Here is a 57671-nt window from a genome sequence, read left to right on the forward strand (position 1 = left end):
ACCGCGGCGACGCCCATCTGATGACCCTGGTCGGCGCCGGGCTGGACGCGGTCGAGGCGCTGGCCTCCCACACCGCGACCGGTCAGGGCATGTCCACCAAGTGGATCCTGCGGACGCGCGGCTACAGCGCCGAGGAGTGGGAGGCGGGTCGCCAGCGGCTGCGCGACCGCGGCCTGCTCACCGCCGACAACGAGCTGACGGAGGCCGGTGAGCGGCTGCGCCGGGACCTGGAGGCCGAGACCGACCGTCTGGACGCGGCGCCGTACGAGCACCTGGGCGCCGAGGGCGTGTCCCGGCTCACCGAGCTCGCCACCGCCTTCTCCACGACCGCCCGCGAAAACGGCGCCTTCCCGGCCGACCTGCGCGGCAAGAACTGACGGACGGCCCCTCGGGCCGCCCGTCCGGGGCCGGGCCTCCCGGCGAGGCACGGCCCCGGACACGTCCGGACACACGCCCGACGCGGAGCCCGCCGCCGGCCCGGCACAGGGCCCCGGTCGGCGGCGCCGCCGTGGGGCGCGTTTGGCAGGGGCACATCGGGATACCCGCTTGCTGTGCGCGATCGGCTGTCCGACAACCGGGCGCCCACACCGCGCGCCGCGTACGCCGGCAACAGCCCGTGCGCCGCGTAGCGAACGGTGCCCGGCGACGGCCGCCGAGCCGCCACCGACCGACAGGAGGTATCCCGTGTTCCGTGCCATCGCCGACGTGCTCCGTGCCATCGGTGCCGCCATCGCGACCGTGGTGACGCTTCCCTTCCGCGCTGTGGCCCGCCTCCTCGGCGGTGTCTCCGACGCGGCGAGCGGACCGCGTCGCAGGCGGGTGTGATGACCGTTTCCGGCTGATACCGGTGTCCGCCCGGCCCGTACCCGGGCCTCCCCGGCCCGCCGAAAGCGTCGGCCGCGACCGCTTCGTCAGTGCCACCTGCCACAATGCAGGAGCAGTTCAGACCGAAAGCGGAGCGTGATCGTGACGACGTCCATCGAAGGCAGGATCGCCGAGGAACTCGGCGTACGGGAACGGCAGGTCAAGGCCGCCGTCGAGCTGCTCGACGGCGGCTCTACCGTGCCGTTCATCGCGCGCTACCGCAAGGAAGCGACGGAGATGCTCGACGACGCGCAGCTGCGCTCCCTGGAGGAGCGGCTGCGCTATTTGCGGGAGCTGGAGGAGCGGCGCACCGCGATCCTCGACTCGATCCGCTCCCAGGGCAAGCTGGACGAGGCCCTGGAGGCGCAGATCCTCGCCGCGGACTCCAAGGCCCGGCTGGAGGACATCTACCTCCCCTACAAGCCCAAGCGGCGCACGAAGGCGCAGATCGCCCGCGAGGCCGGGCTCGAGCCGCTCGCCGAAGGACTGCTGGGCGACCCGACCGTGGAGCCCACGGCCGCCGCGGCGGCCTTCGTGGACGCCGAGAAGGGCGTCGCGGACGCCGCCGCCGCGCTGGAGGGCGCGCGGGCCATCCTGACCGAGCGGTTCAGCGAGGACGCGGACCTCATCGGCGAGCTGCGTGAGCGCATGTGGGAGCGCGGCCGGGTGGCCACCAAGGTGCGCGAGGGCAAGGAGGAGGCGGGCGCCAAGTTCGCCGACTACTTCGACTTCGCCGAGCCGTTCACCGAGCTGCCCTCGCACCGGGTGCTGGCGATGTTCCGCGGTGAGAAGGAGGAGGTCCTCGACCTCACGCTGGAGCCGGAGGAGCCCTCCGAGGAGACCGGCCCCACCTCCTACGAGCGCTCCATCGCCCACCGCTTCGGCATCGCCGACCGCGGCCGCCCCGCCGACAAGTGGCTGGCCGACACGGTGCGCTGGGCCTGGCGCACCCGCGTCCTGGTCCACCTCGGCATCGATCTGCGGCTGCGGCTGCGCCAGGCCGCCGAGGACGAGGCCGTCCGCGTCTTCGCCGCCAACCTCCGCGATCTGCTGCTCGCCGCCCCGGCCGGGACGCGCGCCACGATGGGCCTCGACCCCGGCTTCCGTACGGGCGTGAAGGTGGCCGTGGTCGACGCGACCGGCAAGGTGGCGGCCACGGACACGATCTACCCGCACGTCCCCCGCAACCAGTGGGACGAGGCCCTGGACAAGCTGGCCCGGCTGGCGCGTGAGCACAAGGTGGAGCTCATCGCGATCGGCAACGGCACGGCGTCCCGCGAGACCGACAAGCTGGCGGGCGACCTGTGCGCCAAGCACCCCGAGCTGAAGCTCACCAAGGTGATGGTCTCGGAGGCCGGCGCCTCCGTGTACTCGGCCTCCGCCTTCGCCTCGCAGGAGCTTCCGGAGCTCGATGTCTCGCTGCGCGGCGCCGTCTCCATCGCGCGGCGGCTCCAGGATCCGCTGGCCGAGCTGGTCAAGATCGATCCGAAGTCGATCGGCGTCGGCCAGTACCAGCACGACCTGTCCGAGGTGAAGCTCTCCCGCTCGCTCGACGCGGTCGTCGAGGACTGTGTGAACGGTGTCGGGGTGGACGTCAACACGGCCTCCGCCCCGCTGCTCAGCCGGGTCTCGGGCATCGGCACCGGCCTCGCGGAGAACATCGTCTCCCACCGCGACACCAACGGCCCGTTCCGCAACCGTAAGGCGCTCAAGGACGTGGCCCGGCTCGGCCCCAAGGCCTATGAGCAGTGCGCGGGCTTCCTGCGCATCCGCGGCGGCGACGACCCGCTGGACGGGTCGAGCGTGCACCCCGAGGCGTATCCGGTGGTGCGGCGGATGGCCGCCACGGCGGGCGGCGACGTGTCCACCCTCATCGGCAACACCTCGGTACTGCGCGGCCTGCGGCCGAACGAGTTCGTGGACGACGCCTTCGGTCTGCCGACCGTCACCGACATCCTCAAGGAGCTGGAGAAGCCGGGCCGCGACCCGCGTCCCGCCTTCAAGACGGCGACCTTCAAGGAGGGCGTCGAGAAGATCGGCGACCTGTCGGCCGGGATGATCCTGGAGGGCGTCGTCACCAATGTCGCGGCGTTCGGCGCGTTCGTGGACGTCGGTGTGCACCAGGACGGTCTGGTGCATGTCTCCGCGATGTCCAAGACGTTCGTCAAGGACCCGCGGGACGTGGTCAAGCCCGGTGACATCGTGCGGGTGAAGGTCCTGGACGTCGACATCCCGCGCAAGCGGATCTCGCTGACGCTCCGGCTCGACGACGAGGCGAGCGCCCCGTCCGGCGGCGGCCGCGACCGCAACCGCTCCGACGACGGCCGCGGTCAGCGCGGCGGGGGCCGTCGCGGCGCGCCCCAGCAGCGCCAGGGCGGCGGCCGTGGGCAGCGCGGCGGCGGCCGCGACGCGGCCCCGGTGAACGGCGCGATGGCGGACGCCCTGCGGCGGGCGGGCCTGGTGGACCCGAAGAAGCGCTAGCCCGCTGAGTAAGGTCCGCCCCTGGTCGGCCCCGCCATGACGGCGAGGCCGCGCGGGGGCGGGCCGACCGCCGCCGTTACCGTTCCACGGGCGTGACCCGGACTGCTTCATTGGTTCGCGCCACCAGGTAGGAGCGCCCACGGAGGGCGCGGGGGTCCAGGGGAACGTGGTGGGTGCCCGGGTCCAGGACGGCGTCGAAGAGCTCGCGCGTATGGGGCCGCGACAACCGGTCCAGGCGATGGGCCACAAGCGCCACCCGGCAGGTGGACGCGACCTCGACCACCGCCTCGGCGCCACCCGCCGCCGTCGTCAGGCCGAGGAGGCGGCGGCGGTCGAGGGGGGTGCGGTCCAGGGCCTGTTCGACCTGGGCGACGAGCAGGGGGACGATCGGGGCGAGCGCGGTGACGCACACCGCGTCGGAGCGCGCCGCCGCGAAGGCGTCCCGGACCGCGTCACACTCGTCCTGACCCACCGTCCGGCCGAAGACCACCGCACTGTATTTACGCAGCTCATCCGCGTGGGCACCCGCCGCGTCCAGGGTGATCTCGGCGCCGATGCCGATGCGGCGCAGCGCGGCGGCCAGCTTGGCGAGGACGGCGGCCCGCGGCCCGATCAGCAGCACCCGCGGGCCGTTCGGCATCTCGGGCGGGAGCGCGCCGTCGGCGGTCAGCAGCCCCTTCAGCGCGGTGCGGTACTGCTCGCCGTGGAAACGGTAAGGGCCGAGGTCGTGGTATCCGTCGCGCTCGGCGTCCGGGGTCCCGCCGGTCTGCCGGACGAAGTCACGCCAGACGACGTCGGGACCGTCCCGCTCGATGACGGCGGTGACGGCCCCGCATTCCAGCCCCTCGCACTCCGGGCAGCCGTAGAGGATGAACCGGTTCCCCGCCAGCGGCGCCTCCGTCTCCAGCAGCAGCCTCCGCACCTGCTCTGCGAGGGCGGTGGGCGCGATGTCGGCGGCGAGCGGTGAGACCGCGTCGAGGTCGGCGAGGCGCCCCAGCAGGGGTCTGCCGTCCACCACGAAGTCCAGGAAGTCGCGGTGGGTTTGGTACGCGCCGTCGGCCAGCACACCGCCCGCGCGCATCGCCGGGGCCAGCCCGAAGGTCACGTACTCGGAGGTCATGCCCCGAGTATTCCCGGTTCGGGGCGGTATCAGGCGGTAACCGGCGGTGCGCCGCCCGGACCGGGGTCCGGGCGGCAGGACACGGCCGCGCCCGAAAGCGGCGGCCGGGGCCGCTAAGGGGTCCGCAGGAAGTGCCCCGACATGCCGTCGATCATCTGCGACGCCGTCGTGGCTGGTCGCGCAGTTCCCCGCGCCCCTTCGGGACGCGTCCGAACCGCGGTCGACTTCCGCCGATCCGCTCAGCGGGCGTCGGCCGCGCTGGTGCGATCGTCCGACCTGGCCGCGCCGTCCTCGTTCCCGGACGGGGAATCGGCATCCGGCGGGGAGCCGGCGTCGGACGGGGTCACCGGACCGATGCGGATCTCGAACTCGCCCGCGTACTTCTCATGACCGGCGATGACCGCCATCTCGACGGCCTCCTCGCCCTTCTCGCCCCGGACGATCAGCGGATCGCGGCGCAGATCCTTCAGCAGGGCCCAGCACAGCCCCACCATCACCAGCGTGAAGGGCGCCGCCACCAGGATCGTCAGGTTCTGCAACCCGGTGAGGGCATCGCCCCCACCGCCGCCGATCAGCAGCATGACGGCCGCCACCGCGCCCGTGACCACGCCCCAGAAGATGACCACGAAGCGGGTCGGCTCGAAGGCGCCCTTCTGCGAGAGCGTGCCCATCACGATGGACGCGGCGTCGGCGCCGGAGACGAAGAAGATGCCGACGAGGATCATCACCAGGACGCTCATCACCCCGGCGATCGGGTACTGGTCCAGCACCCCGAACAGCTGTCCCTCCTGGGTGGATTCCTTCCCCAGCCGCCCCGCGGCCTGAAGCTTCATCGAAGAGCCGCCGAAGATGGCGAACCAGATCAGGCTGACGGTGCTCGGAACCAGGATCACACCGCCCACGAACTGCCGGATGGTGCGGCCGCGGCTGATCCGGGCGATGAACATGCCCACGAACGGCGTCCAGGAGATCCACCAGGCCCAGTAGAAGACCGTCCAGCTGCTCAGCCAGTCCGCGACCGACTTGCCGCCGGTGGCCTCGGTGCGGCCCACCAGCTGCGGCAGATCGCCGATGTACGAGCCGATCGAGGTCGGCAGCAGATCGAGGATGATGATGGTCGGGCCCGCCACGAAGACGAAGACCGCGAGGAAGAGCGCCAGCACCATATTGATGTTGGACAGCCACTGGATGCCCTTGGCGACACCCGAGACGGCGGACGCGATGAAGGCGACCGTCAGGATCGCGATGACGGCGACCAGCAGCCCGGTGCCCACGTCGCTCTTCCAGCCCAGCACCTCGATACCGCTGCCGATCTGCAAGGCGCCGAGGCCGAGCGAGGCGGCGGAGCCGAAGAGGGTGGCGAAGATGGCCAGGATGTCGATGACCCGGCCGCCCCAGCCGTTGGCGTTCTTGGAGCCGATGAGGGGCGTGAAGACCGCGCTGATGGTCTGCCGGCGGCCGCGGCGGAAGGTGCTGTACGCGATGGCCAGGCCGACGACCGCGTAGATGGCCCAGGGGTGCAGCGTCCAGTGGAAGAGCGTGGTGGACATCGCGGTCTGCATCTTCTCGGCCGCGGTGCCGGGGTCGGTCCCGGGCGGCGGGGAAATGAAGTGCGACAGCGGCTCACTCACGCCGTAGAACATCAAACCGATGCCCATGCCCGCGCTGAACATCATCGCGACCCATGAGACGGTGCGGAATTCGGGTTCCTCGCCCTCCTTTCCGAGGGTGATCTTGCCGTAGCGGCTCATGGCCAGCCAGAGGGCGAAGATCACAAACCCCGACGCGGCCAGGACGAAGGCCCATCCGCCGTTGTGTATCAGCCCGGAGAGCATGCTGTCCGAGACGCTCTCCAGGGTGTCGCTGGCCACGGACCCCCAGATGACGAAGGCGACCGTCAGCGCGGCGGAGACGCCGAAGACCACGCGGTCCGTCCCGGGATTCCGATGGGGCCCGGCGGGGTCGGAGCCAGGGAGATCCACGACCGGAGGATCGCCGCTGACGTCCCCCGTAGTTGTACCTGTCTGCGGCACGCAAAAGACCTTTCACTGGGGGGTTTATCTGACGGAGCTTCGGCTACCCAGGACTCCAGGATGCATGCCACCGGCCGTGGGGCCGGTGTTTTTCGTGCGCCGTCAGGACGTCAGGTCAGGGCGTCACGTCAGGGCGTCACGGCGTCAGGTCAGCACGCGTCCACCGGCCGCCCCTCGGCGAGGTGGTACGCGGCGCGGCCGTCCAGCAGCAGCGGCACCAGCGCGCGGGCCGACTGGCGCAGCGGTACGAAGGCGCTTCCATCGCGCTTGACGGGCCGCGCCGTCACCCCGTGCAGGGCCAGCTCGTCCCGTACCTCGCCATAACTCTCGGCGTCCAGCCGGTAGCCGCACGGCGGATCCTGGAGGACCGTGTCCTTCTCCGGCGGTTCGTTGTCGGCGCCGCCGAGGTAGACCGGGCCCCGGTCCGCGTAGCCGGCCAGCCGCGCCGCCGTCGTGGCCGCCTCGATCCGGGCGCGCCGCTCGGTGATGAAGTCGAAGGCGCCGTTCAGGGCGGCCAGATGGGAGTCCACCCGGCGGCGGTTGTTGAGGGCGGGGTCGGCCTTCTCGGCGTCGGTGAGCGGGTCGACCCGGGTCTCGGCCAGCAGCCCGACGGAATGCTTGACGCCCGCGGTGTTGCGCAGGATCCGCTCCTGACCGTCGCCCGCCACCTGTTTGACCGGCTCACCGGTCTCGGGGTCGGTCCATATGCCGTAGACGCCGGTGGTGTGGCCCGCGGCCTCGACGCTGGGGCGCGCATAGGCGTCCGACAGGGTCCGCGCCTCGCGGTGCACCGGGCCTGAAGTGTTGAGGTTGCGCGGCCACAGCGCCAGCAGGTCCTTCACGTAGTACGGGGCGGTCGCCCCGTACTCGTGCAGGTCGTAGACGGTGTCCGGCCGCCAGTCGCGGATGACGCCCGCCATCGCGCGGGACTCGGCGGTGGAGAGCGCGATGTGGTCGCGGTTGATGTCCACGCCGTCGGAGTTGCCACGGGTGTCGGCGGCGCGGCCGTCGGGGTTGGCGGTCGGGACGACGAGCACCTGGGTGCGCTCCAGGAAGCGCCGCGTCCGGCCGTCCTTGGCGTAGGCGAGGTCGCGGATGGTGGACAGACACGCCTCGCGGCCGGAGGGCTCGTCGCCGTGCTGGGAGCAGATGAGCAGCAGGACGTTGCCGCGCGCCGCCCGGACCGGATCGGCGGGTGCGGCAGGTGCGCCGATCCGCACCAGCCGCAGCGGCCGCCCCTGCGCGGTGGCGCCGATCCGGTCGACGGCGACGCGCGGTGCCGCTTTGTCGACGGCCGTGAGGAAGTCCGCCTCCTCGGCCTGGGTGGTCCACCGTGCGCCATGGCTGACCTCGAACCCCGTACGCGGCAGGCGCTGTTCGGCCCGCGCGGGCGCGCTGAGGAACGACCCGGTCAGCAGCGCACCGATCGCGCCGCAAGCGGCGCTGCGGATGAGGGGTGACCGCGAGAACAAGAAGGACCTCCTGGGGTGTGGGGATGCGGGGCGGTATCGGTGGCGGCGTCCTGGCGGGCCGCCGCCGGTGGGCCCCGCACAGGCGGCGGGGCCCACCGGCGCGGGTCAGTCGTGGGTGGACATGGACGGGAGCGGGGTCCGGTGGTGCGGGGCCCGTACGCCCTTCAGGGGCGGTGTGGCCGCCGTGGGCGAGGGGGCGGCCACGGCCTTCGGGGCGCCACCGACCAGCGGCAGACGGGCCGAGGTGCGGGGCAGGTCCAGGGTCAGCCGCGGGGTGGTGGACGGCGGTTCGATGAGGCCCGCGTCCGTACCGGCGATGATCAGACCGAGGCGGTGGCCGGCCGGGACCACATGGTCGGTCGCCGCGAGGTCGAGGGTGATGGTGTACTCCTTGCCGGGGGTCAGCGGGCGGCCCTTGCCGTCGTCCGCGGAGTGACCGAGGTCGGCCCAGCCCCGGCTGAAGACCGTGTAGTCCACGTCCTCCTTGTCGGCGGCGGTCTCCTTGAAGCAGGCGCTGTCGCCGTCTGTGCCGCTGCCCCAGCAGGTGCGCCGGTCGAGGGTGGTGATCCCCTCGCCCGCCGCCGTGTAGTCGCGGATGGTGGCCGGGCCGAGGTCGACCAGGACCGCGGAGAGATGGGCGCTGGTGGTGGAGGGCGTGGCGGTGACGGTGACCGTGCCGGAGCCGGACAGCCGCAGGTCCTTCTTGAGCGGACCGGTGGTGAAGCCGGCCTTGCCGGGCGTCGAGGTGTCGATCGCCGCGGACCAGTCGGCCTCGCTCAGCGCGGGGTCGTCGGTGAAGGTCTCCGTGGCGCCGGGCTCGGCCCGCTCGGTGCCGAGCACGCCCACGCCCGCCGTGGCGCCGCCGCGCGGGCGCAGGGTGGTCTGCCGGGTGCCGGAGGGGGGCCAGACGCGGTCGGTGGACCACTGGTCGGGGGCGCGCTCGACATCGGCCATCGGCTCGCGCTCGATGCCGTTGTCGACACCGAGGAGGTAGTGGTCGAACCAGCGGTGCAGCGTGCGCACCCACTCCTCACGCCGGTAGTCGAACGGGTCGACATGCCCGGTCTGCGAGAGCCAGATCTTGCGCTCGACGCCCGCGTCGGCGAGGGCGTTCCACCACTGTCCGAGGTGCTTGGTGCGGACGTTGAGGTCCTGTGCCCCGTGGACGGCGAAGACGCTGGCCCGCACGTTGTCCACGGCCGGCACGTAGTCGCGGTCGGTCCACAGACCGGTCCAGTCGCCGTTGCGCGGGGCGCCCTCGACCAGACGTTTCTGTACGGCGGCGCAGCGGGCGTGGGCGTCATCGCTCTCAACGGCGTCCGAGAGCCCGTCGGGGCCGGAGTCGAAGAGCGCGGCGCCCTTGGCGAAGTAGTAGTCGTACCAGGAGGAGATGGCGCCGATGGGCACGACGGTCTTGAGCCCCTTGACGCCGGTGGCGGCGACCCCGTTGGCGATGGTGCCGTCGTAGCTCTTGCCGATCATGCCGGTGGCGCCGTTGGACCAGCTCGCCTTGACCCGCTCCCCGCCGGTGCGGGCGCTGTACGCGGTCGCGCGGCCGTTCAGCCAGTCGACCACGGCCTTGGCGGAGAGGATGTCGGAACGGCCGCCGACGTCCACACAGCCGTCGGAGCGGTTGGTTCCGGCGAGGTCGACCAGGACGGTGGCGTAGCCGCGCGGTACGAAGTAGTTGTCGTAGAAGAGCGGGAATTGGACCGGATTCCCGGCCGCGTCATAGGTCTTGGTCTGGCTCTCGTTGCCGCGCCCGCAGCAGGAGTAGTACGGGCTGGCGTCCATGATGACGGGGATGCGGCGGCCCTGAGCGGCGGGTTCGCGCGGCCGCACGATGTCGACGGCGACCCGGTCGGTCCGTCCGTCCGCGTCGCCGTCGATCGTGGTGTCCACCCATACGGATTCGCGGATGGCGTCCTCGTAGGAGTAGACCGGTCTGCTTTCTGATGGGCTGTCCGGTTTGCCGTCCGATCTGCTCTGCGCGGCGGAGGCGGCGTGGGCGGCCGGGGCACCGAGCGGTGGCAGCAGCGATACGACGGCGGCGACCAGCGCGGTGACCGCCGACAGCACGAGTGTGGTCCAGGGGATGCGGGATCTCCGCGTCTGTAGCAGCACGGGCGGACGGTAGCGCGAGTCAACTCCCGTACAGAAGAGGGCGATACGTGTCCTGGGCGGGTCCGAGTCGATGCCCGTTGCGTCCGGATGTCGATTGGATGTCGGACGGCGTGATGGACGTGAGGTTCGGGTGAGGAGTACATAAGGTCACGAGTGATCGTTCTCCCCTACGAGTTGGAGGACTCGTGCGTCACCACAGACTCCTCGTCCCGGCCGCGGCCGCGGCCTGCCTGCTGCTGGCGATCCCGGCATCGGCGGCCGATGCCACGCCGGGCGCTCCCGGCATCGGGGACTCCTACTACCCCTCGTACGGCAACGGCGGGTACGACGTCTCCCATTACGACCTGCGGCTGAAGTACCAGCCGAAGACGGACCGGCTGGAGGGTACGGCGACGATCGTGGCCGACGCCCGGCAGGATCTGTCCCGGTTCAACCTCGACTTCGCGCTCGATGTGAGCGAAGTGCTGGTGGGCGGGAAGAAGGCCGCCTTCAAGGCGACCGGAGACCATGAGCTGGAGATCACCCCGGCCGCGCCGCTGACCTCCGGCCGCCCCTTCACCGTGGTCGTGCGCTACAGCGGCACGCCCTCGAAGGTCGTGGCGAACGGTTTCACCTCTTGGCTGCGCACCCCGGACGGCGGGATCGCGGCCAATGAGCCGGAGTCGGCGTGGTGGTGGTTCCCGAGCAATGACCATCCGCTGGACAAGGCCACCTACGACGTATCGGTGGCGGTGCCGGACGGAACGCAGGCGATCAGCAACGGCACCCTGCGGTCGACCAGCTCCCAGCTGGGCTGGACCCGCTACAACTGGCGCTCCGGCAAGCCGCAGGCCACGTATCTGGCCACGCTGGCGGTCGGCAAGTTCGACATCACGACGGACACCACCGCCAACGGGCTGCCGGTGATCAACGCCTACAGCAAGGACCTCGGGGACAACGCGGGGGCGGCGCGGGCCAGCGTGGAGCGGTCGGCGGAGATCGTGGACTGGGAGTCCACGGTCTTCGGCCCGTACCCCTTCGACGCGCTGGGCGGCTATGTGCCCAATGTGCCCACGGGCTACGCACTGGAGACCCAGACCCGGCCGTTCTACAGCCCGAAGGGGTTCGCCAAGGGCGCGAACACCTCGCTGATCGTGCATGAGCTGGCCCATCAGTGGTTCGGCGACAGCGTCTCGCTGAAGGACTGGCGCGACATCTGGATCAACGAGGGCTTCGCCAGCTATGCACAGTGGCTGTGGTCGGAGAAGGAGGGCGAGGGCACCGCGCAGGAGCTGGCGGACTACACCTACGCCTCCTACCCGGCCGACGACCCCTTCTGGAAGGTCGAGCCGGGCAACCCGGGGGCGGAGAACCAGTTCCATGACGCGGTGTACGACCGGGGCGCGCTGGCCCTCCAGGCGCTGCGGAACCACATCGGCGACAAGGACTTCTTCGCGATCCTGAAGGGCTGGACGGCGGAGCACCGGTACGGGAACGCCTCCGTCAAGGACTTCGTGAGCTATGCGGAGAAGGTGTCGGGCGAGCCGCTGGCCTCGCTCTTCGACACCTGGCTGTTCACCCCGTCGAAGCCGGCCGCCGCGCAGGCGCGGGCGGCGGAGGTGAGCCCGGCCAAGGCGCCGGTGCGGCCGAAGTCCTGGCAGCGGATCCAGGACACCCACAGCGCCCACGGACGCTGAGCCACCCGGGCCCCGGCCGGTCCCCCGCCCCCGCCGGGGCCCGGCGCTCCGCGACGCGGCGGCGCTGTCCCGTACGGTCCGCCGCTTCGCATGGCGTCTCGTACGGCCCGCCGCATCCCGTGGCGTCCCGTACGGCCTACCGCCTGGCGGAGCGCTGGTAGGCCGTCCGCGCCCAGAGATAGCCGCCGGCCGTCAGGGCGGCACACCAGGCGAGGGAGACAAGGGCGCTGTTGCCGATCTCCGTGCCCATCAGCAGACCCCGCAGCGTCTCGATGACCGGGGTGAAGGGCTGGTATGCCATCGATGGCACCACCATGACTCTATACGTGGCATATCCCCTGGTCAAAGCCTCATTACGACGGCACCAAGTCAGGTGCCACCCATGCGTCAGGCCATACGTCAGACCATGCGCCAGGCCGCGGAAAGCCACTGATCACGGCCGTCCGGCGCGGGCGCGGCGGCGGGCTTCACGGGCGATGGGGAGATAACGCAGCCGCTCGGGCAGCAGCGGGACCACCACCCGCGCGGCCCTGCCGAACCATCGCAACCGCCGCTCCTGCCCCCGCGTCCACTCCAGCCCGATCGCCTCCCGCGCGTCCGGCGGCATCAGCCCGGCGGTGAGGAACGCGCGGAAGCGGGTGAACAGCGGGCGCAGCAGCGGCCACGGCAGACGGAGCGGCAGCGCGTCCGGTGCGGGAACGGCCGCGTCGGGCGCGGCCAGTTCACGGGCGACGGCGGTCGGCTCCAGCCACTCCCGCACCATCGCGCGGTAGTAGGGCCAGAACTCCTCGACGGATTCCGGCATCTCGCGCTCGTCGATGCCCAGCACCCGTCCGATCCGCAGCCATTCCCCGTACAGCTGCCGCTCCTCGGCCGCGGTGAAGGGCCGGGTGCCCAGATAGCGCTGGGCGCGCAGATAGACGGGATAGCCGGTGGCGTGCACCCAGGCGTAGACGGGCGGATCCAGCGCCCGGTAGGGGCGGCCGTGCGCGTCCACGCCCTGTATGGACGCGTGGAGCCTGCGCAGCCGGTGGCCCTCCGCCTCGGCCTCCGCGCCGCCGTACACCCACAGCTGCACCGACCGCAGCGAGCGCTCCCCGCGCCCCCAGGGGTCGGTGCGGAAGACGGAGTGCTGGTCCACGCCCGCCCCGACGGCCGGATGCGCCACCTGCATGGTCATCGCGGCCGGCAGGGCGAGCACACTGCGCAGCTCCCCCGCCACGGTCCACAGGATGGAGCCCGCGGGGGGCGGATCGTGGCCTTCGGCGGTGTGGCGGGGGCTCTGCGTGCTCATGGGTCCATCGGTCGTGCGGTTACTTCCCTCCCGTTCCAGTGTGCGCGCTCGCGCCGCCGTCGAGCGGGCGCAGGGTGAGCGTGTAGTCGTAGGCGCCGTCGGCCTTCACCCGGTACTGGTCGCGCACCGGGTTGGGGGTGTCGCCCACGCCGGTGACCGCGTGGTCGGCGTGCAAGGTGTTCCAGCCGTCGTTGCGCTTCAGGAAGTGCGGGTAGGCGGCGCGGTCGAGCTCGTCGTACGCGCTGGCGCCCGCCTCCAGGTCGCCGGAGACCAGCAGTCCGGCGCCGGCGCGGTCGGTGAGGGACGCCCAGCGCACATCGTCGTGGTTGCCGTGGTCCTGGGGCTTCAGATACTCCACGTACTGGTCCTCGACCGAGGAGGACCAGACGCCCATGGGGGTGCCGTCCTTACGGTCGTTGAGGTTCTCCACCGGTCCGCGCCCATACCAACGGAAGGTGCCGTACCGCTCGGGGACCTTCAGCTTCAGGCCGATCCTGGGCAGATAGGGCAGGGTGCGGAAGTCGCCGCGCGCCTCGACCTGGTGCCGGATCCTGACCTGGCCCGCGCCGTCGACCCGGTAGGCCACGGTCTGGCCGAAGGACGCGCCGGTCACATCGGGCGCGGCGGCCGTGGAGCGGACGGTGACGGTGACCGTGCCGCCGTCGCCGGGGGTCACCTCGACGCCGTCGACGGTGGTGCGCAACCGGTCAAGACCCAGGGAGCGCCAGCGCTTGCCCTCGGCGGTGCCCCAGTCGGAGCGCTCGTTGCTGATCGGGGCGCGCCAGGCGTCCAGTTCGGGGCCGGAGCGGAGCAGTTCGCGGCCCGCCACGCGCATCGAGGTGAGCGTGCCCTCCTTCTTGCCGAAGGTGTAGCGGAACCCCTCGCCGCTGACCCGTACGGCCTCGCCGCTCTCGACGGCCTTGGCGGGGCTTTCGGCGGCCGGGGCGGGGGCAGGCTCGGGCACCTTGTCGCCGCCGACCGCGAACTGGCCGAAGGAGACCACATGCCCGGCCTTGGCCCAGTCGGTGGAGTGCGCGGTGACGGCCCGTACGGTCAGATGGCGCTCATGGCCACCGGGGTTGGCGGGCGGGGCCGGGAGCTGGACCGTGGCGCTCTCGCCGGGGCCGACGTCCAGGGCACGGGTGCCGCTGGCGACGGTCCGCGCGCCCTCGGTCACCGTCCAGCGCAGCCGGAGGTCGTCGGTGCCGGTGAAGGCGCGCTCGTTGGTGACCTTCACCTTGCCGGCACGGGCGCCGCCGCCGCCCGGGTCGGTGATGCGGATCGGCGCCTGCGCCCAGGCCAGCTGGGCGGTCTCGGGCTCCGGGTCGCGGTCGGCGGTGACCAGGCCGTCCACACCGGATTCATAGAGCCCGTAGGAGAGATAGCTGCCCTTACGGGTGAAGTCGTCGAAGTTCAGGGCGATCAGGGCGGCGCGCTCGGGGTCCTGGCCGGCGGCGAGCCGCTCCGCGCCGAGCGCCGTGTCATAGACCCGGACCTGGTCGATGGTGCCCTTGGCGGTCCGGCCGGTCCAGCCGTCCTCCATGGTGTCGTTGTTCCGGCCGACGCCGAGGTCGAAGCCGGTGTAGTCGATGTGCCCGCTCCACTCGGTCCTGGCGAGCTCCTTACCGTCGGCATAGAGACGCAGCGCGCTGCCGTCGTAGGTGCCGGTGACCCGGTGCCAGGCGCCGGTCCAGCCGTCGGGCACGGGGGCGGTGACGGTGCGGGGCTTGCCACCGCTGGTGATGGTGAATTCGAGGGTGTCCTCGTCCTTCATCCGCAGGACGTACTGATCGCCCTTGCTGACGATGGTGAAGTCCCCGGTCCAGGGCTCGGCCGGTTTGACGCGGGCGTCGAGGGTGACGGCGGTGCCGGTGAGGTCGAGCTTCGGATCGCGGTAGGTCTCGACGAAGTCGTCAAGACCGGACAGGTACAGCGCCTTGCCCTTTCCTCCGTAGCCGTCGACCACCTTCGGCTTGCCGGACAGGGAGGCGGCGATGTCATGGCCGGAGGAGTCGGGGGTGGTGATCAGCGGACGGCGGATGTTCTGCTCGGCCCAGTCCCAGATGAAGCCGCCCTGAGCGCTGGGGTAGGCGCGCATCACCTCCCAGAACTCGCGGAAGTTGCCCAGGCTGTTGCCCATGGCGTGGGCGTATTCGCCCATCACGATGGGCTTGGTGAAGGTCTTGGCCTTGGTTTCGAGGGAGGCCGGGGTGGGATAGCGGGGTCCGGCGATGTCCGCGTAGGGAGCGTCGCCGTCGGGGCTGTTGGACTGGTGGTAGAGCGGGCGGGTGGGCTCGTTCGCCCGGGTCCACTTCGCCATCGCGTAGTGCGCCTTGCCCAGCCCGGCCTCGTTCCCGGTGTCCCACATGATCACGCTGGGGTGGTTCTTGTCGCGCTCCACCATGCCCTGGTGGCGCTCGAGGAACGCCTTCTGCCATGCGGGGCGCTCGGCCAGGCAGTCGTCCGGGCAGTTCTCGTGGCTGTGGGTCTCGACCTCCATCTCGTCGTCGATCAGGATGCCCTCGCGGTCGGCGAGCTCATAGAGGTACGGGTCCGAGGGGTAGTGCGAGGTGCGGATCGCGTTGACGTTCAGCCGCTTCATCAGCCGGATGTCCTGCTCCATCCGGGCGCGGGTGGCATGGCGTCCGGTGGCCGGGTCGGTCTCGGCGCGGTTGACGCCGCGGATCAGGATGCGTTTGCCGTTGAGCGTGAGCTGCTTGTCCTTGACCTCGATCTCACGGAATCCGACGCTCTGGCGCACGGTCTGGATCGCCTTGCCCTCCGGATCGCGCAGGGTGAGCACCAGCGCATAGAGGTTCGGCGTCTCGTCGGACCACTTGGCGGGGTTGGCGATCTGCCCCGTCAGCTCCGCCTTCCCGGCCTTCTCCTCGGCCGTCAGCCGCCGTACCTCACGCCCCTTGGGGTCGTAGAGCACACCGGTGACCTGATGGGGTCCGCTCTTGTCGCTTCCGGTACGCGCGATGTCCACTTCGGTGCGCAGGGTGGCGTCCCGGTAGGAGGCGTCGAGATCGGTGGTGACGTACGCGTCCTCCATGCGGGTCGTCGGCGTGGAGTACAGCGATACGGACCGGAAGATGCCCGCGTAGCGCCACTGGTCGTAGTCCTCCAGATACGAACCCGCGCTCCAGCGGTGCGCCTGGACGGCGATCCGGTTGGTGGCGCCGGGCCGCAGATAGTCGGTCACATCGAACTCGGCGGGCACATAGCCGCCCTGGTCGTAGCCGACGTAGTGGCCGTTGATCCACAGGAACCAGCCGGAGGTGACCCCGTCGAAGCGGATCACCTGCCGCCGCCCGTCCCAGTTCCGGGGCACCGTGATGTCCCGGATGTACGCCCCGGTCGGGTTGGTGTCACGGGGCACCTTGGGCGGATCGTCGGGCGACATCTCGCTCTGGACGTTGCGGAACACCGGATGGTCGAGGTCGTCGGTCTGCCAGGTGTGCGGGACCTGGACGCGCTGCCACGCCGAGGCGTCGTAGCCGTCCTTCCAGAAGCCGCTCGGGGCGTCCTCCGGGCGGTCGGCCAGGGCGAACCGCCAGGACCCGTCCAGGCTGCGCTCCCACTGCGCGCGGTCGGGCCCGTCCGGCCGCAGCCGGGTGTGCGGGGGCTCCTGGCCCTCGCCGGTGCGCTCCGGGTCCTCGAGGTAGGTGTGCACATCGGCGGGGAACTTGCCCGCGTCCGGCGACCTCCCGACGGCCGTGTCCGCGGCCGTGAGACCGAGGCCGACGGCGGTGGTCATGGCCAGTACCGCCCCGATCAATCGCCGTATCCGATACCTGCCGCGTTCCGAGCTCAATCCGACCCCACCTCACAGATTCGGAAGGAAACCAACACAGCTGAACGGCGTCGCACGCTATTCATCGGTAAAGAGAGCGTCAACAGGTCCTACCGATCCGGGTGTTCCCCGCGTGGCGGTGGGAGGTTTCACAGCGATGATGCGACAGCAATACTGATGAACCCGATCGGGCAGCAGCACAGCGGAGCAGGACGACGCGGAAGCGAGGCACGACCGATGACCACCCCCGGCACCGAGGAACCCACCCTCACCGTCGACGAGCTGGCGGCCCGCGCCGGGGTGACCGTGCGCACCGTGCGCTTCTACAGCACCCGCGGGCTGCTGCCACCGCCCGCGATCGGCCCGCGCCGGGTCGGCCACTACGGCGCCGAGCACCTCTCCCGGCTCGCGTTGATCGAACAATTGCAGCGCCACGGCATGACCCTGTCCGCCATCGAGCGCTATCTGAGCCAGTTGCCACCCGATCTGAGCGAGAACGATCTGGCGATCCATCGCGCCCTGGTCGCTTCCTGGGGCCCGGACGCCCCCGAGGAGGCGACCCGCGAGCAGTTGGACCGGCGGGCCGGGCGGGAGCTCACCGAGGAGGACATCGACCGGCTGGCCGCACTGGACGCGCTGGAGCGCACCGACGACCCGGATCGGTTCCGGATCGACCCCAGGGCACTCCATCTGGGGCTGCGGCTGCTGGAGGTGCCGATCGAACTGGAGACGATACGCACGGCCCACGCGGTCGTCCTGGAGCACACCCGCTCCGCGGCGCGGGAGCTCAGCCGGCTGTTCCGGGACGAGGTGTGGGGGCCCGAGCGCGATCACGAGTCCGGGAGCGGACCCGAGCGGACGCAGGCGAAGAAGTCGCTGTCGGCCCATATGCAGCCGCTGGTGGTGGAGGCGCTGGTGATCGCGTTCCAGCGGTCGATGAAGCAGGAGCTGCGGGCCTGGTACGGGCAGGACGCGGACTGAGCGGGCCCGGGGCGGCCCGGCGCCCGCCCCGGGGAAACCGGCTGGTCAGCGGCCCGTGGGGCACTGGGCAGCGGCCGCCGGTGAGTGGTTGCCGGCCGCCGGTGGGTCGTCAGCGGCCGCCGGTGAGCGTGGCGGCGAGTTCCTCGGGGCGGGCGGCGAAAGGCGAGTGGCTGCCCGGCAGCGGCCGCACGGTGAAGGGCTGGTCCGGCATGGCCGCGTCGGCCTCCGCGATCATCAGATCCTGCATCGCGGGGGTGCACGCCCAGTCCTCGGCGCACCGGATGAACGTACGCGGTATCCGGCCCCACCGCTCGCGGGTCAGGGTGATCGGGGTGGTCGGCACCGCGAGGGGCAGATCCGGGCTCAGGGCCTGGTACCAGCGGGCGAAGGACTCGGCGGGAACGTCGTCGTAGAAGGCCAGCCGCAGCTCCTCCACATACGCCGGATCGGCGGAGCGCGGATTGATCCGGAACGCGCCGATGGCCTCCGGGTCGCCCAGCATCAGCCCCTGCCCCCGCGCGGTCGCCGTCTGCTCGGGGGACGTCAGATAGTCGGCGAAACGCGGGCGCCCGGCGGGGACGAAGGACGACAGATGGATCAGCTCGTCGACGAGCTCGGGCGCCCGCTCCGCCGCCAGGGACGCGGGGGCGCCACCGGCGCTGTGCGAGACCAGGGCGACCTTCGGATACCGGCGGACCGACCGCAGCGCGGTGACGACGGCCTCCGCGCACTCCTCAAGGGTCACCCCGGCCAGCGCCGACTTCTCGGTCGCCAGGTCCGGCTGCCCGGGGAGGAGGAGGCCCGAGGGCAGCGGTGCCTCGAAGCCGTGCCCCGGCAGATCGACCGCGAGGCTCGCCGCGCCGAGCCGGGCCAGCGCGCGCTGGGTGGACGCCCACTGCCAGGAGGCGTGCCAGGCGCCGTGGACCAGCACGAACACGGTGCCGGACGGAACCGGGCCGGGGCGGGAATCGGTGAGAGGGGTTCTGGGGCTCGTGGCACTCATGGACACAGTCCACCGGCACGGCCAGGCGTTATCCACCCTCATATCTGACAACTCCGCCGCCGATATCTTCTGGATATCGACTCGGCTATCCTCGGTCCGATGGAGTCACGTCATCTGCGCTACGCCCTGGCACTGGCCGAGCATCAGCACTTCGGACGCGCGGCGGCCGCCCTCGGAATCGCCCAGCCCCCGCTGTCCCAGCAGATCGCCGCGCTGGAGCGGGAGCTGGGCGCGCGGCTCTTCGACCGTACGGCCCGCGGGGTGTTCCCGACGGCCGCGGGCGAGGCGTTCCTGGCCAGGGCGCGCCGGGCGCTGGCCGAGATGTCGGCCGCCGTGTCGGACGCGGGCCGGGCCGCCCGGGGCGAGACGGGGCGGCTGCGGCTCGGCTTCATCGGCTCGGCGCTGCTGGAGCTTCTGCCGTCCGTCCTGGGTACGTTCATCCGCGACCGCCCCGAGGTGCGGCTGGGGCTTCAGGAGATGTCCACCCGCCGGTCCACGGCGGCGCTGCTCGCGGGCGAGCTCGACCTCGCCATCGGGCGCGGTGCGCCCCGGGGCGCCGGTGCCGAGGATCTGGTGTCGGTCACGGTCGGCCGGGACCATCTGGTGGCGGTCGTCGGGGCCGCCCATCCCTTCGCCGGGCAGGCCAAGGTGAGCCTCGAACAGCTCAAGGGGCAGCATCTGATCGTCGCGCCCGCGGAGGAGGAGCCGACGGTCGCCGCCTGGCTGGCCGGGCTGCTGGGCGAGGGCGCCGACGTGCCCGAGCGGGCCGGTGGGGTCACGGAGGCATGGGACGCGCACACCATCATCGGGCTGGCCTCGTGCGGGGTCGGGGTGGGGCTCGGCCCGGCGTGTCTGCGGGTGGCGGCGCGGCCGGGCGTCCGGGTGTGCGAGGTGAGTCCGCGGGTGGAACTGCCGGAGCTGGTGATGTCGTTCCGCGCCCAGGACCGCTCCCCCGTGCTGGCGGCCTTCCTGGACATCACCCGGGATCGGTGTCCGGGCGTGGCCGAGCGGCTCGAACGCCGTCTCGGCGCCCGCTGACGGGCCGGGTGGCTCGAACGCCGTCTGGACGCCCGCTGACGGGCCGGGTGGACCGGCCCGTCAGCGGCACGGGGGAAGCGCTGGGTGAGGCCGTACGAGCGGCTACGGGGTGTCCGGCGGGTCTTGGCGCCTGCGGCGGGCTGTTCCCCTCCCCGCCCCCTTCCCTCAACTGGGGCTCTGCCCCAGACCCCGGGTCTGGGGGCGGAGCCCCTGCCACGCGGCGGACCCCCTAGTCCGTGAAGCGCTCCCCTCGCTCCGCCTTCTCCAGCAGCAGCGCGGGCGGGGCGAACCGCTCCCCGTACGCCGCCTCCAGCTGCCGGGCACGGGCCACGAAACCGGCGACGCCGCCCTCGTATCCGTTGATGTACTGAAGCACCCCGCCCGTCCAGCCGGGGAAGCCGATACCGAGGATGGAACCGATGTTGGCGTCGGCGACGGAGGTCAGCACGCCCTCCTCCAGCAGCCGCACCGTGTCGATGGCCTCGCAGAAGAGCATCCGCTCCTTCATGTCCTCGAAGGGGATGCGGGTGCCCTCGCGCACAGCGTCTCCGGACCCGCCCGGTGCGAAGTGCTCGCGCAGCCGCGGCCACAGCCCGGCGCGCTTGCCGGTCGTCGCGTCGTAGTCGTAGAAGCCCGCGCCGCCGCTGCGGCCGGGGCGCCCGAACTCCTCCACCATGCGGTCGATGACCGCGTCGGCCGGATGCGGCCGCCACTCGCCGCCCGCCTCCTCGGTCGCCCGGCGCGTCTCCTCGCGGATCTTGCGCGGCAGGGTGAGCGTCAGCTCGTCCATCAGGGAGAGCACCTTGGCCGGGTATCCGGCCTGGGCGGCGGCCTGCTCCACGGAGGCCGGGTCGATGCCCTCCCCCACCATCGCCACGCCCTCGTTGAGGAAGTGGCCGATGACGCGGGAGGTGAAGAAGCCGCGGGAGTCATTGACCACGATGGGGGTCTTGCTGATCTGCCGCACCAGATCGAAGGCGCGGGCCAGCGCCTTGTCGCCGGTGCGCTCGCCCTTGATGATCTCGACCAGCGGCATCTTGTCGACGGGCGAGAAGAAGTGCAGCCCGATGAAGTCTTCGGCGCGCTGCACCCCCTCCGCGAGCAGGGTGATGGGGAGGGTGGAGGTGTTCGAGCAGAGCAAAGCATCCGGGGCGACGACGCCCTCGATCTCCTGGAACACCTTGTGCTTGAGCGCCGGGTCCTCGAAGACCGCCTCGATGACCGCGTCACAGCCCTCGAGGTCGCGCGGATCGGCGGTCGGGGTGATCCGGGCCAGCAGCTGGTCCCGCTTGGCCTCGGTGGTCCGGCCCTTGGCGAGCGCCTTGGCCAGCAGCCCCTCGGAGTACGCCTTGCCCTTGGCGGCGGCCTCCGCGGACACGTCCTTGAGGACGACCTCGATGCCCGCCTTGGCACACACGAACGCGATGCCCGCGCCCATCATCCCGGCGCCCAGCACCGCGACCTTGCGGACCTGGCTGGGCTCGATCCCCTGCGGCCGGTTGGCACCGGAGTTGACCGCCTGCAGTTCGAAGAAGAACGCCTGAATCATGTTCTTGGCGGTCTGGCCGACGACCAGCTCGGTGAAGTACCGGGCCTCGATGGTCTGCGCGGTCTCGAAGTCCACCTGGGACCCCTCGACGGCGGCGGCCAGGATATTGCGCTGCGCGGGGTAGGGGGCGCCGTTCAGCTGCTTCCGCAGATTGGCGGGGAAGGCGGGCAGATTGACGGCGAACTTCGGCTGCGCCGGGGTGCCGCCCGGAATCCGGTAGTCCTTGTCGTCCCAGGGCTGGGCCGACTCGGGGTGGGCGGCGATGAAGGCGCGCGCCCGGGCCAGCAGCTCCTCGCGGGAGGCCACGACGTCATGCACCAGCCCCGCCTCCTGGGCGCGCGGCGGGCTGTATCGCGTGCCCTGGAGCAGCCACTTGAGCAGTGCGTCGGTGACGCCGAGCAGCCGTACGGTACGGGCGACACCCCCACTGCCCGGGAGCAGGCCCAGGGTGACCTCGGGGAAGCCGATGCGGGCCCCGGGGACGTCGAGGGCGATGCGGTGGTGACAGGCGAGCGCGATCTCCAGCCCGCCGCCGAGCGCCGCGCCGTTGATCGCGGCCACCACGGGCTTGCCGAGGGTCTCGATCCGGCGCAGCGCGCGCTTGATGCGGAGGTTCTTCTCGTAGACCTCCTGGGCCTGGTCGGGCCCGACCTGGATGAGGTCGTTGAGGTCGCCACCGGCGAAGAAGGTCTTCTTGGCGGAGGTGACGATGATGCCGCGGATGGCGTCCCGCTCGGCCTCGACGCGGTCGGCGATCGCGTCGAGGGAGTCGATGAACTCCGCGTTCATGGTGTTGGCGGACTGGCCGGGATCGTCGAGCACCAGGGTGACGACGCCTGCGTCGTCCTGCTCCCAGCGGATGGTCGAGGCGGTGGTGGGGTGGGTCATCTGAGGTCTCCAGGGCGAAGGGGCGCGGGGCGGGAAGGAAGGGGGAACGGCGTCTTGAGAACCGCTCGACCGGGGTCGTGAGAGCCACTCGGCTGTGGCGCCGCGCGGCTCCCGGGCCGCGCGACTCCGGGGCTGCGCGGCTCCGGAGCCGGTCCAGGGCCGCTCTAGAGTCGCTCGACCACCGTCGCGATGCCCATCCCGCCTCCCACGCACAGCGTCACCAGCCCGAACCGTCCGCCGCGCCGTTCCAGCTCGTCGATCACCGTGCCGAGGATCATCGCGCCGGTGGCGCCCAGCGGATGGCCCATCGCGATCGCGCCGCCGTTGACGTTGACCTTGTCCAGGCTCAGCCCCATGTCGTCCACGAAGCGCAGCACCACCGCCGCGAACGCCTCGTTGATCTCGACCAGATCGATGTCGTCGATGGTCAGCCCGGCCTTGCCGAGCGCCTTACGGGTGGCGGGAGCCGGGCCGGTGAGCATGATGGTGGGGTCGGCACCGGAGACGGCGGCGGAGACGATCCGGGCGCGCGGCGTCAGCCCGAAACGCTCACCGACCTCGCGGCTGCCGATGGCCACCAGGGCGGCGCCGTCCACCATGCCCGAGGAGTTGCCCGCGTGGTGGACATGGTCGATCGCCTCGACCCAGTGGTACCTCTGGAGCGCCACCGCGTCGAAGCCGCCCGCCTCGCCGATGGCGGCGAACGACGGCTTCAGTCCGGCCAGGGCCTCGGGGGTGGTGCCGGGGCGGATGTGCTCGTCCCTGTCGAGGACGGTCAGCCCGCTGCGGTCGCGGACCGGGACCACGGAGCGGTCGAAATGCCCCTCCTTCCAGGCGCGGGCGGCCCGTTCCTGGGAGAGCGCGGCGTAGCTGTCCACGTCATGGCGGCTGTAGCCGCCGATGGTGGCGATGAGGTCGGCCCCGATGCCCTGCGGTACGAAACCGGTCTCGTAGTTGGTCATCGGGTCCGCGAACCAGGCCCCGCCGTCGGAGCCCATCTTCACGCGGGACATCGACTCGACCCCGCCCGCGAGCACCAGGTCCTCCCAGCCGGAACGGACCTTGGCCGCCGCCAGGTTGACGGCCTCCAGGCCCGAGGCACAGAAGCGGTTCTCCTGGACGCCCGCGACGGTGTCCGGGAGCCCGGCCGCGATGGCCGCGATCTTGGCGATGTCGGAGCCCTGGTCGCCCAGGGGGCTGACGACGCCGAGGACCACGTCGTCGATCGCCGCCGGATCGAGCCCGGGGAACCGCCGCCGCAGCTCATGGATGAGGCCGACCACCAGGTCGACGGGCTTGGTGCCGTGCAGGGCACCGTCGGCCTTCCCGCGCCCGCGCGGGGTGCGGATGGCGTCGTACACATACGCTTCGGTGCTCACGTCAGCGGCCTTTCAGGGGAGGGTTGGCGCGGGGACGGCTCGTGGTCCGGCGGGAAGCGGAGACATGGGGCTCATGACGGGTTTCCCTCGATGAGCGAGGTGACTCCCCAGTCGCGGGCCACCTCGTCGGCGTCCGCCCCGGGCCGGGCGGGCGCGCGGCGCACCGCGCCCGGGGTGGCGGAGAAGCGCGGGGCGGGCGCGGGCTGGGTGATCCCGCCGTGGTCGAGGAAGGTGGAGCGGGCCGCGAGCTGCGGATGGGACGGGGCCTCCCGCAGCGACAGGACGGGGGCGACGCAGGCGTCCGAGGCGCCGAAGACGGCGGTCCACTCCTCGCGGGTGCGCTCCTTGAAGCGGTCGGCGATGGCGGCGCGCAGCGCGGCCCAGCTGTCGAAGTCATCGCGGGCCGGGGCCTTGTCGGCGATCCCCAGCAGCTCGATGAACTCCGTGTAGAACTTGCGCTCCAGGGGCCCGACCGCCATATAGCCGCCGTCGGCGGTCTCATAGGTGCCGTAGAAGGGGCAGCCGCCGTCGAGGAGGTTGGTGCCGCGCTGGTCCCGCCAGCCGCCGGCGGCCATCATGCCGTGGGTGACGGCGGTCAGATGGGCGGTGCCGTCGACGATCGCGGCGTCCACGACCTGGCCGGGGCCGCCCGCGCGGGCGTGGTGCAGGGCGGCGAGGAGGCCGATGACGAGGTAGAGCGAGCCTCCCGCGTAGTCCCCCAGGAGGTTGACGGGGGCGACGGGCGGGCCGTCGGCGGCGCCGATCATGCTGAGGGCGCCGGTGACGGCGATATAGCCGATGTCATGGCCGGCGGTCCGGGCGAGCGGGCCCTCCTGCCCCCAGCCGGTCATCCGGCCGTAGACCAGCTTGGGGTTACGGGCCAGGCAGTCGTCCGGGCCGAGGCCCAGCTTCTCGGCGACCCCCGGGCGGTAGCCCTCGATGAGGATGTCGGCGCGCTCGACGAGGTCGAGCACGACGGCCGTGCCCCCGTCGGCCTTGAGGTCGATCAGCACCGAGCGCTTGTTGCGGTTGGCGAGGTCGTAGTCCGGGTCGATCCGCAGGCCCCCGGCGCCTCCGGGGCGGTCGACGCGCACGACATCGGCTCCCAGGTCGGCGAGGACCATGGCGGCGAACGGGCCCGGCCCGATCCCGGCCAGCTCCACCACTCGCACCCCGGCCAGCGGGCCGCTCGCCGCCCCTTCCTCCGCCACCGTCATACCGTCCCCCAATCGTGTGACACCACCGCTGTAACACCGCCGATGCTAAGAACGCGTCCCGCATTCCACAAGCCCTCTCCTGGGTCTGTGGATAACCAAACCCCATGACCGTAAAGGGCGTTCGGCCGTGCGGGCGCGCGGCGGACCGGGTGTGGCGCCGATCGGGCTTTTCGGATCAGGTCTTCTTCAGGTCGGGCCCCGCCATCGACAGCCGCTGTCCGGACACGAGATGGTCCTCATCGCCCTCCGGATCGGTCAGCCGGCCCAGCCGACGCGGCACATCGGCGCCGACCAGCACGATCACCACCAGCGTCAGCCCGAAGGTGAGCACCGCCAGCGCCCGACCGAGGGACATGCCCTCGGCCAGATGGGCGCCGAGCACCGGCGCCACCGCGCCGCCGAGCGCCCCGGTGTTGTAGACGAAGCCGAGCGAGGCCGCCCGGCTCCCGGTCGGGAAGTGGCCCGCGATGTACTTCGGCAGGATGCCGGAGATCCCCTGGCTCAGCGCGAGCAGGAAGAACAGCAGCACCCCGAGCCCGACCAGCGAGTCCCGCACCGCGAACACCGGGAAGACGAAGGCCAGCGAGGCGAGCAGGGTCACGGCGTAGGCGCGCCGGGTGCCGAGCCAGTCGCCCACGAAGCCCGCCAGCCAGCAGCCGGCCATGGTTCCGAACCCGGCGTAGAACATCACATCGGTGACCTCGGAAGGCGAGTACTCGAGCTGCTCCTTCAGATAGGTGGGCAGCAGCGCCTGGATCGGCCAGCTGTAGAGGAACGCGCAAAAGACCGTGCACATCAGGGACACGTACAGCGGCCAGCGGCGCCGTCCGCCGAGCTGGGCCGCGAAGGCGAACAGGCACCCCGCCGCCAGGATCGACAGCGGCCAGCGCCAGCCCGCGCCCGCCGGGGTGAAGACCAGGAACAGCGCGACGCTCGCGGCCACGGCCAGCGCCGTGTTGACGCTCGCCCGGGTGCGTCCGGTGAACAGCGGCCGGAAGGGGTTCGGCCGCGCCCGCGCCGCCGCCACCTCCTCGTGCCAGTCCCCGGCCTCCGGGAGCGCGCGCCGCACCCACAGGGCGACCAGTACCGGCAGCACACCGATCCAGAACATCCAGCGCCAGCCCCAGTGGGGCACCACCCACTTGTAGAGCTCGGAGGCGATGATGGTGCCGCCCGAGTAGCCCGAGATGAGGAAGCCGGAGGCGCGGTTGCGCAGCCGGGCGGGCCAGCTCTCCAGGACGTAGGTGGCGCTTGCGCTGTACTCACCAGCCATGCCCATGCCAATCACCAGGCGGGCCGTGAACAGACTGATGTAGTTCCAGGCGAACCCGCAGGCGAAGGTGCCCAGCGAGTAGAGCAGAATGCTGATGATCATGGCGGCCTTGCGCCCGTAGCGGTCGCCCAGCGCGCCCAGCACCGCCCCGCCGAGCCAGCGGGTGATGAAGGCACCCGACACCAGGCTCGCCGCCGACGCCGTGCTCAGGTCGAACTCGTCGGCTATCTCGGTCAGGACGAGCGTGATCAGCACGAAGTCGAAACCGTCGAGCAGATAGCCGATCCAGGCGGCGAACAGGGACTTCCACTGACCGGGTGAGACCTCTCGGTACCAGGGCACCTTGGCGGCTTCGGTCACGACAACAGCCCTCCCTCCTCCAGGAGTTGACGTACGGTCTTGACGGCCGCCTCGCCCAGCGGCACCTGGGGCGCGGCGGTGTCCGCGCACTCGATCACGCCCAGCAGCCGCAGCGCGGCCTTGAAGCCGCCCAGGCCCGAGGAACTGCCGCCCATGAGGGCGGGATCCCCGGCGCCGGTGATGGCGAAGAGCGCGGCCAGCCGGTCCTGTTCGGCGGCCGCCTGCTCCCAGCGCCCCGCGCGCGCGTGCTCGTACAGCCGGACGAACCCGGCCGGATCGACGTTGGCCAGCCCCGGGACGACGCCATGGGCGCCCGCCAGCAGGGCGCCGTCCACCGACAGTTCGGAGCCGGTGAGCACGGTGAACGTGTCGGCGAGGCCGCGCCGGCGGACCTCGACCAGCAGCCGCCGCAGCGCCCCGTCGTCCCCGCTGCTGTCCTTGACCCCGGCCAGTGTGGCGTCGGCGGCCAGCGGCAGCAGGATCGAGGGCGTCAGCTTGGAGTGGACGGAGGCCGGGATGTCATACGCGAACAGCGGCCTGTCCACACCGTCGCGCAGCCGCCGGAAGTGGTCGGCGATCTCCAGGGGGTGGGTGCGGGTGTAGAAGGGCGCGGTCGCCACGATGCCGTCCGCGCCGAGCTCCGCCGCCGTACGGGCGTGATCCAGCACTCGCGCGGTCGTCATGTCGATCGTCCCCGCGAGCACGGGAACCCGGCCGTCGGCGGCCTCGATGACCGCCGTAAGGGCCGCACGGCGGCTGCGGTCGCTCAGATAGGCGGCCTCTCCGCTGGAGCCGAGCGCGAACAGCGCGCTCACCCCCGCGTCGATCAGCCGCCCGGCGAGCGCGACGAGGGAACGCGTGTCGACCTCGCCCGTGGGCGTGAGCGGAGTGCACAGCGGCGGAACGACACCGGTAAGGGGAGCCGGAAGACTCATCGACACCCAGCCTTCTGGATAGCAGGACAATATGGACGTGGGACGTCCTATGTTCGGAGCCCGAATCTGACGGAGCGCCATCGCCCTGTCAAGGCCTCGGAGTCCTAGCCCAGCCGTCGCCGGCGGGGTCGAGGACCTGCCGGGTGAGGCGGTCCATCAGATCGGTGCCGCCGCCGGGCCCGGTGAGGTCCACCCGGGTCGGCCGGCGCGGGGCGATGATGTCCGGGCCGGCCGGTACGTCGGTCTCCTCTGCGTCGGCGAGCGCGCGGTAGACAGAGGCGACGGAGGGGTGCTGTCCGGCGCTCTTCCCTGTCTTGATCGTCAGCTTCTTGGCGATCTCGGGGACGGGCACGCCCTTGTCCTTGAGCGCGCGGGCGAACAGCAGCATGTCGCCTAGGCCATCGCGAGCACGTCGTGGACCAGTTGGCCCGCGTACTCCCGGTCGACGGACAGGCCGAAGACCACGTGGTGATACATCGGTGCAATCACGTGATCGAGGACCTGCTGCTCGGTCGGCGCCCGCTCCCCGCGCGCCCTTGCCCGATCCAGCATCACCTTGGCCTGCGTGCGGCGCTGCTCCCAGCACGGGCAGGTGAGCACCTCGTCCCGGGCGGACGTCATGGCGCGCAGGTAACGGGTCCGGCGCGGTTGGGTGATGTCGTCGACCACGATCCGAGCCCACGCCGACAGGTCACCGCGCAGTGACCCGGTATCCGGCAGTTCGTCGCCGTCCTTGGTGAGCGCGGCGACAGCGACCTCCTCCAGCAGCGTGTCCAGGTCGCCCCAGCGGCGATAGATGCTGGTCGGGTTGACGCCTGCCCGGTTGGCCACCAGCGGGATGGTGATGCGGTCCGCCTTGCCCTCGCCCATGAGCTGGCCGACGGCGGTGTAGACGGCGTCCCGGACCTTCGCGCTGCGCCCGCCCGGCCGCCGGGCTGGTGTGGTGGTCGACATACGACCATTATTGCAGAAGTCTTTGTTTTAAGCCTTGCCCCGTGTACCGTCAACTAAAGCAATGATCTTCGCTTTAATTGATCGTGGGGTACTCCATGCTGACCGCTCCGGCCACCCGGCGCATATCGTCCGGGCCGGCCACCGTCCTGCCCGCGGCGACCATGCTGACGTTCCTCGCCGCGTCCAGCGCGCCGACCCCCCTCTACCGCGTCTACCAGGCGCGTTGGGCGTTCTCCTCGGGCATGCTGACAGTGATCTTCGGCGTCTACGCGGTGTGCCTGTTGCTCGCGCTGCTGACCGTCGGGTCGCTGTCCGACCACGTGGGACGCCGCCCGGTGATCCTCGGCGCCCTCGCGCTCGACGCGGTTGCCATGCTGGTGTTCAGCACCGCGGACGGCGTTCCGCTGCTGATCGCGGCGCGCATGGTGCAGGGCATCGCGACCGGCGCGGCAACCGGTGCGCTGGCCGCCGCGATCCTGGATGCGGAGCGACCACACGGGCCGATCGTGAACAGCGTTGCCCCGATAGCGGGTCTCGCCGTCGGCGGACTTGGTTCCGCGGCGCTCGTCCAGTTCCTGCCGTGGCCGCGCCAGACCGTGTACCTGGTGCTGCTCGTGGTGTTCGCGGTCGAGGCGATCGGCACGATCGTGGTGACCGAGACCTCGCCGATGATGCCCGGCGCACGGCAGGCGATCCGGCCGAATGTCGGCATCCCGGCCGCGGCGCGGTCCGCGTTCGCCGCCATCGCGCTGCTGGACATCGCGGCGTGGGCGTTGGGCGGCTTCTACCTCTCGCTCGGCCCGAGCCTGATCCGTGTGGTCACCGGCTCAAACTCGATCCTGCTCGGCGGGTTGCTGGTGTTCACGCTGGCCGCGGCGGGTGCGGCGACGATCTGGCTGCTGCGCACGGTCGCGGCCAGCCGGGTGATGCGCTTCGGCGCCGCCGCGCTGGCGATCGGGATCGCGGTAACCATCGCGGCCACCCAGACCGGGTCCCAGGCGCTGCTGTTCGCGGGCACACTGATCGCCGGGACCGGCTTCGGTGCGAGCTTTCAGGGCGTTACCCGCACCGTCTTCCCGCTCGCACCGGCCGCCGAACGCGGCAAGCTCGTCGCCGCGTTCTACGTGCTCAGCTACCTCGCGTTCTCCATCCCGGCCGTCGCGGCGGGCGTCATCGCGACCAGCGTCAGCCTGCTGACCACCGCGACCGGCTACGGCGTCGTGCTGATCGCGCTCGCGGTCACGGCGCTGATTCCCCGGCGGCCGCGGTGATGAAGGCGAGTGCCTGCGGCCAGGACACCGCGCGCGCGGGCGTTCACCTCGATGCCCCGCCGGGCGGCCGCGCCGAAACCGTGCTGCGCGCCGGGACGGACATGCTGGCCAAGGTGGACGTTACTTCGGCACCGTGCGGGTGCCCCTCCGCGGCCAGTGGGACCGCCTCTCGGCAGGTCAACGCGCGGTCAATGCCGCGCACGCCCGCATCCGGGCGCTCGGCGAGCAGGCCATGGCGACCTTGAAGACCTGGCGATTGCTTCGCTTCGGAACTCCGCTGCGGCACTTTGCGGCTGGTGTCCGAGCCAGGACGCCGGGGCCGTCAAGTACATTCCCGGCTCAGCGCCTCGTCCGAATCCCGCCAGCGCGCCGCGAGCCCACCGGCCAGGCTTGACCGCATGGACGAGAACTATGAAACGCGGGCCATCCCGCCCGAGGTGCTGAAGCAGCTGCGGATCACCGATGACGCGGGCGACCCTCCGCGCGTGGTGGTGGAGGACGAGGAGGGCGGCAACCCGATGCGCTGCTGTCTGGGCCGGAGCCGGCCGCACGAGACCATCGCGCTCGTCTCCTACGCCCCGCTGCGCCGCTGGGCGCTGGAGACGGGTGCCACGCCCGGCCCGTACAACGAGGTCGGCCCGGTCTTCATCCACCCCGAGGAGTGCGACGGCTGGACCGGCCCCGGCATCGCGGACGGCATCCGGGGCCGGCGGCGGGTGCTGCGGGCGTACTCCGCCGAGGGCGACATCCTCGGCGGGCGGCTGCTGAACGACGGCGAGCCGACGATCGAGGAGGGGCTGGCCGAGCTGTACGGGGACCCACGGGTGGCGGCGGTGCATGTGCGGGCCGTCGAGTTCGGCTGCTTCCTGGCCGAGACGCGGCGGGTCTGAGGCATCCGGCACCCCGGGTGCGGGGTGGCGCCGGGGGGTACAGGGGTTCGCCCGGCGCCGCGCTCGGAGTCCCGCGGGCACAGCCGCCACGTTCGGAGTGTCGGGCTCACCACACCGCGTTCAGAGCGTGGCGGCCTTCAGGGCCCGGCGGCACAGCGCGTCCGCGCGCCGTGTCGTCTCGGGCTGCCGGAAGTCGCGGGCCAGATGCAGGGTGTACGCGCAGGCGTCCGCGATGGTCACCCGATGGCCGACGGAGACGAAGAGCGGTTTCACACCGTCGCGGGTGCGCAGCGCCCGGCCGACCTCCTCGTCCCCGTCGAGCAGCGGCGACCAGTCGCCGCGGCGCGGCCCCGGGTCGGCGTGACGGAAGCCGAAGGGATTCTTGGCGACGCCGATGGTGGGCAGCCCGGTGAGCACCCCGAGATGGCTGGCCAGCCCGAACCGCCGGGGGTGGGCGAGGCCGTAGCCGTCGCACACCACCAGGTCGGGGCGGCAGCCGAGCCGCCGGTCGAGGTCGCCGAGCGCGTCGAGGACGGCCGGGATCTCACGGAACGCCAGCAGCCCGGGGACGTACGGGAAGGTGACCCGGCCCACCGCGGTCGCCTCCGCGACGACGTCGAGGCTACGGCCGTCCAGGGCGACGGCGGCGGCCGCGACCAGGTCGTGCTCGTCGTCGTACGCCACGTCCACTCCGACGACCGCGCCGGTGCCGGTGCCCGGCTCGGGCACCTCCCCGCCGACGACCACGGACGCCCGCGTCCGCTCCTGGACGGCGATGGCCTCGGCCTCGGTCGTGGGCCAGTCGCGGGGCAGCTCATATCGTGGATCGACGGCGCTGGTCATCGTGCGGTTCACGTTACTAGTCTGCCCGTTATGTTCGTACTGGAGATCACGTACACCGCCTCGGCGGACCGCGTCGAGGCCGCCCTCCCCGAGCACCTCGGCTGGGTGGACGACCACTTCGCGAACGGCGTCTTCCTCGCCTCCGGGCCCAAGAAGCCCCGTGACGGCGGGGTCATCCTGGCGCTCGGCGACGACCGGGCGAAGATCGAGGAGATACTGGCGAGCGATCCCTTCGTGGTCGCGGGTGTCGGCGAGTACACCATCACCGAGTTCCTGGCCACCCGTACGGCCCCGGCCCTCGCCGAACACCGCCAGCAGCGGCCGTAAGGAGCCCGTTTCGGCTTACGCCTTGAGGGAGGCTATGAACGCGGCCCACGATCCGGCGGGGAACATGAGGGCGGGGCCGTCGGGGTTCTTGGAGTCACGGACGGGGACGAGGCCCGGGAGGTTGTCGGCGATCTCGACGCAATTGCCACCGTCGTTATTGCTGTAGCTGCTCTTACGCCAGGCCGCGGTGCTCAGGTCCGGGGTGGTTGGCATGAGTTCAGTCCACCTTGAGGCTTGCTATGAACGCGGCCCACGATCCGGCAGCGAATATGAGCGCGGGGCCATCAGGGTTTTTGGAATCGCGGACAGGGATGACACCGGGGAGGTTGTCCGCGACCTCCACGCAGTTGCCGCCGTCGGGATTGCTGTAACTGCTCTTGCGCCACGTGGCAACACTCAGGCCCGGGGTGGTTGGCATGGGCTCCAGTCCTTCATCACGGCTCGGATCATCGCCTCGGAGTCGCGGGGCGAGAGGGCCATTGCCCTGAGCAGATCGTAGTTCTCCCTGCGGCGCGCAACAGTCTCCTGGTCCTCGATGATCGTCCCGGACTGGCTACTCTCGTCATACGCCACCAACGTCCCATGGGGGACCGTGAAGAGGGTCAGAGAACCCCCGGTCTCCGCGTGCTCACCAGCCGTGAAAGGCAGCACCTGGAGGGTGACGTGCGGCTGTGTCCCGCGCTCGATCAGGGAGGCCAGCTGATGGCGCATCACCTGAGGACCGCCTACAGGACGGCGCAGTACCGCCTCCTCGAGGATGAACCAACAGCGCGGCGGCTTGAGGCGGTCCAGCAACGCCTGTCGGTCGATGCGGGCTTTCACCATGGCCTCGATCTCCGCGTCAGGAGCGTGCGGGCGACCGCACCGCAGCCAGCACTCTGCCGTGTCCCGAGTCTGAAGCAAGCCCGGCATGGTGGCGCCCACATACTGCTCGATGATGGCCGCTCGGCTCTCCAACTCGATCATTCGCCGGTACTTGCCCGGAAACGGCTCGTTCTTCGCGAGCGCGTACAGCCTCGCGAACATCCCATCCGTACCGAAGCACGCGTCCAGCTTCGCCGGTAGGTCGTCGTACGGCAGCGACTCCGCCGCCTCGATCCGCGCGAGGTGGGACTTGCTGTAGTTCAGCACCTCGGACAGCCGCCGCAGCGACATGTCCGCCTTCTCGCGATGGCGGCGGATCTCCGCGCCGAACAGGTCGCGTGCGGAGCGGTCGGGGAAGAGTTCGCGCGGCTGGAACGTCATGGGTCCATCCCTCCTGGTCCCGCTGTCCGGCTAGGACCGCTGGCTTGTTTTGAGCTTACGCTCCGGAGGGCAACGGGCTTGACACGTTCCGTAATTGAGCCCCGGCGACCGCACGCGCTACGGGGTGTCCGGCGGACGGCGCGGCGGAGCCGCATGTCGGCATTTTCCCCTCCCCGCCCCTTCCCGTAGCACCAATATGGGGCCGCATATCCATGCTGCGGGGAGGGGCGAAGCCCCGGTCCGGGGTCTGGGGCGGAGCCCCAGTTGTGGGAAGGGGCGGGAGGGGAACAGCCCGCCGCAGGCGTACGCGTACCGCCGGACGCCCCCTATGGGCCTAGGCGAGTCTGTCCGAATGATCAGCAGGAGTCCTGGCCGTTCGCGGACCAGAGCGGCGTCAACCTCGGGCATCGCGGCCAGCACCTCCCGCTCCCCGAGCTTGGGATCGGCCAGCGCCCACAGGACCGGCATCCTGACCGGGGTGCACACCAAATACAGCCGCAGCCCCCAGAAGAACCGTGAATGCGACTCGCAGTAACCGTCGTTTCCCCAGCCTGCCACCTGTGACCGCTTCACCCGCTTGATCTGCGGCAATGCCGCCCGAAGCCGCTTGTTGCAGCCAGAGCCCTGTCGGATGAACAGGAACACGTGCCGGTAGTGCTTGCGCACGCGCCGTAGCCAGCGGGCCCGCAGGCAATTGGACAGACTTGTCTAGCTATTTAGCCTCTTCCAGATCTCACCATAGGCGGCAAGTTCGCTGAAACCTCCATCGACCGGCAAGTCGATTCCGGTCACAAAGCTAGCGTCGTCACTGGCAAGGAAAAGTGCAGCCGCAGCCATCTCTTCTGAATTCGCGGCGCGCCCAAGGGGGGTCATGCTCACCAAATCCTTGAAGAGGTTACTGGTTGAATCCATCATTGGGGTTTCAACCACGCCGGGGTGCATGGCATTGACCCTGATTCCCATCGGAGCAAGATCGATCGCAGCGGCCTTCGTAACTCCTCGAACCCCCCACTTCGACGAGGAGTACGCAACGACGGGGTGGCCCATGATTCCAGCCGTAGACCCGATATTAACCATGCTGCCGCCACCGGTTCTTTCCATCAAAGGCGCGCAGGCCTGCATGCCGAGGAACTGACCCGTCAGGTTAACGTTGAATATTTTGTCCCATGTCTCATGTGTTGTGCCGGTAAGTGGATAACGGACGTTTGTCCCGGCATTATTGATAAGAATGTCGAGTCGGCCCGTTTCCTCGCCAATCTCGCGAACCACCCGATTCCACTGGTCCGCGTCGGTGACATCCAATGACTTGAACTGAGCCCTGCCGCCCGCCGCGCAGATTTCCGCAGCCAGAGCTTCTCCCTGCTCGCTGAGGACATCGCACACGTAGACGTGCGCACCCTCCCGGGCGAAGCGGCGAGCTTCCGCTTCGCCCTGCCCGCGGGCCCCTCCGGTGATCAGGGCAACTCTGCCTTCGAGTCGCCGGATATATCCGGGTTCATGATGGGTTGTCATGCTTTGCGGTGTCTGAACCGCGCTCCGGGGGGCAAGCAGGAGTGTGTCGACTCGTTCAATCTGGGACATGTCGAAGTTCGCCATGTCGTTCCGGAATCCGTCACTGTTCATGTAGTCGCGTATGACCGCATCCGGGTCAACGCCGTCTTGGAAGCTGACAAGAGCTACAACAGCCTTCGGATTCCCCGGGACTGCGGAAAACCCATGGGTCACCACATCAAACTCGGCCAGAGTTGAGACATGGGCCGCCCACCGTACGAGATAATCGGCTACGGCCGACTCCGATGCCAGATGGTACGTACGCATTTGGTAGATCGACATTGGCCAGTCTTCCTTCCGGTGATCGTGCTGATTTTTTGAAACGTTCGCGGGTGGGCCCGAATGTCGCATTTTAAATGCTCATCAAGGGGCGAACGACAGGGACGGAAATACCGCAATCGCGGGTTTCCCGGGATATTCGCTGGACCCTGGACACGCGGCCACCGAGGCGCGTATTGCGTGCCGTGATGGTCTTCGAAGCTGAGGACTGCCTTCCGGTGCCGACTTTTCAGGCAGTAGATTATTTTGACCCTCGGCCTGGTAGGCAGTTGCCTGGAAAGGGGATCTTCCTCCCAGGTGGTGATTCAATCACTACCTGGTTTTGATCCCAGCCGATTCTGCAGTCGGTGAACCGGACCATCTTCTCCGAGATTGCTAAGTATGAAGTGAAGGTGCGCGTTGGCTTCCCCAAGGCTGGGAGCGTCAATTGATTTGAGCAATCGCTCAATACTTGCATAGACCGCTATGGTCGTTTCGCGCGCACGCACCCACCCGACATCCGTGAGGCGGATCGTGCGACCTCGCCGATCGGAGGGCTCCAACAGGCGTTCGATGAGTTCATCGCGCTGGAGCCGACGGAGGATGTTGCTCAGGCCGCCCGTAGTGAGAAGCAGACCCTCCGAGAGTTGCCCGGGGCGGACGCCGTCCGGCCGTGCCGCGAGGGCGACGAGGACATCGAATTCGCCGCGAGAGAAGCCGAAGCCTGCCAAGGCCGATACGACGGCCCGGTCCAGCAGTGCATGCAGGCGTCCGACGTGCTGGGCGAACTCGACCACGGGGCCGGGCGCCGGAGGTGAGACCTCGATGTGGTGTGGCACTCCCCCAAGCTACATCATCGCGAAAGCTTTCTCGATGCATGCTTGCGCATGCAATCACTTTGGACGTGAAGATCGATGACGAGCGGGCTGGGATCGTGCGCCTGCCAGGGCGCCCTCCGAAGCTCGGCCAATCGGAGTTGCTGTGCCTGGCGGTGATGCAGCCAATGCTCGGCTTCCACGGCGGGCCCGCTGGCTACGGCGCGTGCGCAAGCACTACCGGCACGTGTTCCTGTTCATCCCACAGGGCTCTGGCCGCAACAAGCGGCTTCGGGCGGCATTGCCGCAGATCAAGCGGGTGAAGCGGTCACAGGTGGCAGGCTGGGGAAACGACGGTTACTGCGCGTCGCATTCACGCTTCTTCTGGGGGCTGCGGCTGTATTTGGTGTGCACCCCGGTCAGGATGCCGGTCCTGTGGGCGCTGGCCGGTCCCAAGCTCGGGGAGCGGGAGGTGCTGGCCGCGATGCCCGAGGTTGACGCCGCTCTGGTCCGCGAACGGCCAGGACTCCTGCTGATCAGCGACAAGGGTTCGCCTCCAAGCCGTTCGAGCGGTCACCGTGCGTGTCGCCCAGCGCGTCCTGGCGCTGGCTGCAGCGGTATGGCACAACTTCCAGACAGGCCAGGCGGTGAGCCGGTCACTCACCGCCTTCGACCACTGACCGTATTCGGACAGACTCGCCTAGCGGGAGACGCAGAGCCGGACCACGAGCGAGACGCAGTCCCGGGAGTCGCCGGAACCGGAGCCGGGATCGGAGTCGGTCGGCTTGGCCGTGGGCCGCTGTGTGGGCTCGTCCGTGGGACGCTTTGTCGGCTCGTCCGTGGGCCGCTGCGTCGGTTCCCCGGTCGGCCGCTGCGACGGACCGCTCGACGCGGAGGACGAAGCGGACGTCGAGGGCGAGGCGGACGAAGACGGCCGCGACGAGGATGATTCGGAGGAAGCGGACGTCGGCGCCTTGCGCGAGGGGGATGGGGATACCGCACTGGACGGCACATCCGTCGGGGAGTGCCCGGTGGGCACGCTCGCGGTGGACGGCCGGTTCCGGGACGCCTCCCCCGGAACGCCCGCCCGCGAGCCCTCCGAGTGCCGCGAAGCACCCGAAGCGGGGGATGAATCGGAAGAAGCGGAAGAGTCGGAAGAATCAGCGGAGTCGGATGTATCCGACATGGACGGCGTGGAGGCCGCCGGCTGCTGCGCCGCCGCCGAGCCGCCGTCCGTCAGCGCCAGCCCCGTCATGACCGCCGCCCCCGCGACCAGCAGCACGCCGCCCGCGGCCGCCGCGACCGCCACCGGCCCCGCCTGGCGCACCTGGCCGCGGACGAGGTGGTGCATGGAACGGCGGGAGGAGACCAGCGGTCCGTTCGAGGGCGCCGCGTGCGCACCGCCGCCGGTCGCCAGGGCACCCGCTCCGGCGGCCCCCACGGCACCCACCGCACCGGCGGCGGCCAGCGGCGCCAGGAAGCGCGCCATGTCCCGGTCGTACAGCGCGAGCAGCGCCGGGCCGGTCAGCGCGGGCAGCCGGTCGTCGGCCGCGACCAGCTGCTCCATCCGGCCCCGGCAGTCCCCGCAGCCGTCGATGTGGACGGCGATCTGCTCGGCCTGGTGCGGGGAGTCCGCGCCCCGCACATGGTCGGGCAGCCCCTCCCAGTGCCCGCCGCACGCGGCGCTCGCCGGATAGCCGGGCTGGGCGCGCAGGAACTCCTGGCGCACGCTCTCCCGGACGCGCTCCACCAGGGCCGCCGCACCGTCCGGGCTCGCCCCGGTCCGCCACGCCACCTCCTCCGGCGGGAGCCCGTCCACCTCGGCGAGCCACAGCACCTTGACCCAGCGCTGCGGCAGCTCGTCGAGGACCTGGACGAGCGGTTCGAGGTACGACGCCTGCTGCGACGGACCCCCGTTCCCCACCCCGGCCGACAGCGCCCTTACGGCGCTCGTCAGCTCGGCCGGGACGGCATCGGCACCGAGGGGATGCCCGGCGCGGATCCGACGCCACACGCTGTAGTGCGCCTCGGCCACCAGGTCCCCGGCAACCCAGGGGTTGCCGGTGAGAGTTCGGGCATATCCGCACAGACGCGAATATTCGGCTTCGTAGATTCGGCTGTAGGCGGCCGTGTCGAGCGCCGCGTGACCTTCGGTCATGGTGGAACAACCCCTGGGGTGGGTGCCTCGTCATTGCCGACGTTTCTGTAACAGCTCCGCACGGCGCCCCGAGACCTTGCATGGTTTGGCAAGCCTAAATGCCCTATGTCCCCTCGAAAAATCAGTCGTGACGCACGTCACGTCGAAAGCGGGTGCACTGGCCTGATCGCCCAAACGTCTTAACGGTCGTAAGGGCGACGCGCCCCGCACCTATCGCAAGGGAGCCGACGTGACCACTGTCATCGACCAAGCCGTCCAGGCACAGCTCATCGCGTCGACGCCCGAGTCACGCGCGATTCCGGCGTGCTTGCGCTACGAGCGGGACGACCCGTTCGCGGTCCGCATCTCCTTCCCGCCCTCCGCGTCCCTCGACGGCTCCGCGGTGGAGTGGACGTTCGGGCGCGAGCTGCTCGCGGCCGGGCTGCGTGGCCCCGCGGGCAGCGGGGATGTGCAGATGTGGCCGAGCGGGCCACAGGGGACGGTCTTGGAGTTCCATGCCCCCGAGGGCATGGCCATGGTCCAGTTCGACACCGCCGACCTCCTCAGATTCCTCGGCCGGTCGTACGCGGTCGTCCCCGAGGGCAGCGAGGCCGGGGAGCTCGACCTCGACGAGGGGCTGGCATCACTGCTGAGAGACGCCTGAAGTCCGTACGGAAGCCCGGGCCGGTACGGAGGCTCGGGCCCGTACGGGTGCCTGGGTCCGGCCCGTGGGGCGCCTGGCCCGTACGGGTGCTCGAACCCCGCCCCTACCGGTGAGCTGTCAGGTGGCGGTCACGGCCGTGGTCGACGCCAGCATGGCCGTGGCGACGGCGGCGGCGAGCGCCGTCCGCACCTGGGAGATCACCTTCTCCAGCACCGGGCCCATGCCCCCGCAGCGCTCCCCCAGCTCCAGGATCCGGCGCTTGCGGACCTTGGCGTCCGTGGCCGTCACCACGGACCTCAGCTCACCCGCCGCCGCCAGGGTGACCAACGCCGCGTCCCGTTCGGACACTTCGGCCGCCGACTGCTCACCGTGCAGCACGCGCACCGCGTCGTCCCGCATCCCGGCCACCTGATCGGGCCGTTCCAGCACGTACTCCTTGGCCGGGAACAGCCCCAGCATCCGCTTCCCCTTCGCCCGCACATACCCGGCCGCCACCATCTGGTCGCGGACCGCGTGCTCGGTCAGCCGCGACTGATGCCCCACCCAGATCTGCCAGCTGCGCGGCCGGGATTCGCCGATCAGCTCCAGCAGCCCGTCGAGTGTCTGGTCACCCGTGGCGGCGTCGGCCACGGGGCAGGGACTGCCGTCGGCATCGGTGAGCATGCCGCGCTGAACGAGTTCGGTGAGGGCGGCGGCGCGGACGAGGAGTGCGGTGTGAGCACCGGCGGGCCGACCGGTCTCGGGGTCGTAGGAGAGCAGGTAGAGCGAGGCGGCGAGGGAGAGCGATCCGTTCGGCACGGGAAACCTCCGACGGTCGGGCGTCCGGTGGGGCGGCGTACTTCGACCATATCGGCCACGTGCCCCCATGATCGACCCTCCGCCGCGGGTCGCCGCGGCTCCTCGGGGACATGGCCCCTCACCGGACGCGGTGGCCCCCAGGACGGCGGCCCCGGGACACGCGGAGGTGGCGGCGACGCGTACCCCCGTGTGTACGCGTGGCCGCCACCGGTCCCCGCCCCCGTCGGCCCCCGTCGGCCCCCCCTCGGGCCGCGTCCCCCGTCGGCCCCCTCGGGCCGTCTCCCCCGCCCCCGACGGCCCCGAGCCATGTCACCCCCGTTGACTCGCTCGGGCCGCGTCCGCGTCCCCGTCAGGGCACGTCCCCCCGTTCCCCGAAAGCCCCCTCGGGCCGCGTCCCCCGTCCCCCGTCAGGTCCCGCTCACGGGTGGTACAGCTTGACCACGGCAGTCGTGGCGGTGCGCTTGAAGTCGGCCAGCGGCGCCTGGTCGTAACCGCCCATCTCTCCCCACGTCACGACGGTGACGGTCCGGCCGTCGCGGCCCACGCCGAAGAGGTGGATACCGGGCTCCGAGTCCGGGTACGAAGTGTGGACGCCGTAGACATGGGCGCCGTCCTCGGCCGTCAGGGCGCCGTAGTCCCGCCATGAGGCGGTGCCCTCCGGGAACTGGCTCTCCCAGTCGGCGGCGCAGTTCCGGATCTTCTCCTCGGCCGCGGCGGCGAGCTTGCGGGCCGCCTCCACCGTGCCGGTCCTGACCACGATCTGGGTGGCGCCGGTGTCGTACTCGGTCCAGAAGGTGCGGTGGGTCGCCCCGGCCGACGGGAAGGTCTTCTCCACGCAGAACGGAGGGGTCTCGGGCAGACCCTTGGTGACATCACTCGCGTACCAGTCGGAGCTCGGATGCGGCGGGAGCTCCCTCGGCACGAGGTGGGCGGGGGTGCGTTGGGGCACGGCCGCTTGCGCCCCCGCCTGGGCCTGGGCCTGGGCCTGGGCCGACGGTGCCTGGGCCTGGGCCTGGGCCTGGGCCGACCCGGTCCCGGCCACGGCCACGACCCCGACGGCCGCTGCCACGACGCCGAGCGCGGCGCCGCGGAATGAGTGCTTGGGCTTGCGCATGAGGTGTTTCCCCGTCTCTTCCCGATCTCAGGGTTTCAGCATGTCGCCGTCGCACCGGGAGGTCGCGGCGGCAGGACAAGCGTGTGCGCCACCCGGCCCTGACGGCTACGACCGGCGGGGCATTCGGGACGCTGGAACGCCTGCACGTACGCTGACTTGGGGGTATGACAACACCCTGGAACGCGCTCGTGGGACGCCCACGGGACGACTCGCGGTGCCGGGGACGATATTGGGGGGTGGTGGGCGTGGGGAACGCCAAAGAGGTCGAGGACTTCGCCGAGAGACTGCGGGCGCTGAAGGAGCGCTCGGGCCGCAGTTACGGCTCGCTGGCCACACGACTGCACGTCAGCACGTCCACGCTGCACCGCTACTGCAACGGCGACGCGGTCCCGGCGGACTACGCCCCCGTCGAGCGCTTCGCCCGGCTGTGCGGCGCCACCCCTGAGGAACTGGTCGCGCTCCACCGCCGCTGGATCCTCGCGGACGCCGCGAAGCGCCGCGCACGCGAGGGCGCCGTGTCGACTCCGCGCCGCGGCGACGGCGCTGCGCGGCCGGCCGCGGGCGACGGCGAGAACCCGGCCGACCGCCCGGCCGCGGCCGGCACCGCGCGGGGGACGGACGCGCGGTCCGGTGGCGGTGAGCCGCGGCAGTCGGCCGACACACGAGACGCCGACGCCCCGTCGGACGCGTCCGGGCCCGCCACGACGCCCGCCGCGCCCCCGGCCGCCGACCGCCGTCAGGCGCGCGTCGCCGCGCCCGGCCCGGACCCGGTGACCGGCGCTCACCCGGACGCGGCCACGGCTACCGGCACGGCCGGAGAGGGCAGCACCGGGCCGGAGACGGGTGACCTCTCACCCGACGTTCAGCCGCGCGCGGGAGCCGATGGGCGACGAGATGTACGGCCGGACGCCGCCACCCCGGCCGCCGCGTCGACGGCCACTCCGATATCCGACGCCCATCCGGCCGCACACCAGGCATCCTTCGCGGGCCCCGCACCGGGCCGACCCGGAGGCGAAACCGGCCCGATCCGGTCGGCGCAGGGCCGTAGCGCCGCGCGGCGGGGCGAGGCCGCACACCAGAACGGCAGCCCGCACCAGGACGGAACCCCACACCAGCGCGGTGACGCCACCGACCGGGCGGACGGCGATCGGGCCGACGGCACCCAGGCCCAACCGCCCGGCACGCCCACGGGCGAAGCCGGACCCCCGGCCACCGGGCAGCCCCGACCACCTCGCCAGTGGTCCCCGACCACCAACCGGGCCAACGGCGGCCGGGCCAACGGCGATCGGGCCGACGACACCCGGACCGACGACACCCGCGCCCAACCGCCCGGCGCGCCCACGACCAAGACGCGAGCCCGTTTGCGGGCCGTGGCGGCAAACGCCGCGGACACCGCCACCGCCGCCGCCTCACGCGCACGCCGACCGTGGACGCTGCTCGCCGGGGCCGCCGCCGTTGTCGTGCTCGCCGTTACGGCGGTCGAGGTGCGGCCGCCCGGGGAGGACGGCCGTAAGGACACCGCTGCCGTGCCTCCCTCCGCCGCGCCCACCTCCACCCCGCCCGCCGGGCCGACCGCCCGGGGCCATCTGGACCGTCAGAAGACGGACGGCGACAAGGAGTCCGGCGCGCCGCGCGGCGACGACGGCAAGGGCGAGCGCGGCAAGGAGCGGAGGGCCAAGGGGGACGCCTCCGGCTCGCCGACGCCCGGCGCGACCAAGGGGACGGGCCACGGCGGGTCCGCCCAGGTCCCGCTCACCCTCTCCACCCGTTCCCATGTCTGGGAGAACGGCTGCGGCCACCGCTATCTCATCGACCGGCCCCCGACCCAGGTCGCCCCGCCGCCCACCGAGCAGGACGCCCCGACGTGGGCCGCCGCCCATGACGCGGTGCACGGCGGGACCACCAATGTGGAGGTCACGGTGCAGGGCCGGGCCTCGTCGGCCGTAGTCCTTCAGGCCCTGCACGTACGGGTCGTGGGCCGCCGTACCCCGCTCGCGTGGTCGTCGTTCGCCATGGACAACGGCTGTGGGGGCTCCCTCACCCCGCGCGCCTTCTCGGTGAATCTGGACGCCGCCCGTCCGCTTGCCCGGCCCACGGACGGCAATGACGCGGGCAAGCCGATCCCCGCCGTCCAGTTCCCGTATCGCGTCTCAGCCTCGGACCCCGAAGTGCTGCTGGTCAACGCCCGGACGGCGGGCTGCGACTGCATCTGGTACCTGGAGCTGGACTGGTCGAGCGGCGGCCGTTCCGGGACGGTGCGGATCGACGACCACGGCTCGCCGTTCCGCACCAGCAGCGTCAAGGGGCGCCCCGCCTACGCCTACGACTACACCGACGGGACCTGGCGCGAGAGCGACTGACGCCCAGGTCCCCGGAGCCCCCGGGCCCCGGGCCACACGGCCGCCTCCCTCACTCCACCGTCGTCGTCAGCCGCAGCGCCGCGTCCCGCACATCCGCGTGCGGATGGCCGCGCAGCGTGCGCAGCCGCTCCCGCCAGGGCTCCGCCCATTCCGTACGGGCCCCGGCCACCTCCGTAAGGGTCGCGGCGAACAGCCCGGAGGCGTGGCCGCCGTCCTCGTCGAGCTCCCGCGCGGCGCGCAGCAGGGCCGCGTCGGAGCCCGGCCGCGTGGCGGTGTTCAGCCGTCGGCGCAGGGCGTCGGCGGTACGGACGGCGAGCGCGGGGCGGGTGGTGTGCAGCCGGGCGAGGCGGGCGAGGGTGGCGGCCAGCGGGCCGGGGCGGGCGTCCAGGTCGAGGGCGTTCACCAGCACATGGGCGGCCTCCTGGACGAACGTCTCGTATCCGGCGAGGAGTTCACCGGCGGCCCGCGCGGTGCGCCGGGTCACCCGGGGCCGCATCCGGGCCCGGGTGGCGAGCCGGTCGGCGAGGTGCCGGATGCGGCGGTGGGCGGGGCGGTCCCGGTCCGGTTCGGCGTCGGGGCCGCCGGGCCGGGCGTCGGTGGTGGCGAGCGCGGCGAGCGCCCAGGCCAGCGGGTTGTCACCGGGCGACCCGTCAGGCGCGGCGGCCATCAGCTCCAGCAGGGCGTCGGCGGCGGGCCGCCAGCTCGCCCGGTTGCCCAGGTCGGTGACGGCGGCCACCAGGACGGCCGCCGCGTCCGGCGCCCACGGCGACCAGCGGGCCAGCGCCCCGTACCCGGCCGCCGCCACCTCGGGGTCGTCGGTGTCGCAGACGGCACGTATGAGCTGGGCGTAGCGGCCGCGATGGGCCTCAAGGAGGTCCAACGGGCGGGTGCGCAGCACGGCGTGGCGCAGCTCGCGCCGCCCGCTCGCGGCGGCGGTCAGCAGCTCCCAGGCGCGTTTGGTGTCGAGCAGCCCGGTGGCGAAGGCGACACAGGCGGCCTGCACATCGGGGTGCTGGCCGGGCAGTTCGAAGGCGTCGGCGAGCAGCGCGGCGGCGTCGGCCACCGGGAGCAGGGTGGCGGCGAGCCGGACGGCCTCCTTACGGCTGGTGACCTTCGCGGGGACGGGCGGTACGGCGGTGGCGACCCCGTCCGGGGCGAGCACCCCGCGCACCAGCCGCCCCAGCCGTGATGGCTCGACGTACCGGGACGCTCGGGTGGCCGCGTACATCGCCACCCGGGCCCGGTCGTCGCCCGCGTGGGCGAGCAGGGCGGGCAGGGCGTCGCCGGGGCGGTCGGTGCGGGCGAGGGCGGCGAGCGCTGCCTCGGCCACGGCCACATCGTCGGTGTCCGTCCAGGTCCGGACGGTGGCCGCACCGTGGCCGGGGATCGGCGCGGCGTCGGCGACTGCGGCCGCCCGCTGCCCCGGCCGCAGGGAGGCGTCGGCGGCGGCCCGGTCCAGGACGCGGGCGGCCGCGGCCTGCTGACGGGGCAGCCAGCGGCCGGTGTCCCGCCCGGTGGGCGGGGTCCAGTGGGTGCCGGGGGTCAGAAAACGCCCGTACGGCGGGGTGTCGCCGAGGACGAGGTCGAGCAGATCGGTGCGACGGCGGGTCAGCACGGCCAGGACGGGCGGCAGCACGGCCGCCGAGGGCTCGTGCGCGAGCAGCTCGGCCACGCGGGCGTCCCGCTCGGCCGGTGGTTCCAGCCACAGCCCGATGGCGGTGCGGGCCGTCGCGTCGCTGCCGAACGAGATGGCCTGCCACAGGAGTTCCTGGAGCTCGGGGAGGGTGTGGGCGCGCCGCCCGAGGGAGCGGGCGAGGGCGAAGGTCAGCTCGTGGTCGACCCGTTCGGCGCCCGCCTCCAGCCAGGGCCGCAGCGCCTCGAACACCGCCTGCTCCTGACCGCGCCGCAGCTGGTGGTCGAGGCGGCCCAGGTCGGCGGCGCCGACGCTGCCCGCGAGCCGGGTGAGGGTGCGCAGCGCCCAGCCCAGCAGCTGCCGCCGCCCGGTGACGGCGTGTTCGCGCAGCAGCGCCACGGCCAGGTGGCGCAGCGCCTGGCGGGTGGCGGAGGACGAGTCGCGGGCGGCGATCGCGTCGGCGGCGATCCGGTCCAGATGCTCGGCGGCGTCGTCGGTGAACAGCGCGGGGTGGGTGCGGGAGAGCGCGCCGAGCGCCGCGGAGCGCACCGGGTCCTGCTCGTTGCGCAGCCGCTCCAGCAGGCGCAGCAACTCGGTGAGGGCGTCCGGGTCGCCGGAGCGGGCGACGCACCGGATCAGCAGCGGATGGGCCAGGGCGCGGTCCTCGGCCGAGGGGCGGCGCACGGCGGCCACCAGCTCCTCGCGCGCCTCCTCGACCGGCAGATGGGCCACCGACTCCAGCACGGTGGTCCAGGGCGCGCCGCGCTCGCGCGCCTGGGCGGCCATCCGGCGGGCCTCGGCCTGGCGGCGGGGGCGCGGCAGGATCTCGAGCACGGCGGGGTCGATGACGGCATGGGCGGCGGCGCGCCCATCGGTGGCCTGGTCATAGGTGGCCTGGTCGTAGGTGGCCCGGTCGTAGAACGCGGGGCGGCGGGCGGGCGGCAGCGCGGCCAGCAGCCGGGCGAGGGCGTCAGGGTCCGCGTCGTGCCGCAGGGCCCGGCCCAGCTCGGCGAGTTCGGGCGGGTCGGCGCGGACGATCCGGCGCAGCACGGCCCGGTCCAGCCGCCGCCGGGTGCCGCTGTGCTCGGGGGCGAGCAGCAGCCGCAGCGTACGGCTCGGATCGGCGGCCACCAGCGCGGACAGCCGGGCCCGTACGGGGGTCGGCAGCGGGCCCTCGCCGTAGTCCTCCAGCAGCTCCAGCACCCGCTCGGGCTCCACGGGCGCGGCCAGCGCGACACAGGGCGCGTAGCGGGTCCACCAGTCGGCGCGCAGCGGCGCGGGCAGGGCGGCGAGCTGACGCGCCGCCTCGTCCAGGACGGCGAGGGGATGCCGGGAGACGAGGGGCCGCCAGCCGCGGACGGCGTGGAACAGTCCGGGCAGCAGCCGCGCCACGGTCTCGGCGCCGCATCCGGGGAGCAGCCGGGCGGCCTCGCCGTCGCCCCAGCGCTCCCGGAACGGTTCGATCAGCCGGTCCGCGAGCGTGCCGCGCCGCCCGGCCACGACGGTGCGCGCCAGTTCGCGCCGTACGGTGGCGGGCGCGTCCTCGAAGGCCGCCTCCAGCGCGTCGTCCGGGACCGCGCCGGGGCCGCCGCGGCGTGCGGTGTCGAGGGCGCGGTGCCGCACCACGGGGTCCGGGTCGGCGAGCCGCGCCGCGAGATGGCCGGTGCGCCCGCCGGCGGCCGCGGCCACGGCCGCCAGCCGCCGCTCGTACGTCCCGCGCCGCTCCAACTCCTCGATCAGCGCGCCCAGCCGTCCCTCGGCGCTGGCCGCCCGCGCCCGCCCGGCCAGCTCCCGCATCCGGCGCGGAAAGGGCAGCGGATCGAGGGCGGCGAGCAGCTCGTCGACGAGGGCGCGCCGGGGATCGGGGGCGCCGAGGGATTCGGGGCCGCCGTGGGCTCCGGGGCCGCCGAAGGCTTCGGGAGCGCCGAGGGCTTCGGGAGCGCGGGGAGGCTCGGGGCCGCGGTGGGCTTCGGGGCCGCCATGGGCTTCGGACGCGTTGACCATGCCAGGGATTGTGCCGCTCACACGTCCGATCACACGTCCCGCCGGAAGAAGCTTTCCCGGGACACCCGTCGCCCCAACGCCTCGCGTCCGCCCTCGGGCCGTCGCTACGCCGTGCGAGGGTGACCCGCGCCACTTACGCTCGGTGTGTGGGCCGGACGGGTGCGTCGATGGATTCACTCGGGACCGGCCCTGTCGTCCGAGCCCGGAGGAACCCATGCCGGAGCTGTTCATCGGCGGCCACTGGACGACCGCCCTCGACGGACACAGCCGCGAGATCCACTGTCCGGCGGACGGTTCGCTGGTCGCCGTGGTCGACGAGGCGGGGCCGAAGGACGCCGCCGCGGCGGTGGCGGCCGCCCGGGACGCGTTCGACCGCGGGTCGTGGCCCGGCACCCCGGCCGGTGACCGGGGCGGGCTGCTGCTGCGGGTGGCCGAGCTGCTGGAGCGCGAGAAGCCGACGCTCGCCCGGGCCGAGTCCCTGGACACCGGGAAGCGGCTGGTCGAGAGCGAGTACGACCTCGACGACATCGCGAACTGCTTCCGCTACTTCGGCACCCTCGCCTCCTCCGGGAGCGGCGGCCGCGTGGTGGAGGTGGGCAGTCCGGAGATCGACAGCAGGGTGGTGCACGAACCGGTCGGGGTGTGTGTGCTGATCACGCCGTGGAACTACCCGCTGCTCCAGACGGCCTGGAAGGTGGCGCCCGCGCTGGCCGCCGGGAACACCGTCGTCCTCAAGCCCAGCGAGCTGACTCCGCACACCGCGATCCATCTGATGCGGCTGCTGACCGAGGCCGGGCTGCCGGGCGGGGCCGCCAATCTGATCCTCGGCTCGGGTGCCACCGCGGGCGCGCCGCTGGTCACCGACGAACGCGTGGACATGGTGTCCTTCACCGGCGGAGTGGTCACCGGACGCTGGATCATGTCGGCCGTCGCGCCCACGGTGAAGAAGCTGGCCCTGGAGCTGGGCGGCAAGAATCCCAATATCGTCTTCACCGACTGCGATTTCGACACCGCCGTGGACTACGCGCTCACGGCGGTGTTCCTGCACTCCGGGCAGGTCTGCTCGGCCGGTGCCCGGCTGCTGGTCCAGGAGCAGCTGCATGACGCGTTCGTCGACGAGATCGTCCATCGGGCCCGGAACATCCGGCTGGGCGGGCCGTTCGACGAGAACGCCTGCGCCGGGCCGCTGATCTCCGCCGAGCACCGCCAGAAGATCACCGACTATGTGCTGGCGGGGATCGACGAGGGCGCCGTGCTGCGCTGCGGCGGGACCCCGCCCGACGACCCGGACCTGGCGGGGGGCTTCTACTACCTGCCGACCGTGCTGGACGACTGCACCCCGGACATGTCGGTGGTGCAGGACGAGTCGTTCGGCCCGGTGCTCACCGTGGAGCGGTTCCGGGACGAGGACGAGGCGGTGGCGCTCGCCAACGACACGGTGTACGGCCTGGCGGGCGGGGTGTGGACGCAGGACACCGAGAAGGCGCACCGGGTGGCGTCCCGGCTGCGGGCCGGGACCGTATGGATCAACGACTTCCATCCGTATGTCCCGCAGGCCGAGTGGGGCGGGATGAAGCAGTCCGGAGTCGGCCGGGAGCTGGGCCCGTCGGGGCTGCACGAGTACCAGGAGCTCAAGCACATCTGGCGCAACACCGCGCCCCGCCCCCAGCGTTGGTTCGATTGACGGCGACCGCGCCGGACGGACCGCCGCCCGGCCCGCACTGGCCATGTGGGCGGGCGCCGAACTGGCCCCCGGGCCCGATGTGAACAGCGGCGACGAGCCGGCCGGCTACATCCGCGAGACCCACAACACCGTCTACCACCCGGCGTGCACGGTGCGGATGGGCGCGCCCGACGACCCGGGCGCCCCGCTGGGTCAGGAGCTGAGGGTCAAGGCGGTGACGGGGCTGCGAGCGCGCCGTCCCCGACCTCCCCGCCACGCGACTGACGCTCCGTCACTCCTGTGGCCGATGCGTGCACTGGCACGCCCCGGCCACGGGGTTCACTTGAGCACATGCGTCCCCGGCGACCACTCTGATCGCACCTTTCCGACGGGAGAGTCGGATGCGATGAGGGAGGAAGCCAACCGATGCGAAGATCGCGTCGCCTCTTGGCCACGGTGGGCGTCGCCGGTGTGCTCGGCACACTGGCCGCCCCCACGGCGAGCGGGCAGCCGTCCCAGTCCGCGAAGACCCCACCAGCCGTCACACAACAGCACACGGTCACCCTGATCACCGGTGACACGGTCACCCTCACCGCGGGTGCCGACGGACAGTACGCCGTGGAGGTGGAGCGAGGCACAGGCCGCGAGTCGGTGGATTTCGTGACCGCCCAGAAGGACAAGGAGATCAGCGTCGTCCCGGTCGACGCACTCCGGCTGCTCTCCGCGAACAAGCTCGACGCGGACCTGTTCAACATCACCCAACTGGTCAAGCAGGGCTACGACGACAAGAAGACCCGTTCGCTCCCGGTCATCACCACCTATCGCACCAAGGGCGCGCATCCGACCCCCGAGGGCGCGCACAGGACACTCACCCTCGCCAGCGTGGGCGGCGCGGCGCTCAGCGCCGACAAGGCCGACGCGGCGGACTTCTGGGCCGACATCAGCCATGACAAGGGGCTACGGAAGCTCTGGCTGGACCGGAAGGTCAAGGCGTCGCTCGACGTCAGCGTCCCGCAGATCGGCGCCCCGGAGATGTGGAAGGCCGGGTACGACGGCAAGGGCGTGAAGGTCGCCGTGCTGGACACCGGCATCGACGCCACGCATCCGGACGTCAAGGACACCATCGCCGACTCCAAGAGCTTCGTCCCGGACCAGACCGTGACGGACGGCCACGGCCACGGTACCCATGTGGCCGACACCATCGCGGGCGGCGGCGCCGGATCCGGCGGAAAGTACAAGGGCGTGGCACCGGGCGCGAAGCTGCTGGTCGGCAAGGTGCTGAACAACGCGGGCGAGGGCTACTCGTCGTGGATCATCGAGGGCATGGAGTGGGCCGCCTCCTCCGGTGCCAAGGTCGTCTCCATGTCGTTCGGCGGCCCGGCGTCCGGCCCCTCGGACCCGCTGAGCGAGGCGGTCGACCAGCTGTCAGCGTCCTCCGGGGCGCTGTTCGTGATCGCGGCGGGCAACTCCGGACCGTTCGAAGGGACCGTGGGGACCCCAGGCATCGCCGACTCGGCCCTCACCGTCGGCGCCGTCGACAAGTCCGACAAGTGGGCCACCTTCTCCAGCCGTGGACCGCGCCCCGGGGACTACGCGATCAAGCCCGAGATCACCGCCCCCGGAGTGGACATCACGGCGGCCCGTGCGGCCGGGACCTCCATGGGCACGCCCGTCGACGACCTGTACACCACGGCGAGCGGCACCTCCATGGCGACGCCGCATGTCGCGGGCGCGGCGGCGATCGTCGCGGAGGCGCACCCCGACTGGACGGGTTCACAGCTCAAGGAGGCTCTGGCCAGCACCGCCAAGACCAGCGCGAAGGACGGTCCCTTCACGCAGGGCGACGGCCGGGTCGACGTACCGCGCGCGGCCACCCAGGGCGTCTTCGGCACCCCGGCCCTCAGCTACGGCCAGTACGCGTACGACGCCGACAAGGCCGACGCCAGGACCATCAGGTACACCAACGACACCGCGAAGCCGGTGACGCTGAAGCTGGTGTCCTCGGTCGACGGCGATTCCCTGTCGCTCGGCGCCGACACCGTGACCGTGCCCGCGAAGGGCGCCGTGAAGGTCCCGGTCACCGTCGCCCCGGCCAAGGCGGAGAAGGGCCGCCACACCGGGTTCATCACGGCGACCGGTGACGACGGCGCGGGCGGCGCGGTCAAGGTGACCACGGCCGTCGGCTACGAGAAGGGGGAGAAGCTGTACAACCTCAACGTCAATCTGCTGGACCGCGAGGGAAAGCCGGCTCCGGCCATGTTCACCCTCCAGCAGCTCGGCGACTCGACGCAGAACCAATACGGCTTCCTCTCGAGCTCCGACACCTTCCAGCTGCCGGCCGGCACCTACTCGCTCGCCACCTGGATCCCGATGTACGACAGCGGTCGGATGGAGATCGGGACGAGCATCGTCGGCGACCCCGAGATCGAGGTCAAGGACGACACCTCGATCACTCTCGACGCGCGCAAGGCCGTCGAGATCAAGCCACAGGTCAAGGAGAAGGACACCGAGCCCCAAGGTGTGACGACATCCTGGGTCCGGGAGGACAAGGAGGGTAACAGCTTCGGCCTGACCTACAGCATGGGCAAGTGGAAGAAGCACATCTACGCCGCGCCGACCGAGAAGGTCACCGACGGCACCCTGGAGTTCTACAGCAAGTGGCGGTTGGAGAAGACGGAGCTGACCGCGAGCGTCACCAGCCCCGAGCGGGTGACGCTGACCCCGACCTACGCGAATACGTACACCGGCCGGCCTGTCAAGATCACCGGCAGGCGCACGGTGGAGCTGGTGTCCGCCGGGGGCGGCACGCCCGCGGACTTCGAGGGCCTGGACGTGAAGGGCAAGGCCGTGCTGGTGGGCCTGGAGCCCGACGGATGGCCGAACGACGCCGTCGTCAACGCCACCAAGGCGGGTGCGGCCTACGTCATCGTGTACCGCAAGACGACGCGCGGCTTCTGGCTCACCGCGGTCGACAGCGCCACGATCCCGGTCATGTCCGTGCCCGGGGAGGAGGGCGACAAGCTGCTGTCGCTGCTCACCACGGGGGGCCGGGGGCAGAGCAAGGTGACCGTGGAGCTCGGCGGCACGGCGGACAGCCCTTATGCGTACAACCTGGTCCTGCCGGAATCCGGCGGCATCGGCGACGACCTCACGTACCCCATCGACAGCAGCAACACCACCAAGGTGACAGCCCGCTACCACGGCACAGCGCAGGGGCGGATCGGCGCCGAGGCCACCCACACCTTCCGCCCGCACGAGCTCTACTCCATCGAGCAGCCGTTCGACGTCCCCCTCGGCACCCAGCGCACCGAGTACTACACCGCCGACCCCGGCACCCGCGTCTGGCGCACGGTCATGCAGGACTACGACAGCGGCGGCGGACGGCAGTGGTCGCCACTGGTGACGTATCGGCCCGGAACGAAACAGACGGTGGACTGGCTGTCGCCCGTGATCCGTCCGACGACGGCCGCCGAGTTCGGCGTCTCGCAGCGGGAGGGTGATGAACTCACCCTCGCCATCCCGGAGTTCGCCGACTCCGGCCCCGGCCACTACGGCTCCTCGGGCGGGGTCGCCCAGGGGTTCGACACGGTGAGGACGAGCCTGTACGCGGACGGCAGGCCGGTCGGCGAGGCCCCGTACGGCTCCGGCACCTTCCAGGTGCCCGCCGAGAAGGCCGCGTACCAGCTGACGATCGACGCTCAGCGGAAAGCCGACTGGGCGGCGTACTCGACCAGGACCACCACGCGATGGGACTTCACCTCCGCGCACACCGCCCAGGCGACGGCCCTCCCCCTGCTCTCCATCGACTACGACCTCGGCGTGGACCTGCTCGACCGGGCCAAGGCGGGGCGAAAGTTCGGCTTCGGCGTGGCCCCTCGCCACCAGGAGGGCGCTGACGCCGCGAAGCTCACCGGTGCGATGGCATGGGCGTCCTACGACGACGGCAGGACCTGGAAGAAGGTCAAGCTCACCCGCTCCGGCACGGGCTACGAGGCCACGGTCGGCCATCCCCCGCTCGGCGCCACCAACGGTTTCGTCAGCCTGCGCGTCCGGGCCGCCGACGCCGACGGCAATCGAATCGATCAAACGGTCATTCGCGCATATGGCCTGAAGTAGGCCGAAAGCCTTCCTTCGGCGGTAACAAACAACGTCTAGCGTGCCGTTGATCGCATCGTTGCCTCGACGCGCTGGAGTCGCCGCCAGTGGACAGCAGAGCATCCATATCAGCGTCCGACGGGTCCCCTGTCACGAGCCCGAGTCCCTGGGCCGTGGCAGGGGTCTCCGACTTCGACGAGGCGCTGTACCACGCCATCCTCCACGATCCCGAAGCGGGCGTCACCGGCTGGTCACGGCTGCTCGGCGCCTCCCCGCCGCGCGTCCGCCGCGCCTGCGCCCGGCTGCTCCGCCTCGGCCTGATCCAGGCCCCCGACTCCACCGGGGGACTGCGGCCCGTCGACCCCCGTATCGCCGTACGGGCCCTCATCCGCAGGCGCGAGAGCGAATCCGATCTGCTCGCCGCGACCGCCGACGACATGGCCAAGATCTACGCCGCCGGGCTGCTGCGCGCCGAGCCGTCCTCGCTCGTCGAGGTCGTATGCGGGGAGAGCGCCAACGCCGCCCGGCTGGAGGAGCTGTACGCTCGCGCCGAACACGAGATCTGCCTCTTCGACTCCCCGCCCTACCTCGCCCCGCTCACCCCCCAGCTGGACCTCCAGAACGAGGTGCTGCGGCGCGGTGTCACCTACCGCACGCTGTACTCCGTCACCTCGCTGGAGTCCCCCGAACTACTGGCCTACGCGGAGGGGATGGTGGCGCTCGGCGAACAGGCGCGGGTGCTGCCGACCGTGCCCATGAAGCTGCTGGTGGTCGACGGCCGTACCGCGATGCTGCCACTGACCAGCGCGGACGTCGGGCCGGGATACTCCGCGGTGATCGTGCGGCACTCCGCCCTCACCGACGCGCTCCGGACCCTCTTCGAGACCTTCTGGGAGCAGGGGACCCCGCTGAGCGGTACGCCGGACGACGGTGACGAGAAGCTCACCGCGGCGGACCGCCGGCTGATCGGCCTGCTGGCGGTGGGCATGAAGGACGAGGCGATCGCCCGCCACCTCGGCATCAGCCTGCGTACGCTGCGCCGCCGCGTCAGTGACCTCCAGCTCCGCCTGACCGCCGCAGGGCGCTTCCAGGCGGGCGTCCGCGCCGCCCACCGGGGATGGGCCTGACGCTGTGCGGAACGGAAGAGGGCCTGACGCCACGCGGAACCGGGCCTACGGGCGCCACTGCGGTCCCGTGCCGGTCCCCCTCGGCACCACCGCCTCGATCTTCGCCCGGATCTCCCGCATCACCGCGACGATCCGCTCCTCCCGCCCCTCCGTCAGCCGGGCCGTCGGCACCGAGCAGCTGATCGCGTCCACCGCCGGGACGTCGTACCGCAGGGCGAGACCGAAGCCCACGATGCCCAGGACCCCCTCCTCCCGGTCGATGGCGTGGCCCCGCTCCCGCACCCGCTTCAGATCGGCCAGGAGCGAGGTCCGGGTGCGGTGGGTGTTGGGCGTCGCCTGCTCCAACTCCTCGCTCATCACGGGGAGTTCACCGTCGATCCGCTCGGCGAGCAGCGCTTTCCCCAGGGCCCCCACATGGGCCGGCAGCCGCCGTCCGACGCGGCTGAAGGGGCGCAGGTACTCATGCGACTCCCGCGTGGCGAGGTAGACGACATCGCCGCCGTCCAGCCGGGCGAAGTGAATGGTCTCGCCCAGCGCGTCGGACGCCTCGTCCAGATACGGCCGCGCCGCCCGCACCCGTGGATCGCTGTCCAGATAGCTGGTGCCGGTGAGCAGCGCGCGGATGCCGATGCCGTACAGCGAGCCGGTGACGTCGGTGCGCACCCAGCCGCGGTCGATCAGGGTCTTGAGGAGGGCGTACATACTGCTGCGCGGGACGCCGAGCTCCTCGGCGAGCTCGCGCAGCCGGGCCGGCTGGTCGCCGCGCGCGGCGAGCAGCTCCAGCAGTTCCACGGTGCGGCCCGCGGACTTCACTTCGCGCACCCCACCGGTTTCCGCCATGGCTCACATCGTAACTGTCGCCGCACACCTTGACGTTGAACCGATTCAAGGCTTCCATCGTGGGGCCACGACGCTTGGGAGCGCTCCCAGACGCCCCAGGCATCCACCCCTCCCCCGAGAGGACCCCATGAGACCGATCCCGCGCTCCTTACGCAGACTCTTTATTCTTGTCATGACCGCGTCGCTCTGCGCGCTGGGGCTGAGCCTCGGCATCACCTCCACCGCACGGGCGGCGGCCCTGGGGAACGGCTCGGTGACCGACCCCAACATCGTCTACACCGGCCGCTGGGACCTCGGTTCCACCACCGCCGCCGTCCCCAACTGGACCGGCGGCTACCTCCAGACGGCGTTCACCGGCACCACCGTGAAGGTCAGGGCCCGGGAGGCGGTGAACTTCTACGCGAGCGTCGACGGCGGCCCCGATGTCTTCTACGCGGGCGTCAAGGGCGCCGTCACCCTCACCCCCCAGCCGCTCCCCCAGGGCACCCACACCCTCCGTGTCTCCTACCGCTCCGGCGACACCGTCTTCCAGGGCCTGGTCCTGGACGCGGGCGCGGGCACGGTCGCCCCGCGCGTCCCGTCCGGGCTCATCGAGTTCGTGGGCGACTCCATCACCGCGGGCGCCCTCACCGACCGGCTCGCGCTGGACTCGTACGGCTGGAAGACCGGCGAGCGGCTGGGCATGCTCCACACCCAGATCGCCCGCTCGGGCTACTGCCTGGTCGGCAAGGACGGCTGCGTAGGGCTGGCCTCCCAGTTCTTCAAGACGGCCTCGACCGGCGACCAGAACTGGGACTTCTCCCGCTACCGGGCCAGTGCGGTGGTCATCAACCTGGGCACCAATGACATCGGACACGGCGTCACGGGGCCTGAGTTCCAGTCCGCGTACACCGGCCTCCTCCGCGACATCCGCGCGAAATACCCGAACGCGGCGCTCTTCGCCGTCCAGACCCTCAAGAAGCGCTATGTGCCGGAGACCAAGGCGGCCGTGAGCGCGCGCAACGCGGCCGGTGACGCCAAGGTGAGCTATGTCGACACCACCGGCTGGCTCACGGACGGCACGGACTACGAGGACGGGAACGGCCATCCCAACGAGGCGGGGCACACCAAGTTCGCCGACCGCCTGGCCCCGATCATCGCCGCGAAACTCGGAACCGCCCCCGGCTCCGCGCCCCTCGATGCCGCCGCGCCCGGTCAGCCGGGTGACCCGAACATCCGGTTCACCGGCCGCTGGGACACCAAGACCTCGGCCACCGCGTACACCCCCTACTGGGCGGGCGCGTACTTCCGCACCGGCTTCACCGGCCGCACCGTCAAGCTGAAGCAACGCGACGCGATCGACCTGTGGGCCAGCATCGACGGCGGCCCCGCCACCTTCTACGACGAGGCCAAGGGCACGGTGAACCTCACCCCGGCCCCGCTCACCGCCGGAAACCACACCCTCCAGGTCAACTACCAGGTGGTCGCGGGCTCCTACCACGGTGACGCGGTCTTCCAGGGTCTGACCCTGGACAGCGGCGCCACCACCTTCACCCCGCCCACCCCCAAGAACCTGATCGAATTCGTCGGCGACTCGATCACTGTCGGCACCACCACCTCGCAGAACGCCCGCACCGCCTACGGCTGGCTCATCGGCGAACGGCTCGGCGCCGACCACACCCAGATCGCCCAGGGCGGCGCGGCCCTGGTCGACACGGCGGACGACCGGATGAGCCTGGAGCAGCAGTTCACCAAGCTCAACCCGAACGCCGCCACGCCCGACTGGGACTTCACCCGCTACCAGGCGAGCGCGGTGGTCATCAACCTCGGCACCAACGACGTGGGCCGGGGTGTGACCCCGGCGCAGTTCCAGGCGTCCTACGCGAGCCTGCTGCGCAAGGTACGCACCGCCTATCCGAACGCGTGGATCTTCGCGCTGCGCACCTTCAGCGGCCGGTTCGGCACCGAGACCAAGACCGCCGTGACCGCTTCCGGCGATGCCAGGGCCTCCTACGTCGACACCACCGGCTGGCTCGCCGCCGACGACCTCTCGGACTCGGTCCACCCCAATGACAAGGGCCACCGCACCATCGCCGACCGCCTGACCCCGGTCATCTCTGCCAAGCTCCGGACATGACCACGTCTCATTCCGCCGACCATGAACTCGACCATGACCTCGTCCAGGCCGCGACCCAGGTGGCGGCCGCCCGCAGCCGGGGTGACAACCACACCGTGGCGGCGGCGGCCCGCGACCGTGACGGGCGGATCGTCACCGCGATGAACGCCTACCACTTCACCGGCGGCCCCTGCGCCGAACTCGTCGCCATCGGCGCGGCGGCCGCCCAGGGCGCGTACGACCTGGTGACCATGGTCGCCGTGGGCGACCGCGGCCGCGGGGTGATCCCTCCCTGCGGCCGGTGCCGCCAGATGATGCTCGACTATTTCCCGGACATCCGCGTCATCGTCGGGGCGGGTGAGCGGCTGCGCGCCGTGCCCGTCGCCGATCTGCTCCCGGAGAGCTACCGCTGGGCCGACCACCAGGAGGAGAACGACGGCGGCCCTATGCCCTGACCGCTCCCGGGGTCTACCGCCCGTGAGCCGCCACGACCCACGGTGACCAGCCGTTTGTCCCGTTTGGGCGGCGCGGGGCACGGTACTCGGGAGCCATGGTTCGATGGGGATACACGATGATGACCGAGCAGGCCGGGCCACGTCAGCTCGTCGACGACGTGGTCCGGGCCGAGCAGGTCGGGTTCGACTTCTCGGTGACCTCCGACCACTACTTCCCGTGGCTGGACTCCCAGGGGCACGCCCCGTACGCCTGGAGCGTGCTGGGGGCCGCCGCGCAGGCCACCTCCTCGATCCCGCTGACCACGTATGTCACCTGCCCCACCGTGCGCTATCACCCGGCGGTGGTGGCACAGAAGGCGGCGACGCTCCAGCTGCTGTCCGAGGGACGGTTCCGGCTGGGCCTCGGGTCCGGCGAGAACCTGAACGAGCATGTGGTCGGGCAGGGCTGGCCGTCGGCGGATGTGCGGCACGAGATGCTGGAAGAGGCGATCGAGATCATCCGGGCGCTGTTCGGCGGTGACCATGTCACCCACCACGGCACCCACTACGACGTCGACTCGGCGAAGCTGTGGGACCTGCCGGACCAGCCGCCGCCCATCGGCGTGGCCGTCTCCGGGCCGCAGTCCTGCCGGCTGGCCGGGCGGCTGGCCGACATCCTGATCGCCGTGGAGCCCAAGTCCGAGCTGCTGGCGGACTTCGAGGCGAACGGCGGCGGCGGGAAGCCACGGATCGGGCAGATCCCGGTCTGTTACGACCCCGACCGGGACGCGGCGATCGCCCGCGCCCATGACCAGTTCCGCTGGTTCGGGGGCGGCTGGAAGGTCAACTCGGAGCTGCCGGGGCCCGCCGCCTTCGCGGGTGCCACCCAGTTCGTCCGGCCCGAGGACGTGGCCGCGTCCATTCCGTGCGGCGATGACGTCGAGGAGTTCACGGAGCTGATCCGGCCCTTCGTGGACGCGGGCTTCACGGATGTGGCGCTCGTCCAGATCGGCGGCGACCATCAGCGGCCGTTCCTGGACTGGGCCGAGAAGCAGCTGCTGCCCGCGCTC

General features: G+C 71.5%; 43 protein-coding genes and 4 pseudogenes (2 of these 47 running past the window's edge). 20 read left to right on the plus strand and 27 right to left on the minus strand.

Annotated elements, in window-relative coordinates; genetic code table 11:
• From ACMTAK_RS12465 to ACMTAK_RS12475, 3 genes are all read left to right on the plus strand, one after another.
• On the plus strand, positions 1 to 377 hold the 3' portion of the coding sequence (locus tag ACMTAK_RS12465; RefSeq protein ID WP_413806272.1) for an SCO6745 family protein. The gene continues 487 nt to the left of window position 1, outside the view; only the last 377 of its 864 coding nucleotides appear in the window; its start codon lies off the left edge, out of view; the stop codon is at positions 375 to 377.
• Positions 378 to 684: 307 nt separating this feature from the next.
• Complete coding sequence (locus ACMTAK_RS12470; RefSeq protein ID WP_201854464.1) at positions 685 to 825, plus strand: LPFR motif small protein; 141 nt, start codon at positions 685 to 687, stop codon at positions 823 to 825.
• Positions 826 to 966: 141 nt separating this feature from the next.
• Positions 967 to 3345, plus strand: coding sequence for a Tex family protein (locus ACMTAK_RS12475; RefSeq protein WP_413806273.1), 2379 nt, complete (start codon positions 967 to 969; stop codon positions 3343 to 3345).
• A 76-nt stretch (positions 3346 to 3421) separates the two neighbouring features.
• Here ACMTAK_RS12475 and ACMTAK_RS12480 read toward each other — a convergent pair whose 3' ends face one another.
• The 4 genes from ACMTAK_RS12480 to ACMTAK_RS12495 all read right to left on the minus strand — a co-directional run bounded on the left by ACMTAK_RS12480 (position 3422) and on the right by ACMTAK_RS12495 (position 10094).
• Positions 3422 to 4465: an oxidoreductase gene (locus ACMTAK_RS12480; protein ID WP_413806274.1), complete on the minus strand. Its 1044-nt coding sequence runs from the start codon at positions 4463 to 4465 to the stop codon at positions 3422 to 3424.
• Between the two features lie 239 nt (positions 4466 to 4704).
• Positions 4705 to 6447 (minus strand): BCCT family transporter, encoded by a 1743-nt coding sequence (locus ACMTAK_RS12485; RefSeq protein ID WP_413806275.1) that lies wholly within the window; start codon positions 6445 to 6447, stop codon positions 4705 to 4707.
• 200 nt (positions 6448 to 6647) lie between these two features.
• Positions 6648 to 7970: a M14 family metallopeptidase gene (locus ACMTAK_RS12490; RefSeq protein WP_413806276.1), complete on the minus strand. Its 1323-nt coding sequence runs from the start codon at positions 7968 to 7970 to the stop codon at positions 6648 to 6650.
• 105 nt (positions 7971 to 8075) lie between these two features.
• Complete coding sequence (locus tag ACMTAK_RS12495) at positions 8076 to 10094, minus strand: Xaa-Pro dipeptidyl-peptidase (protein ID WP_413806277.1); 2019 nt, start codon at positions 10092 to 10094, stop codon at positions 8076 to 8078.
• 185 nt (positions 10095 to 10279) lie between these two features.
• Between ACMTAK_RS12495 and ACMTAK_RS12500 the strand changes: the two genes are divergently transcribed.
• Positions 10280 to 11770, plus strand: coding sequence for a M1 family metallopeptidase (locus tag ACMTAK_RS12500; RefSeq protein WP_413806278.1), 1491 nt, complete (start codon positions 10280 to 10282; stop codon positions 11768 to 11770).
• 136 nt (positions 11771 to 11906) lie between these two features.
• Here ACMTAK_RS12500 and ACMTAK_RS12505 read toward each other — a convergent pair whose 3' ends face one another.
• The 3 genes from ACMTAK_RS12505 to ACMTAK_RS12515 form a co-directional block, all read right to left on the minus strand.
• Positions 11907 to 12071 carry a multidrug ABC transporter permease gene (locus ACMTAK_RS12505; RefSeq protein WP_413806279.1) on the minus strand — a complete coding sequence of 55 codons (165 nt, stop codon included), beginning with the start codon at positions 12069 to 12071 and terminating at the stop codon, positions 11907 to 11909.
• Positions 12072 to 12203: 132 nt separating this feature from the next.
• Complete coding sequence (locus tag ACMTAK_RS12510) at positions 12204 to 13064, minus strand: oxygenase MpaB family protein (RefSeq protein ID WP_413806280.1); 861 nt, start codon at positions 13062 to 13064, stop codon at positions 12204 to 12206.
• 19 nt (positions 13065 to 13083) lie between these two features.
• A complete protein-coding gene (locus tag ACMTAK_RS12515) occupies positions 13084 to 16824 on the minus strand; it encodes a glycoside hydrolase family 2 TIM barrel-domain containing protein (RefSeq protein WP_413806281.1) in 3741 nt (1246 codons plus the stop codon).
• A gap of 273 nt (positions 16825 to 17097) precedes the next feature.
• Between ACMTAK_RS12515 and ACMTAK_RS12520 the strand changes: the two genes are divergently transcribed.
• On the plus strand, positions 17098 to 17841 hold the full coding sequence (locus tag ACMTAK_RS12520; protein WP_413806282.1) for a MerR family transcriptional regulator: 744 nt from the start codon (positions 17098 to 17100) through the stop codon (positions 17839 to 17841).
• Positions 17842 to 17950: 109 nt separating this feature from the next.
• Here ACMTAK_RS12520 and ACMTAK_RS12525 read toward each other — a convergent pair whose 3' ends face one another.
• Positions 17951 to 18844, minus strand: a complete 894-nt coding sequence (locus ACMTAK_RS12525; protein ID WP_413806283.1) for an alpha/beta hydrolase — start codon at positions 18842 to 18844, stop codon at positions 17951 to 17953.
• A 99-nt stretch (positions 18845 to 18943) separates the two neighbouring features.
• Here ACMTAK_RS12525 and ACMTAK_RS12530 point away from each other — a divergent pair, with 99 nt between their 5' ends.
• Complete coding sequence (locus ACMTAK_RS12530) at positions 18944 to 19882, plus strand: LysR family transcriptional regulator (RefSeq protein ID WP_413806284.1); 939 nt, start codon at positions 18944 to 18946, stop codon at positions 19880 to 19882.
• A 229-nt stretch (positions 19883 to 20111) separates the two neighbouring features.
• Here the strand turns inward: ACMTAK_RS12530 and ACMTAK_RS12535 are convergent, their stop codons facing one another.
• The 7 genes from ACMTAK_RS12535 to ACMTAK_RS12565 all read right to left on the minus strand — a co-directional run bounded on the left by ACMTAK_RS12535 (position 20112) and on the right by ACMTAK_RS12565 (position 28437).
• Positions 20112 to 22319 (minus strand): 3-hydroxyacyl-CoA dehydrogenase NAD-binding domain-containing protein, encoded by a 2208-nt coding sequence (locus ACMTAK_RS12535; protein ID WP_413806285.1) that lies wholly within the window; start codon positions 22317 to 22319, stop codon positions 20112 to 20114.
• A gap of 164 nt (positions 22320 to 22483) precedes the next feature.
• The gene (locus ACMTAK_RS12540) at positions 22484 to 23698 is read right to left on the minus strand and encodes an acetyl-CoA C-acetyltransferase (protein ID WP_413806286.1); all 1215 of its coding nucleotides are present in this window, start codon (positions 23696 to 23698) and stop codon (positions 22484 to 22486) included.
• A gap of 71 nt (positions 23699 to 23769) precedes the next feature.
• Positions 23770 to 24915 carry a CaiB/BaiF CoA transferase family protein gene (locus ACMTAK_RS12545; protein WP_413806287.1) on the minus strand — a complete coding sequence of 382 codons (1146 nt, stop codon included), beginning with the start codon at positions 24913 to 24915 and terminating at the stop codon, positions 23770 to 23772.
• A 175-nt stretch (positions 24916 to 25090) separates the two neighbouring features.
• Positions 25091 to 26548 carry a sialate:H+ symport family MFS transporter gene (locus tag ACMTAK_RS12550; protein ID WP_413806288.1) on the minus strand — a complete coding sequence of 486 codons (1458 nt, stop codon included), beginning with the start codon at positions 26546 to 26548 and terminating at the stop codon, positions 25091 to 25093.
• Positions 26545 to 27483, minus strand: a complete 939-nt coding sequence (locus tag ACMTAK_RS12555) for a dihydrodipicolinate synthase family protein (protein ID WP_413806289.1) — start codon at positions 27481 to 27483, stop codon at positions 26545 to 26547. Before ACMTAK_RS12555 ends, ACMTAK_RS12550 begins: the two co-directional genes overlap by 4 nt.
• Before the next feature lie 88 nt (positions 27484 to 27571).
• Positions 27572 to 27871, minus strand: coding sequence for a hypothetical protein (locus ACMTAK_RS12560; RefSeq protein ID WP_413806290.1), 300 nt, complete (start codon positions 27869 to 27871; stop codon positions 27572 to 27574).
• A 5-nt stretch (positions 27872 to 27876) separates the two neighbouring features.
• Positions 27877 to 28437 carry a TetR/AcrR family transcriptional regulator gene (locus ACMTAK_RS12565; protein ID WP_413806291.1) on the minus strand — a complete coding sequence of 187 codons (561 nt, stop codon included), beginning with the start codon at positions 28435 to 28437 and terminating at the stop codon, positions 27877 to 27879.
• A 95-nt stretch (positions 28438 to 28532) separates the two neighbouring features.
• Between ACMTAK_RS12565 and ACMTAK_RS12570 the strand changes: the two genes are divergently transcribed.
• The 3 genes and pseudogenes from ACMTAK_RS12570 (at position 28533) to ACMTAK_RS12580 (ending at position 30598) form a co-directional block, all read left to right on the plus strand.
• Positions 28533 to 29708 (plus strand): MFS transporter, encoded by a 1176-nt coding sequence (locus ACMTAK_RS12570; RefSeq protein WP_413806292.1) that lies wholly within the window; start codon positions 28533 to 28535, stop codon positions 29706 to 29708.
• Positions 29709 to 29835: 127 nt separating this feature from the next.
• Positions 29836 to 29973, plus strand: a pseudogene (locus ACMTAK_RS12575) (IS5/IS1182 family transposase); the annotation flags it as partial.
• A 133-nt stretch (positions 29974 to 30106) separates the two neighbouring features.
• Positions 30107 to 30598: a DUF1203 domain-containing protein gene (locus ACMTAK_RS12580; RefSeq protein ID WP_413806293.1), complete on the plus strand. Its 492-nt coding sequence runs from the start codon at positions 30107 to 30109 to the stop codon at positions 30596 to 30598.
• 120 nt (positions 30599 to 30718) lie between these two features.
• Here ACMTAK_RS12580 and ACMTAK_RS12585 read toward each other — a convergent pair whose 3' ends face one another.
• The gene (locus ACMTAK_RS12585; protein ID WP_413812868.1) at positions 30719 to 31441 is read right to left on the minus strand and encodes an endonuclease V; all 723 of its coding nucleotides are present in this window, start codon (positions 31439 to 31441) and stop codon (positions 30719 to 30721) included.
• 30 nt (positions 31442 to 31471) lie between these two features.
• On the opposite strand from ACMTAK_RS12585, the gene ACMTAK_RS12590 reads away from it, so the two are divergent.
• Entirely contained in the window at positions 31472 to 31768 is a 297-nt protein-coding gene (locus tag ACMTAK_RS12590) for a YciI family protein (RefSeq protein WP_413806294.1), read from the plus strand.
• Positions 31769 to 31783: 15 nt separating this feature from the next.
• Here ACMTAK_RS12590 and ACMTAK_RS12595 read toward each other — a convergent pair whose 3' ends face one another.
• The 6 genes and pseudogenes from ACMTAK_RS12595 to ACMTAK_RS12615 all read right to left on the minus strand — a co-directional run bounded on the left by ACMTAK_RS12595 (position 31784) and on the right by ACMTAK_RS12615 (position 35661).
• On the minus strand, positions 31784 to 31981 hold the full coding sequence (locus ACMTAK_RS12595) for a DUF397 domain-containing protein (RefSeq protein ID WP_413806295.1): 198 nt from the start codon (positions 31979 to 31981) through the stop codon (positions 31784 to 31786).
• A 4-nt stretch (positions 31982 to 31985) separates the two neighbouring features.
• Positions 31986 to 32186: a DUF397 domain-containing protein gene (locus ACMTAK_RS12600; protein WP_413806296.1), complete on the minus strand. Its 201-nt coding sequence runs from the start codon at positions 32184 to 32186 to the stop codon at positions 31986 to 31988.
• Positions 32165 to 33013 carry a helix-turn-helix domain-containing protein gene (locus ACMTAK_RS12605; RefSeq protein ID WP_413806297.1) on the minus strand — a complete coding sequence of 283 codons (849 nt, stop codon included), beginning with the start codon at positions 33011 to 33013 and terminating at the stop codon, positions 32165 to 32167. The genes ACMTAK_RS12600 and ACMTAK_RS12605 overlap by 22 nt, the downstream gene beginning before the upstream one ends.
• A 354-nt stretch (positions 33014 to 33367) precedes the next feature.
• Positions 33368 to 33697: pseudogene (locus tag ACMTAK_RS52645) on the minus strand (transposase family protein); the annotation flags it as partial.
• A 24-nt stretch (positions 33698 to 33721) separates the two neighbouring features.
• Positions 33722 to 34846 (minus strand): SDR family NAD(P)-dependent oxidoreductase, encoded by a 1125-nt coding sequence (locus ACMTAK_RS12610; protein ID WP_413806298.1) that lies wholly within the window; start codon positions 34844 to 34846, stop codon positions 33722 to 33724.
• A 302-nt stretch (positions 34847 to 35148) separates the two neighbouring features.
• Positions 35149 to 35661, minus strand: a complete 513-nt coding sequence (locus ACMTAK_RS12615; RefSeq protein WP_413806299.1) for a MarR family winged helix-turn-helix transcriptional regulator — start codon at positions 35659 to 35661, stop codon at positions 35149 to 35151.
• Positions 35662 to 35699: 38 nt separating this feature from the next.
• Here ACMTAK_RS12615 and ACMTAK_RS52650 point away from each other — a divergent pair.
• Positions 35700 to 36317, plus strand: a pseudogene (locus ACMTAK_RS52650) (transposase family protein).
• 20 nt (positions 36318 to 36337) lie between these two features.
• On the opposite strand, the gene ACMTAK_RS12620 reads toward ACMTAK_RS52650, so the two are convergent.
• Positions 36338 to 37795: a hypothetical protein gene (locus tag ACMTAK_RS12620; protein ID WP_413806300.1), complete on the minus strand. Its 1458-nt coding sequence runs from the start codon at positions 37793 to 37795 to the stop codon at positions 36338 to 36340.
• A gap of 229 nt (positions 37796 to 38024) precedes the next feature.
• On the opposite strand from ACMTAK_RS12620, the gene ssgD reads away from it, so the two are divergent.
• Positions 38025 to 38438, plus strand: coding sequence for a spore wall synthesis regulator SsgD (gene ssgD, locus ACMTAK_RS12625; RefSeq protein ID WP_413806301.1), 414 nt, complete (start codon positions 38025 to 38027; stop codon positions 38436 to 38438).
• A gap of 117 nt (positions 38439 to 38555) precedes the next feature.
• Here ssgD and ACMTAK_RS12630 read toward each other — a convergent pair whose 3' ends face one another.
• Both ACMTAK_RS12630 and ACMTAK_RS12635 read right to left on the minus strand, forming a co-directional pair.
• Positions 38556 to 39236 (minus strand): GOLPH3/VPS74 family protein, encoded by a 681-nt coding sequence (locus ACMTAK_RS12630; RefSeq protein ID WP_413806302.1) that lies wholly within the window; start codon positions 39234 to 39236, stop codon positions 38556 to 38558.
• 418 nt (positions 39237 to 39654) lie between these two features.
• Entirely contained in the window at positions 39655 to 40350 is a 696-nt protein-coding gene (locus ACMTAK_RS12635; RefSeq protein WP_413806303.1) for a hypothetical protein, read from the minus strand.
• Positions 40351 to 40595: 245 nt separating this feature from the next.
• On the opposite strand from ACMTAK_RS12635, the gene ACMTAK_RS12640 reads away from it, so the two are divergent.
• Entirely contained in the window at positions 40596 to 42710 is a 2115-nt protein-coding gene (locus ACMTAK_RS12640; RefSeq protein ID WP_413806304.1) for a transcriptional regulator, read from the plus strand.
• Positions 42711 to 42759: 49 nt separating this feature from the next.
• Here the strand turns inward: ACMTAK_RS12640 and ACMTAK_RS12645 are convergent, their stop codons facing one another.
• The gene (locus ACMTAK_RS12645; protein ID WP_413806305.1) at positions 42760 to 46347 is read right to left on the minus strand and encodes a hypothetical protein; all 3588 of its coding nucleotides are present in this window, start codon (positions 46345 to 46347) and stop codon (positions 42760 to 42762) included.
• 214 nt (positions 46348 to 46561) lie between these two features.
• Here ACMTAK_RS12645 and ACMTAK_RS12650 point away from each other — a divergent pair, with 214 nt between their 5' ends.
• The 4 genes and pseudogenes from ACMTAK_RS12650 to ACMTAK_RS12665 all read left to right on the plus strand — a co-directional run bounded on the left by ACMTAK_RS12650 (position 46562) and on the right by ACMTAK_RS12665 (position 53232).
• Positions 46562 to 48031 carry an aldehyde dehydrogenase family protein gene (locus ACMTAK_RS12650; protein WP_413806306.1) on the plus strand — a complete coding sequence of 490 codons (1470 nt, stop codon included), beginning with the start codon at positions 46562 to 46564 and terminating at the stop codon, positions 48029 to 48031.
• 10 nt (positions 48032 to 48041) lie between these two features.
• Positions 48042 to 48260 (plus strand): annotated as a pseudogene (locus tag ACMTAK_RS12655) (GMC oxidoreductase); the annotation flags it as partial.
• 176 nt (positions 48261 to 48436) lie between these two features.
• Entirely contained in the window at positions 48437 to 52126 is a 3690-nt protein-coding gene (locus ACMTAK_RS12660) for a S8 family serine peptidase (RefSeq protein ID WP_413806307.1), read from the plus strand.
• 152 nt (positions 52127 to 52278) lie between these two features.
• A complete protein-coding gene (locus tag ACMTAK_RS12665; RefSeq protein ID WP_413806308.1) occupies positions 52279 to 53232 on the plus strand; it encodes a helix-turn-helix transcriptional regulator in 954 nt (317 codons plus the stop codon).
• Between the two features lie 45 nt (positions 53233 to 53277).
• Here the strand turns inward: ACMTAK_RS12665 and ACMTAK_RS12670 are convergent, their stop codons facing one another.
• Entirely contained in the window at positions 53278 to 54072 is a 795-nt protein-coding gene (locus tag ACMTAK_RS12670; RefSeq protein WP_413806309.1) for an IclR family transcriptional regulator, read from the minus strand.
• A 172-nt stretch (positions 54073 to 54244) separates the two neighbouring features.
• Between ACMTAK_RS12670 and ACMTAK_RS12675 the strand changes: the two genes are divergently transcribed.
• The 3 genes from ACMTAK_RS12675 to ACMTAK_RS12685 form a co-directional block, all read left to right on the plus strand.
• Positions 54245 to 56188 (plus strand): GDSL-type esterase/lipase family protein, encoded by a 1944-nt coding sequence (locus tag ACMTAK_RS12675; RefSeq protein WP_413806310.1) that lies wholly within the window; start codon positions 54245 to 54247, stop codon positions 56186 to 56188.
• Positions 56185 to 56622: a cytidine deaminase family protein gene (locus ACMTAK_RS12680; protein WP_413806311.1), complete on the plus strand. Its 438-nt coding sequence runs from the start codon at positions 56185 to 56187 to the stop codon at positions 56620 to 56622. Before ACMTAK_RS12675 ends, ACMTAK_RS12680 begins: the two co-directional genes overlap by 4 nt.
• Before the next feature lie 95 nt (positions 56623 to 56717).
• On the plus strand, positions 56718 to 57671 hold the 5' portion of the coding sequence (locus ACMTAK_RS12685) for an LLM class F420-dependent oxidoreductase (RefSeq protein ID WP_413806312.1). The gene runs 12 nt beyond the window's last position; the window shows 954 of its 966 coding nt (coding positions 1-954); it begins with the start codon at positions 56718 to 56720; its stop codon lies beyond the right edge, outside the window.

It is taken from the genome of Streptomyces lacaronensis (genome assembly GCF_047337785.1).
GTDB classification, from domain to species: Bacteria; Actinomycetota; Actinomycetes; order Streptomycetales; family Streptomycetaceae; genus Streptomyces; species Streptomyces lycopersici.

Coding starts and splice junctions, on each gene's coding strand:
- ACMTAK_RS12480 (WP_413806274.1), bottom strand. CDS start 4,465: ATGACCTCCGAGTACGTGACCTTCGGGCTGGCCCCGGCGATGCGCGCG.
- ACMTAK_RS12505 (WP_413806279.1), bottom strand. CDS start 12,071: ATGGCATACCAGCCCTTCACCCCGGTCATCGAGACGCTGCGGGGTCTG.
- ACMTAK_RS12510 (WP_413806280.1), bottom strand. CDS start 13,064: ATGAGCACGCAGAGCCCCCGCCACACCGCCGAAGGCCACGATCCGCCC.
- ACMTAK_RS12515 (WP_413806281.1), bottom strand. CDS start 16,824: ATGACCACCGCCGTCGGCCTCGGTCTCACGGCCGCGGACACGGCCGTC.
- ACMTAK_RS12520 (WP_413806282.1), top strand. CDS start 17,098: ATGACCACCCCCGGCACCGAGGAACCCACCCTCACCGTCGACGAGCTG.
- ACMTAK_RS12525 (WP_413806283.1), bottom strand. CDS start 18,844: ATGAGTGCCACGAGCCCCAGAACCCCTCTCACCGATTCCCGCCCCGGC.
- ACMTAK_RS12530 (WP_413806284.1), top strand. CDS start 18,944: ATGGAGTCACGTCATCTGCGCTACGCCCTGGCACTGGCCGAGCATCAG.
- ACMTAK_RS12535 (WP_413806285.1), bottom strand. CDS start 22,319: ATGACCCACCCCACCACCGCCTCGACCATCCGCTGGGAGCAGGACGAC.
- ACMTAK_RS12545 (WP_413806287.1), bottom strand. CDS start 24,915: ATGACGGTGGCGGAGGAAGGGGCGGCGAGCGGCCCGCTGGCCGGGGTG.
- ACMTAK_RS12555 (WP_413806289.1), bottom strand. CDS start 27,483: ATGAGTCTTCCGGCTCCCCTTACCGGTGTCGTTCCGCCGCTGTGCACT.
- ACMTAK_RS12560 (WP_413806290.1), bottom strand. CDS start 27,871: ATGCTGCTGTTCGCCCGCGCGCTCAAGGACAAGGGCGTGCCCGTCCCC.
- ACMTAK_RS12565 (WP_413806291.1), bottom strand. CDS start 28,437: ATGTCGACCACCACACCAGCCCGGCGGCCGGGCGGGCGCAGCGCGAAG.
- ACMTAK_RS12570 (WP_413806292.1), top strand. CDS start 28,533: ATGCTGACCGCTCCGGCCACCCGGCGCATATCGTCCGGGCCGGCCACC.
- ACMTAK_RS12580 (WP_413806293.1), top strand. CDS start 30,107: ATGGACGAGAACTATGAAACGCGGGCCATCCCGCCCGAGGTGCTGAAG.
- ACMTAK_RS12585 (WP_413812868.1), bottom strand. CDS start 31,441: ATGACCAGCGCCGTCGATCCACGATATGAGCTGCCCCGCGACTGGCCC.
- ACMTAK_RS12590 (WP_413806294.1), top strand. CDS start 31,472: ATGTTCGTACTGGAGATCACGTACACCGCCTCGGCGGACCGCGTCGAG.
- ACMTAK_RS12595 (WP_413806295.1), bottom strand. CDS start 31,981: ATGCCAACCACCCCGGACCTGAGCACCGCGGCCTGGCGTAAGAGCAGC.
- ACMTAK_RS12600 (WP_413806296.1), bottom strand. CDS start 32,186: ATGCCAACCACCCCGGGCCTGAGTGTTGCCACGTGGCGCAAGAGCAGT.
- ACMTAK_RS12605 (WP_413806297.1), bottom strand. CDS start 33,013: ATGACGTTCCAGCCGCGCGAACTCTTCCCCGACCGCTCCGCACGCGAC.
- ACMTAK_RS12610 (WP_413806298.1), bottom strand. CDS start 34,846: ATGTCGATCTACCAAATGCGTACGTACCATCTGGCATCGGAGTCGGCC.
- ACMTAK_RS12620 (WP_413806300.1), bottom strand. CDS start 37,795: ATGACCGAAGGTCACGCGGCGCTCGACACGGCCGCCTACAGCCGAATC.
- ACMTAK_RS12635 (WP_413806303.1), bottom strand. CDS start 40,350: ATGCGCAAGCCCAAGCACTCATTCCGCGGCGCCGCGCTCGGCGTCGTG.
- ACMTAK_RS12645 (WP_413806305.1), bottom strand. CDS start 46,347: ATGGTCAACGCGTCCGAAGCCCATGGCGGCCCCGAAGCCCACCGCGGC.
- ACMTAK_RS12650 (WP_413806306.1), top strand. CDS start 46,562: ATGCCGGAGCTGTTCATCGGCGGCCACTGGACGACCGCCCTCGACGGA.
- ACMTAK_RS12660 (WP_413806307.1), top strand. CDS start 48,437: ATGCGAAGATCGCGTCGCCTCTTGGCCACGGTGGGCGTCGCCGGTGTG.
- ACMTAK_RS12670 (WP_413806309.1), bottom strand. CDS start 54,072: ATGGCGGAAACCGGTGGGGTGCGCGAAGTGAAGTCCGCGGGCCGCACC.
- ACMTAK_RS12675 (WP_413806310.1), top strand. CDS start 54,245: ATGACCGCGTCGCTCTGCGCGCTGGGGCTGAGCCTCGGCATCACCTCC.
- ACMTAK_RS12680 (WP_413806311.1), top strand. CDS start 56,185: ATGACCACGTCTCATTCCGCCGACCATGAACTCGACCATGACCTCGTC.